Here is a 57,671-nt window from a genome sequence, read left to right as displayed (position 1 = left end):
TTGCACTGTCGATGTGCTCAAAGCCCAGCGACTCATACAGTTTAATCGCCCGCGTCAGGCTGGCGGTGGTTTCCAGATAGCAGCGCCGGAAGCCGTGGTTGCGCGCATGCTCCATCGCCCGCAATGCCAGTTCGCGCGCCAGACCCCGACCGCGCACCTCTGGCAGAAAGTACATCTTTTGCAGTTCGCAGATATCGGGCGCGCTGCAGGCGAGCGGCGCAACACCGCCACCGCCGACCACCTTGCCCTGATACTCAACAATCCAGTAGGCGCTCTGTTCGGCACTGTAGAGCTCAAACAGCTGGTCGAGCTGCGGATCGGAAACGGTGTAGCCCTTGTCAGCCGTCAGGCCGAACTCGGCGGAAACATCACGGATCACCTGGGCGATATGCGGATTATCGGCGGCCGTAATTGGCCGCACCTGGAGGTCAAAATGCGGGATGGTACTGGTCGTCATCATCTCTTCCGGATTTGTACGAGGTCAATAAAAAAGCCGGGCAAGCCCGGCTTTATGAATAAGCTGTCAGCTACGACGCTTACAATGCCGCAATGACCGCCTGCTGTTCAATCAGTTTTGCTTTTGATTGTTGCAGGTCTGCCACGCGTTCACGCTCTTTCGCCACCACCGCTTCCGGGGCACGCGAAACAAAGCCTTCGTTCGCCAGCTTGGTCTCAATCTTCTCGATTTCCACATCCAGCTTAACCAGCTCTTTCGCCAGACGCTCCAGCTCGGCGGTTTTATCCACCAGATCCGCCATCGGGATCAGCAGCTCTGCGCCTTCAACCAGTTTGGTCACCGACACCGGACCTTTCTCGCCCGCAGGCAGAATGGTCAGGCTTTCCAGACGCGCCAGGCGCGACAGGAAGTTGCGGTTAGCTTCAACGCGACGCAGTGCCGCAGGCGAGCAGTCACGCAGCAGCACATCCAGCGGCTTGCTCAGTGCGATGTTCATTTCGGCACGGATATTACGCACCGCCACGATCGCCTGTTTCATCCACTCGATGTCCGCTTTCGCTTCGGCATCTTCTTTCGCCGCATCGTACTGCGGGAAAGGCTGCAGCATGATGGTGTCGTCGCTGATATTTTTCAGCCCCTTCACACGCTGCCAGATGGTTTCAGTGATAAATGGGATAATCGGGTGTGCCAGACGCAGCAGCGCTTCCAGCACGTGAACCAGCGTATGACGGGTGCCACGCAGTTCAGCTTCACTGCCGCTGTTCATGACCGGCTTGGTCAGCTCCAGATACCAGTCGCAGAACTGGTTCCAGGTGAAGTCATACAGCAGGTTAGCCGCGATGTCGAAACGATAGCTATCCAGGGCTTCACGGTACGCTTTCACCGTGTTGTTGAACTCGGTCAGGATCCAGCGATCCGCCAGCGACAGCGTCATTTCGCCGCCATTCTGTCCGCAATCCTGCTCTTCGGTGTTCATCAGCACAAAGCGGCTGGCGTTCCACAGCTTGTTACAGAAGTTGCGATAGCCTTCCAGGCGCTTCATGTCCCAGTTAATGTCGCGTCCGGTTGAGGCCAGCGCCGCCAGGGTAAAGCGCAGTGCATCGGTGCCTGATGGCTCGATGCCGTCAGGGAACTGCTTCTCGGTACGTTTGCGAATCTTCTCAGCCAGCTGTGGCTGCATCATATTGCCGGTGCGTTTTTCCAGCAGCGCTTCCAGCGAAATGCCGTCGACCATATCCAGCGGATCAATCACGTTACCCTTGGATTTCGACATCTTCTGACCTTCTTCATCACGGATCAGACCGGTCATATAGACGGTTTTGAACGGCACCTGCGGTTTGCCGTTTTCATCTTTGATGAAGTGCATGGTCAGCATGATCATGCGGGCAATCCAGAAGAAGATGATGTCGAAGCCGCTGACCAGCACGCTGGTCGGATGGAAAGTACGCAGCGCTTCGGTGTTTTCCGGCCAGCCCAGGGTGGAGAAGGTCCACAGACCTGAGGAGAACCAGGTATCCAGCACGTCATCATCCTGACGCAGCGCGACGTCGGCGGCCAGGTTATTCTCGGCGCGCACTTCGTCTTCGGTGCGGCCGACGTAGACGTTACCGTTGTCGTCATACCACGCCGGGATGCGGTGACCCCACCAGAGCTGACGGGAGATACACCAGTCCTGAATATCGCGCATCCAGGAGAAGTACATGTTTTCGTACTGCTTCGGTACAAACTGGATGTCGCCATTCTCAACGGCTTCAACCGCGACTTTCGCCAGCGGTGCGGTACGCACATACCACTGGTCAGTCAGCATCGGTTCGATAACCACGCCGCCACGGTCGCCGTAAGGCACGGTCAGATCGTGAGGTTTGATCTCTTCAAGCAGCCCGAGTTCATCGACAGCGGCAACAATCGCTTTACGCGCCGCGAAGCGTTCCATGTTCTGGAAAGCCGCCGGGATCTCATCGGAACAGGCATCGCTGGCTTCGCCATTGGTGTCATACACCTGAGCGCGGTCGCGGATATCGCCGTCGAAGGTCAGGATGTTGATCATCGGAAGCTTATGACGACGGCCAACTTCATAGTCGTTGAAGTCATGCGCCGGGGTGATCTTGACGCAGCCGGTGCCTTTTTCCATGTCGGCATGTTCGTCGCCAACGATAGGGATCAGGCGGCCAACCAGCGGCAGCATCACAAATTTGCCGATCAGATCTTTGTAACGTGGATCTTCCGGGTTAACGGCGACGCCGGTATCACCCAGCAGGGTTTCCGGACGGGTGGTGGCGACCACCAGATAATCTTTGCCGTCGGCGGTTTTTGCGCCGTCAGCCAGTGGATAGCGGATATGCCACATGGAGCCTTTGCTCTCGCGGTTTTCCACTTCCAGATCGGAGATCGCAGTGCGCAGCTTAGGATCCCAGTTCACCAGGCGTTTGCCACGGTAGATCAGGTTCTCTTTGTAGAGGCGAACAAACACCTCTTTCACGGCGTTGGAAAGGCCATCGTCCATAGTGAAGCGCTCGCGCTCCCAGTCGACAGAGTTACCCAGGCGGCGCATCTGACGGGTAATAGTGCCGCCGGATTCTGCTTTCCACTGCCAGATTTTCTCGATAAACGCATCGCGGCCATAGTCCTGGCGCGTTTTACCCTCTTCAGCCGCAATTTTGCGCTCAACCACCATCTGCGTGGCGATGCCCGCGTGGTCAGTACCGGCCTGCCACAGGGTATTTTTCCCCTGCATGCGCTGGTAACGGATCATGGTGTCCATGATGGTTTGCTGGAAGGCGTGACCCATGTGCAAGCTACCGGTGACGTTCGGCGGCGGGATCATGATGCAAAAGCTTTCCTGGCTGGTATCGCCATTCGGTTTGAAGTAGCCCTGCTTTTCCCAATGCTCGTAAAGCGGCTGCTCGATATCTTGCGGGTTATATGTCTTTTCCATTTCTGCTATGTCGTTTGCGGCTGTGGTGGCGCTGCCGTATTCAATTGGAATCCAACGCTGCGATACGCTTTGTAGCGGTCGCGCGCCAGTTGTTTGAGAGCGTCCTCGTAAGGAACGAAGTCTATCACTTCATGGAAAGCAGTAGCAAAATCTGCGAAGTGGGGCAGCAGGCTAATCAGCAGGTCGCGCGGTGAACTGCCGCGACGCTGTGGCCAGGCCAGCTCGACCGGCGCACCGTAGCGCGGGCCTTCACCCGCCAGGTTGTGCGGCACGAAGGCGTTTGCCGGTCGTTGCCACAGCGCTTCGTCAAGACGAATGGCCTGCTGTTCATCTTCGCAGGCGATCAACACCCGCTTTCCGGCCCGCCAGCGTGTTTCCGCCAGATTGCACACCAGCGCTTCAACGGCGCTCAGGCCATCGCTCGGGGCATCGGTTTCCAGCACGTAGAAGGTTGCGTTTTTCATCGGTTAGCTCATCAGAAGATCAAGGGCGGAATCAGATCCGCCCCTGCTGTCAGAAAAGAGGGCGCTTAGTCGTCGCCGTTCAATCCTGCCCGATTCAACAGAAACTGCGACAGCATCGGCACCGGACGTCCGGTGGCGCCTTTAGCCTTGCCGGAGCGCCAGGCCGTGCCGGCGATATCCAGGTGCGCCCAGTTATATTTGCGGGCAAAGCGTGCCAGGAAGCAGGCAGCGGTAATCGCGCCGCCAGGACGGCCACCGATGTTGCCCATATCGGCAAAGTTGGACTCCAGCTGCTCCTGGAACTCATCCGCCATCGGCAGACGCCAGGCGCGGTCGCCTGACTGCTCCGAGGCGCTGATCAGCTCATGCGCCAGCGGGTTGTGATTCGACAGCAAACCGCTGATGTGATGTCCCAGCGCAATCACGCAGGCTCCGGTCAGCGTTGCCACGTCAATGACGACTTCCGGGTCGAAACGTTCCACGTAGGTCAGCGCATCGCACAGCACCAGACGGCCTTCGGCGTCGGTGTTCAGTACTTCAACCGTCTGGCCAGACATGGTGGTCAGCACGTCGCCCGGACGCATCGAGCGGCCATCCGGCATGTTTTCACAGCCCGCCAGCACACCCACCACGTTCAGCGGCAGATTCAGCTCGGCCACCATCCGCATCACGCCATAGACGGCGGCCGCGCCGCACATGTCATATTTCATTTCGTCCATGCTGTCGGCAGGCTTGATAGAGATGCCGCCGGAGTCAAAGGTCAGCCCTTTACCCACCAGCACAATCGGGCGCGCTTCAGCATCCGGATTGCCTTTGTATTCAATCACCGACATCAGCGATTCGTTCTGCGAACCGGCCCCGACAGCGAGATAGGCGTTCATGCCCAGCTCTTTCATCTGCTGTTCGCCGATCACGCGGGTGGTGACATTTTTGCTGAAGGCGTCGGCCAGCTGGCGCGCCTGCGACGCCAGATAGGCAGCGTTACAGATGTTTGGCGGCATATTGCCGAGATCTTTAGCGGCTTTCATGCCTGCAGCAACCGCTAATCCATGCTGAATAGCGCGTTCGCCGCTGGTCAGTTCACGGCGGGTCGGCACGTTAAACACCAGTTTGCGCAGCGGACGACGCGGCTCTGCTTTGTTGCTTTTCAGCTGATCAAAGTTGTAGAGCGCCTCTTTTGAGGTCTCCACGGCCTGACGCACTTTCCAGTAGGTATTGCGGCCTTTGACATGCAGTTCGGTCAGGAAGCAGACCGCTTCCATGGAGCCGGTGTCGTTCAGCGTGTTGATGGTTTTCTGAATGACCTGCTTGTACTGGCGTTCATCCAGCTCACGCTCTTTACCGCAGCCAATCAGCAGAATACGCTCGGACAGGATATTTGGCACATGATGCAGCAGCAGTGTCTGGCCCACTTTTCCTTCCAGCTCGCCACGGCGCAGCAGGGCGCTGATGTAGCCGTCGCTGATTTTATCCAGCTGCTCGGCAATCGGTGACAGACGACGCGGTTCGAAAACGCCAACGACAATGCAGGCACTGCGCTGTTTTTCCGGGCTTCCGCTTTTTACACTGAACTCCATGCACTCTCCTGAATCTTAAAGACAACGGCCGCTGCTGCCGCTAGAATGTAGCGCGCTCATGACCCATTTATTCATCGTCGCAGCATGACATTCTGCCGCTGGAGGTCATAATGAATCAGGGTGACAAGATGTTGTTTTTTCACCACCCGGACGCGTTTTTCATACAAATTTAGCTACGGCGACGGCCATTGATGAAGAAAAATGGCTGATAAGCGTTGAAACTAGCGATTTTCCTGCAAAAAGACAAGTTTTCACAGGCGTACTAAGCGTGATCATCATTAGATATCTGGTTCGGGAAACGCTCAAAAGCCAGCTGGCTATCCTGTTTATCCTGCTACTCATCTTCTTTTGCCAGAAGTTAGTCAGGATCCTGGGAGCCGCGGTGGATGGCGAAGTGCCGACAAACCTCGTTCTGACCTTGTTAGGACTCGGTGTGCCTCAAATGGCACAACTTATACTGCCCTTAAGTCTGTTTCTGGCGATCCTGATGACACTGGGGCGTCTCTACACGGAAAGTGAAATTACCGTGATGCATGCCTGCGGCCTGAGTAAGGCCGTGCTGGTAAAAGCGGCGATGGTACTGATGCTATTTACCTCGGTGGTGGCAGCGGTGAACGTCATCTGGCTGGGGCCGTGGTCATCCCGCTATCAGGATGAGGTGACGCAGAACGCCAAAGCAAACCCAGGTGCTGCGGCGATGGCTGCCGGACAGTTCCAGACCTCCAGCGACGGCAGCGCCGTGCTGTTTGTCGAGGATGTGAAGGGCAACAACTTTGGCAACGTGTTCCTGGCGCAGTTGCGGCCAAAAGGCAACGCACGTCCTTCGGTGGTGCTGGCTGACAGCGGTCACATGGAGCAGCACAAAGATGGCTCGCAGGTGGTAACGCTGGATAAAGGTACCCGCTTTGAGGGCACGGCACTGCTGCGTGATTTCCGTATCACCGACTTCACCAACTATCAGGCCATCGTGGGATATAAAGCGGCAACGCTCGATCCTAACGATGCCGAGCAGGCCAGCATGACCGACCTGTTCGCGAATAAGACACCGGATTTTCAGGCCGAGCTGCACTGGCGTCTGACGCTGGTGTTTGCGGTGCTGGTGATGGCGCTGATGGTAGTGCCGCTCAGCGTGGTGAACCCGCGTCAGGGTCGTGTGCTATCGATGCTGCCCGCCATGCTGCTCTATCTGATCTTCTTCCTGTTGCAGAGCTCACTGAAGTCGAGTGGAGCGAAAGGGCGGCTCGATCCGGCGCTCTGGATGTGGGTGGTGAATATCAGCTATCTGGTGCTGGCGGTGTTGCTTAACCTGTGGGATACGGTGCCGATGCGTCGGATTCGCGCCCGCTTTACCCGCGGAGGGTCGGTCTGATGTTTCGCGTTCTTGACCGCTATATCGGTAAAACCATTTTTAATACCATCATGCTGACGCTGTTCATGCTGGTGTCGCTTTCCGGCATCATCAAGTTCGTCGATCAGCTGCGTAAAACCGGGCAGGGCAGCTATAGCGCGCTGAGTGCCGGTTATTACACCCTGCTCAGCGTGCCGAAAGATATTGAGATTTTCTTCCCGATGGCGGCCCTGCTGGGCGCGCTGCTGGGACTGGGCGCGCTGGCGCAGCGCAGTGAGCTGGTGGTGATGCAGGCGGCGGGCTTTACCCGTATGCAGGTGGCGCTGTCCGTGATGAAAACGGCGATTCCGCTGGTGCTGCTGACCATGGCGATTGGTGAGTTTGTTGCGCCATCGGGCGAGCAGATGGCGCGTAACTATCGGGCACAGCAGCTTTATGGCGGCGCACTGGTCTCGACGCAGAATGGTCTGTGGGCGAAGGATGGCAATAACTTCATCTATATTGAGCGTATTAAAGGCGACAACGAAATTGATGGTGTGAGCATCTACAACTTCAACGATCAGCGTCGCCTGCAGAGCGTGCGTTACGCGGCGACGGCGACCTGGGATGCGGCTAAGAAGCGCTGGATGCTGTCACAGGTCGATGAGTCAAACCTGACCGATCCGAAGCAGATTACCGGTTCACAGAGTCTGAGTGGTGAATGGAAAACCAATCTGACGCCGGACAAGCTGGGTGTGGTGGCGCTGGATCCTGACGCGTTGTCGATTCGCGGTCTGCATAGCTACAGCAAGTATCTGAAGCAGAGCGGTCAGGAAGCGGGACGTTATCAGCTGAATATGTGGAGCAAGATTTTCCAGCCGCTGTCGGTGGCGGTGATGATGCTGATGGCGCTGTCGTTTATCTTCGGTCCGCTGCGTAGCGTGTCGATGGGTGTGCGTGTGGTGACCGGTATCAGCTTTGGCTTCCTGTTCTACGTGCTGGACCAGATTTTCGGTCCGCTGAGTCTGGTTTACGGCTTACCGCCGATTCTGGGGGCGATTCTGCCGAGCTTTGCGTTCTTCGCGATCAGTCTGTTTATGCTGATTAAGCGGCGCTAAGCGCAATGAATGCAGCAAAAGAAAAGGCCGCGCAAGCGGCCTTTTTTATTGGCTAACAGTGCAGGCTCAGGGATTCTACGCTTTCCACAAAGACGCTATCCATGACCCGCAATGCTTTACGACAGGCGTATACGCCCATCGCTTTATGTCTGCCAGCCGGAGGAGTGACTGCAGTGGCCTGAAACGGCGTTACGCCACGCTATTTATCCAGCCTGACAGTGCGGGCAGGGCAGCGGGCAGCTGCGACAGCAGATAGAGAATCAGCCCGATGGTGCCGCCTACCAGCGTACCGTTGATGCGGATAAACTGCAGGTCCTTGCCGATATTGAGTTCAATCTGCTGCGACATGTCGCGCGCATCCCAGCTTTTCACAGTGTCGCTGATGTGACGCGTCAGGAAGCCAGCAAACTCTGGTGCAACGCTGCGTGCAGCCTGTTCCAGATGCTGGTTCATGGAGTCACGCAGCGCCGGGTCGGCGGCCAGCGTTTCGCCAAGCCACAGGGCCGCACCGCGCACTTTCTCCTGCACCCGCGAATCCTCACTGCTGAGATCCGCTTTGAGCCAGTTGCGCATATCATTCCACAGCTCGCCGATGTAGCGGTTAAACGAGGCATCCTCTTTCAGCCAGCCCTTGATCTCTTCGGCGCGCTCGGCCATTTCCGGATCGTTTTGCAGCTTAACGATCAGTTTATCAACCGCCCGGTTGAAGCCGAGGCGCAGCTCATGGCCCTGATCCAGCGCCACATCATCCAGCAGGGAATCGACCGCGTTTGCCACCAGCTCGGCGCTGTGTTCGCCCAGCCATTCAGTCGGCAACATTTTGGCTTTGATCGGATGCTCGCGTTTAAGCCAGCGCACCAGCTGCATGGCGATAAACTCGCGGGTACTGGGCTTATGCAATAACTTCAGCAACTGGTCGATGGCCGCGTCCAGCAATGCCTGATGGCGGTTATTTTTGGTCAGGCTTTCCAGCACCATGGCGCTGGTCTGGCTGAGATCGACCTTGTCGATGGCACGATGCACCGCGCGGCGCATAAAGGTCTGAATCCGCGCGTCATCGGTGAGATCCAGGAAGCCGCGCATCACCTGCAGCAGATGGCGGCCAACGCGGTCGGCATTGCCCGGTGCATTCAGCCACTGTGCCAGCAGGTTTGAAGGATCGTGACGGCGAATCAGGTTCAGCAGGGAGTCGGTATCAAGAAACTTTTCCTGCACAAAGCGCCCGAGGTTTTCACCAATACGATCTTTGTTGCGCGGAATGATGGCGGTATGGCGCGAGATAAAAGGCACCGGCACGCGCCGGAACAGCGCCACCACGGCAAACCAGTCCGCCAGTGCGCCGACCATCGCGGCCTCCGCAATCGCTTTGACGCCGCTGACCCAGAAGCCAGACGGCAGGAAAAGGGTGACAACAAAGGTGGCGACGGCGAGCAGCAGCAGCAGCAGCGCCAGGCGTTTCATCCGTTTCAGTTCGTAGTGTTTATCCATAACCTGATCTTAGCAGAGAGCGGGGTTCATCGGCGACGGCCACCCAGCAGGCTGCCCAGCACCCCACGGATGATCTGATTGGTGATCTGGCGGGTAGCGCTTTTCGCCATGGTCTGTACCACGCCGTCGTGTTTGCCGCCGCGCGGGCCGGTGTGACCAAACAGGATCTCTTTCAGACCACCGAGAATCCCATTGTCGACAGCCACAGCGTCGCCTTTGGCCGGGGGGGCACTCGCCTCATCGCTGGCGGCCTGGAAGCCTTTTTGCAGCTTTTCAAACGCCGATTCGCGATCGATTTCGGTGTCATATTTGCCATAGAGCGGCGAATGGTTGATCAGGCCGTTACGCTCATCACCGGTGACCGGACCCATGCGCGAGCCTGGCGCAATGACCATCGCGCGTTCTACTACCGACGGACTGCCTTTGGCATCCAGAAAGGAGATCAGCGCTTCGCCAGTGCCCAGCGCCTGAATCGCTTCCACGCTGTCAAACGCCGGGTTGGCGCGCAGCGTATCGGCGGCCGTTTTCACCGCTTTCTGATCTTTGGGCGTGAAAGCGCGCAGGGCGTGCTGAACGCGGTTGCCGAGCTGGCCCAGCACCCGATCGGGAATATCTGCCGGATTCTGGGTGACGAACCAGACGCCGACCCCTTTGGAGCGGATCAGCCGCATGACCTGTTCTATTTTCTCCAGCAGCACCGGCGGCGCGTCGGTAAACAGCAGGTGCGCCTCATCAAAGAAGAACACCAGCTTTGGCTGATCGAGATCGCCCGCTTCCGGCAGATGTTCATAAAGCTCCGACAGCAGCCACAGCAGGCTGGTGGCGTAGAGTTTCGGCATCTGGTAGAGCTTCTCAGCAGAGAGGATGTTGATGACGCCTTTGCCGTTGCTGTCGACGCGCATCCAGTCAGCGATATCCAGCATCGGCTCACCAAAGAAGTGTTCCGCCCCCTGTTGCTCCAGCGTCAGCAATCCGCGCTGAATCGCGCCGACCGAGGCGCTGTTGATATTGCCGTAGTGGGTCTGGAAGTTTTTGGCGTTGTCACCAATGTACTGGGTCATGGCGCGCAGATCTTTGAAGTCCAGCAGCAGCAGGCCCTGGTCATCGGCGATGCGGAAAATAATCTGCAGCACACCGCTCTGGACTTCATTCAGATTCAGCAGCCGCGCCAGCAGTAATGGACCGAGATCGGAAACGGTGGCGCGTACCGGATGGCCTTTCTCGCCAAAAATATCCCACAGCACCACCGGATTGCTCTGCGGCTGCCAGTCGGTGACGCCGATTTTCGCCAGCCTCTCCTGCAGCTTTTCGCTGGACTGGTCCGCCATCGCCACGCCGGTTAAATCGCCTTTGACGTCAGCCATAAAGACCGGTACGCCGCTGACGGAGAACGATTCGGCCAGCTTCTGCAACGTAACGGTTTTCCCGGTGCCGGTCGCACCGGTAATGAGGCCGTGGCGGTTGGCCATTTGCGGCAACAGATGAAGTTCGACGTCTGGCGTACGGGCAATCAGTAGCGGGGAAGTCATGGTTTTCCACTCTCAGTCAAAGGATTATGCCTGAAGGATAGCAAGCGGAGCATAGACAGGAGGAGAACAATTCGTCAAAAACGCGGCCGCTGCCCGCAGAGCAGCGGCCTGAAACGCGGGATTACTTCTGCACCTCTTCGAAATTGAGCAGGCTGACGCCGATGCCCTGCTGCAGGTGACTGAGGTTGCTGCGCACCGCCACCTGGGTCGCGCCCTGTAAGAGTACGATAAACGGCGAATCCTGCTGGATGCGGGTTTGCAGCCCGGTATAGAGGCTACGGCGTTTAGCCGCATCGCTCTCTCCGGCGGCGGCGCGGGTCTGTGCACTCAGCGCCGGAATGGTCCAGCCGACACGCCATGCCAGGGTTTTGCCGCCACCTGGCACGTTAGAAGCAAAGGTGCTGGCATTGGTGTTAGGGTCGATGTAGTCCGCGCCCCAGTAAGTGAAGATGGCCTGGAAGTCGCGGCTGCGCATTTTGCTCCACAGCTCCGATTCCGCCACCGGCTGGATATCAAGCTGCACATCCGCTTTGGCAAAGCTCGCCTGCAGCGCCTGCGCCACGTCTATATAAGGCGGCTGGTTCACCACCGTCAGCGCGATGTGGGTGCCCGGGTTGATGCCGCCTTTCTGCAGGATTTCCTGCGCCTTTTTCAGATCGTAATGGAACGGCGTGGTGTTCAGTGCACCATCGAAGCCATCCGGCAGGAAGCTCTGATGGATGCGATACTGACCTTTCAGCAGCTGGTTCGCCAGGCTGTCATAGTCAACCAGCCAGCGTGCCGCCTGCCACAGGGCCGGATTGCCCAGCGCCGGTTGCTGCGCGCTCTGAGTATTAAAGCCAACGTAATAAACCAGGCTGGACGGGAAGGCGTCAACCCGCACATTTGCCTGTGTTTTCAGCGCGGCAATCTGGTCCGGACCAAGCTGATAGGCGACATCCACGTCACCCTGCTGGAGCAGCAGTCGGCGGCTGCCGGCATCGGCTACGCCCTTGAGCAATACCCGCTTCAGATGCGGCTTCTGCGTGCTGTAAGAGTTAGCTTCCAGCACCAGCGCCTGCAGCGGGACAAACTGTTTGATGGCATAGGCGGCGCTGCCAGCCGAGTGCGTTTTCAGCCAGGCATTGCCGTAATCGTTATTGCTGACGTGTTCCCGGGCCAGTTTACTGTCAACGATGGAGGCGACCGGCGCGGTCAGCAGGCGCAGCGCCAGATCGCTGCCGATCTCAGCGGGCCAGCGCAGTTCAAGCTGGTGGTCGTTGATCACCGTGAACTGTTGATCGATATTTTCCGGCGTCCAGCCAAACTCACCCAGGATAAAAGAGGGGGCTTTGTTGAGTTTTACCGCGCGGGTTAATGAGAAGACCACATCCTGTGCGGTCAGCGGATGACCGCTGGCGAAACGGGCCTGCGGGTTGAGGTCAAATACCAGGCTGTGCGGCATTTTTCCGGCCTGCCAGCGAGTGGCGGCGAGTGGCGAGAGCTGCTGTGGGTTCTGATGATTCGGTTCCAGTAGCGTCTGGTAGATATTGCGCAGGCTGCTGTTACTGACGGTTTCAAAACTTTCCGCCGGATCGAAACTGATGATGCCATCGAGTGGCACGGCGACTACCAGCGTGTCCGCTGGCGTCGCGGCGTATGCCGGGTGAACCAGTGTCAGTGCAGTCAATAAAGAGAGTGAGAGTAGCGTTTTGCGCATTGAGGGTTATCCTGAGTCGTTGATCGCTCTACTCTATCGGGCGCCGGATAATCTCAAAATGCCGGTTTGTTATGAGCTTTGCACAATTACATGCTTAGTTATTCAGGCAAGAGGACAAATTAAGGTCATGTCCGTCAGTAATTATTTCAGCGTCATTTAACAACAGGCGGAATAAAGCAGGATTTACTCAGGCGATCACACTTTGCGCACTGTCTGATTGTATGACCATCAAAGTCAATATAGTGTTAACGATGAGAATGATTCTCTTGTATGGAAGTATGATATTTTTTTATCGGTTATTCTGCGTGATGATGACAGGGCGAAAATAATATCCGTCGCTCCTGCGTTAAAACGGCTAAATACCCGATGTTTATGCGGTTTTAGACGCAATTTCCTCGCTGTAAATCTTTTACCTATCCGCAACCCTTCCGCAACACCATGATAAAGTTTCACTACGACACATTTTAAATTCAATTTTTACATTCAGACATATCTATATCCCTAATATTGCCAGGTTATTAACCGATATGTTCCGTTAGTCACCGAACCATAATTCTACCTGCCTTCTCTGTTCTGCCGTTGTCTGTGCTGTGTGCGTTTATCTCTGCGGGGAGTTTCCTGCCTGCACCCGGCCTTTCAGCGTCATAACACAGTAAGCGGGTATTTAGCAGATGAGAGTCGTGCGGATATGCTTTTAGAAAAACCCACCACCAGGCGTAAATTTTTGCTCGGTTCACTGCTGGCGTTGCCATTAAGTGAACTGGTCCTGAAAGGCATGACTGCGGCACAGGCTGCAGAGATGGCCGCACCGGAGTTAGCCGATTACAAACCGATCTTTTTTAGTGCCGATGAGTGGCAGTTTATTCTGGCCGCCACCGACCGCCTGATTCCGGCGGGCGGCAAAGGCAAAGCACCGGGCGCGCTGGAAACTAACGTGCCGATCTTTATCGATCAGCAACTGCACAGCGAAGCGTTTGGCAGCGAAATCTATATGCAGGGGCCGTTCAACACGAAAGCACCCGCCACGATGGGTTATCAGATCCCGTTCCGTCCCCAGCAGATGTATCAGACCGGTATCCGGCTGATCAATCAGTGGTCGCAGAACACGCACCAGAAAGCGTTTCATGCGCTGACGCTGGAAGAGAAAGATGCGGTGCTGACCCAGGTCAACAAAAACGAGATCGACTTTGCCGCGCTGGGGGAAGCCGATCTTAAGCCTTCCCATTTCTTCAGCCAGCTGCTTTCCGATACCAAGCATGGCTACCTGGCCGACCCGATGTACGGCGGTAATAAAGGCATGAAAGCCTGGATCGCTATCGGCTTCCCCGGCGCGCGTGCCAGCTTCACCGAATGGGTGAAACAGCACAACGTTCCTTATCCGCTCGGCCCGGTCAGCATCAAAGGTGAACGCGCATAAGCGCTTCCACATCAGGTAAACAGGATTATCATGGCACAGGTTACTAAAAAAGAAGTCGACGTCGTGGTCTGCGGCCTCGGCTGGGCAGGCTCGCTGATGAGCATCGAGCTGGCACTGGCAGGTCTGGACGTGCGCGCTCTGGAGCGCGGCGGCGATCGCGATTACGACGAGTTCGCCTACCCGAAACCGGCGGATGAATACGCCTATGCGGTGCGCAACAAAGTGTTTGCGACACCCGCCGAAGTGGCGGTCACCGTGCGCTACAACAGCAGCCAGACGGCATTGCCAACCCGTAAATGGGGCGCGTTTGCACCGGGCACCGGCGTAGGCGGTTCCGGTCTGCACTGGACGGCGGTACTGATCCGTCCGACGCCGACCGACATCAAACTTAAAACCTACGTTGACGAGGCTTACAAGCCCGGCATTCTGCAGGATGATATGCGGGTGATGGACTTCCCGTTCAGCTGGGAAGAGATCGAGCCCTATTACTATAAATTCGAACTGATTTGCGGCCAGTCGGGCAACACCGGCAACCTGCGCGGCAAAATCCTGGAAGGCGGCGACCCGTTTGAAGGCCCGCGCTCTGAACCTTACCCACTGCCCGCGCTGGATGACACGCTGAACAACGTGATGTTCAAAGAGGTAGCGACGAAACTCGGTTACCACCCGTTCCCGAATCCGTCAGCCTGTGTGTCACGTGCGTGGAAAAACCCGTACGGCAACCAGATCGCCCCGTGTAACTACTGCGGCTACTGCAGCAAATATCCGTGTCTGAACTACTCCAAAGCGTCGCCGCAGACGGCGGTGATGGATTCGCTGAAGCGTATGCCGAACTTCTCCTATGAAGTGAATGCGGAAGTGATTAAGGTCGTGCTGAACGATGATAAGAAAACCGCCAAAGGCGTGATCTACATCGATGCGCAGGGCAACGAGTGCTTCCAGCCCGCGAAAATCGTGGTGCTGAGCAGCTTCCAGCTCTACAACGTGCGTCTGATGCTGCTTTCCGGCATCGGCAAACCTTACAACCCGATTACCGAAGAGGGCGTGGTAGGCCGTAACTACGCGTTCCTGTCGAACGGCGGCGCAACGCTGTTCTTCAAAGATAAAAACTTCAATCCGTATGCGACGGCGGGCGCGACCGGCCAGATGTTTAACGATATCTCGCCAGGCAACTTCGACGGCCCTTCACTTGGCTTCCTGGGCGGTGCGAAGATCCACAGCTCACAGGCGACCGGCACGCCAATCAGCACCGCGCTGCCAAAAGGCACCCCGACCTGGGGCATGGGCTACAAGGAAGGTCTGGAAGAGTGGTACGGTCATTCGATGAAGATCAGCATCACCACCACCTGCCAGTCTTACCGCGACATCTATCTGGATCTCGATCCGAACTACAACGATCACCGTGGCCTGCCACTGCTGCGCATGACGTTTAACTGGAAAGAGAATGAGCTGAAGCTGCAGCAGCATCTGAAAGGCATCGTCGGCAACATCGCCAAAGAGCTGAACCCGGACAGCATGAGCATGAGCTTCCTGCCGATGGGCGCGGATTTCGATATCACCAAATATGTCTCTACGCACAACGTGGGCGGCGCGGTGATGGGCGATAACCCGAAAACCTCGGCGCTGAACAAGTATCTGCAGAGCTGGGATGTGCATAACGTCTTTGTGCCCGGCGGCAACGCCTTCCCGCAGAACTTCCAGGCGAACCCGACCGATACCATCGGTGCGATTACCCTGATGGCGGCGCAGGCGATCAAAGATCACTACCTGAAAAATCCCGGTCCACTGGTACAGGCATAAGCGCATGAATAAGCTGAAACTGAAGTCTTTTATTTTTGCCAACGCGGTGCTGCTGGCCAGCGGATTTGCGCTGCCGGTTCACGCCGAAGATGAAGCGCAACTGATTAAGCAGGGCGAGTATCTCTCCCGCCTGGGCGACTGTATGGCGTGCCACTCGCTGCCCGGCAAACCGGCCTATTCGGGTGGACTGGCGATTGAGTCGAACCTCGGCACTATTTTCTCCACCAACATCACGCCGGATAAGCAGCATGGCATCGGTAACTACAGCGAGCAGCAGTTCTCTGACGCGGTGCGCAAGGGCGTATTACCGGATGGCTCGCATCTCTATCCGGCCATGCCGTATCCTGACTACGCCAAAATCAGCGATGCCGATATGCACGCGCTCTACGTCTACTTTATGAAAGGCGTGCAGCCGAGTGCGGAACAGCCACCGGAAACCGATCTGAGCTTCCCGTTCAGTCAGCGCTGGGGCATGCGGTTCTGGAACTGGGCGTTCACGTCCGATAAGCCGTTCCAGCCGATTGGCGGCGCGTCAGCCGAGGTTAACCGCGGTGCCTATATCGTGGAGAGTCTGGGTCACTGCGGCAGCTGCCATACGCCGCGCGGTCTGGGCATGAACGAGAAAGCGCTGGATAGCGGTGATGATAAATTCCTGGCGGGCGGCAGCCTGAACAACTGGGATGTGCCGTCACTGCGTGGCCTGCCGCACTGGAGCGAGCAGGAAGTGGTGGATTACCTGCAGACCGGCCGTAACGATAAAGCGGCAGTAGGCGGCGAGATGACCTCGGTGGTCGAGCACAGCAGCTCACACATGACCGATGCCGATCTCAAAGCCATTGCGGCCTACCTGAAGTTCCTAGGCGGCAATCCGCCATTGCAGGCGTTCAGCGTGCAGGCGCAGCAGGCAACGGAAGCGAAACTCACCGCCGCGAAGAACCTCAGCGAAGGCGAGCGTCTCTATCTGGATAACTGCGGGGCCTGTCACTTCGTGACCGGCAAAGGCACACCCGGGATCTTCCCGGAGCTGGATGGCGCAACCATCGTGAATGCTAAGGATCCAACCGGCTTGATCCACACCATTCTGGCCGGTGCGCAGCAGCCTTCGACCGCCAAAGCGCCGTCTAAACTGGCGATGCCAGGCTTTGCCCAGCGGCTGAATGATGATGAAGTCGCGCAGCTAGCGACCTTTGTTCGTCAGGGCTGGAGCAACACCGCGCCTGCGGTGAGCAAAGATCAGGTTGCTGAAGTGCGTAAAACGCTGAAGTAATCGCGCTTTCCCCTCTGCCTGTCCGGGGAGGGGAAAACCCGCATTAATGGAAGGTGCGTACCACTTCCAGCACGCCGTTAATGATGAACTGCACGCCCATACAGACCAGTAAAAATCCCATCAGGCGCGATATCGCCTCAATACCGCTTTTACCCACCAGCTTCATGATGGCACCCGAACTGCGCAGCGAGATCCACAGAATCAGGCTCACCAGCAGGAAGGTCAGCACCGGTGCCACGCTGATTACCCAGGCGGGAAAATCGACGCCACTTCTTACCGTTGAGGCAGAAGAGATGATCATCGCAATGGTACCCGGCCCGGCCGTACTTGGCATCGCCAGCGGCACAAAGGCGATATTCACCGGCTCTTTAGCCCCATCCAGCTCATCCAGTTTCTGCTTAGCTTCAACTGAATGCCCGGCAGGTTTAGCCGGGAACAGCATCCGGAAGCCGATAAAGGCGACAATCAGGCCGCCCGCCATGCGCAGACCCGGTATAGAGATACCGAAGGTATTCAGCACCGCACTGCCCGCGTACCATGCCACCATCATGATGGCGAAGACATAGATGGAAGCCTGGCGCGCCTGGCGGTTGCGCTCCTCGAAATTCATGTCACCCGCCAGCCCTAAAAACAGCGCCACGGTGGTGAGCGGATTGGCGAGCGGCAGGATCACCACCAGCCCCAGGCTGACCGCTTTAATCAGTTCCAGCATAGCCGATCTCCCTGATTAGTGTTTCGGGCGCTCCAGCGCCTCTAACAGCTCAGGGAAGAAGTCCTGCAGGATTTCCGGCGTCATCAGTTCGGGGTACTGCATCAGATGCTCGCGGATACGTTCGTTGACGTCCGGCAGCAGACGCTGGGCCGCGGCGCTGGCGGTGATGTTGTGCTTCTTCATGGCGCGCAGCAGATCGCCTGGCAGCGCGTCTTCGTCATCGCCGTCATCGACCATCTCCAGCGCATCCAGCTCGTCGAACATCTCCATCAGCGCTTCGGTCTGCGGTGTGCGCGACTCATATTCACGCGGATGTTCATCTTCCAGAAAACGCAGCATGGCGCGCATCGGCGTGCCGTCTGGCGTGGAAGGCGGCTCAGCGGCGAACCAGCTCAGCAGCTGGTGCATGGTGACCTGATGGACGCGATAACCGCTGTCGACCAGCTCATCGGCCAGCAGCTCGGCGGTTTCGTTTTCAATCAGGCAGATGTGGGTGCGATTAGGTTCGTACTGCTCCAGCCACTGGTAGATCTCTTCAATCACGCCATCGTCATACTCGAATTTTTTGCTGAGATAGCTGCCGTCCTGTTCATGAACGCAGGCCTGAATCTGATCGGGGTCGAAGTAAAGTGCGATGTTGATGCCTTTCATGCGTGCTGTCCTGTAGAAACCAAAACAACACTATAGCGCTCAACCCCAGGTTAAGGGAATGTCAGGCATCACAGCAAAGCGGGGTTTAACGCTCCCCTCAGAGCAGAGAGGGGAGAGAGAAGGGAAGGAGATCAGGAGATAAAGTTTTTGCCCTGCTTCAGCACCACGTCACAGGCTTTGGTTTTCAGCTTCTCGCCCATCGGCGAGTTGCTCAGGCTTTGCAGATTGAGCTGCTGGCCGTTCCCGGTGTTCAGCAGTCCTGCCACGCCCTGGGTGTAGTCGGTTTTCTGTTCCTGCGCGGTAGTGGTATTCAGACCGAGCTTGCTCAGCACCTGATCTTTCACCGACTGCACATTGTTTTTCACCACGTTGTGTTCGACGCAATACTGCATCACACCGGCCGCATTGGTCATGCTATTGGCGCTGACCGCTTTGTCGCCGCCGCCCAGCATGCTGGTAATAGAAGAGAGCGACATGCCGCCATTTTGCTGGGTGGTGCCGGTGGTGCTGCCGTTGTTCTGCTGGCTGAGCTGCGATGCTGCACTGCTCAGCTGATCCTGCCAGCTTGCCGCTGATGCACTGCCTGCCACCAGAAGTGCCGCCAGTCCCCATCCCCACGCACTGCGTTGTGCCTGTTTCATCTTAACCTCAGTATCTGCGTATTCAGTTTTGCTAAGAGAGTCTGACGACCAGAAAGTTCCTGAGCTTCCTTCATAAATAACGCTTTGGGAATCTTCTGTAATAGAGGCAATAAAATATCCGGATGAGCACGGGTGTTATTATTTCGTGAGATGACTTGCCCTGGTGCGTTAATTAGCGCTTCTGCTGAAACATTCTTTAATATTCTCACGGTGTTTATCAGGAATCGTCCTGGTTTAAATTAAAGTTACCGCTTTGCTTATAGCGTGTTTTCTAAGCGCTTTCGTCTGGTCTGGTAATATTTACCTGAGAAATTAATTTTATATAACTTGATGTATTTTAAGTTGTTTTTATTTTTGGCGTAGCGGATATTTAAGCCGGCTTGCTGTTTTTTGATGCAGATTTCTGTGCCGTAATTAAATTGAGTTAGCGGAGTTTTTTATTATTCTGGCTTGCGAAATCAGCGAGAGTGTTCATGCTTAATCACTGTGTCAGGCAGTTGTGGTCGATATTTAATTTAACGGGAGTGATATTATGGCTGGACAGCCAGAGCACAATAATAATGCAGAGGTCACGCTTAAACTCGCTGAAGAGCAAATAGCCCTGACGAAGCAAAAGATTGTGGATGGACATGTCCGCGTTACCCGTTCCACAACTGAACATGACGAGGTCATCAGTACACTGCTTACCCAGGAGAAGGTTGAGGTTGAGCATGTAGCGAAAGCGCAGCCCGTTGAAACGATGCCCGAAATCAGGGAAGAGAACGGTGTACTGATTGTCCCGGTAGTAGAGGAAGAAATCCAAATCGTCAGAAAGCTGGTGCTTAACGAGGAAATCCACATCCGAAAAGTGCAGGAGAATGTTCCTTTTCAGGAGGTGGTGACCCGACGTGAGCAGCAGGTGAACGTTGAGAGAGATGACGATCAAATCAGCTAACAGAGAGGAACCTATCATGGCACAGGAAAAAATCGTAACACTGTTCGATTCTGCAATTCAGGCAGAGGCCGCGAAAAGAAATCTCGTGAAAGCAGGCTTTTCTGATCGGGACATCAGTCTTATCAGTGGAGAACGTTTGCAGCAGGAAGGGCAGTCTGTCCGCCATCCGAGCCTGTGGCAGCGTCTGTTTGGGCACGACGTCGATAAAGATGAGGCGGATGTCTACACCCGGGCAATGGACAAAGGCGGCGTCGTGCTGACCATCCGCACCGAGGAAGAGAAGCTGGCCCGCGCCATGACGATTCTCCATTCTCATGACTCGGTAGATGTGCCGTCACGTATGCAAAGCTCAGTCGGGAACGGCACCACCGCACCGGGCATTAACCCGACCGCAGGCAAGCAGTTTGCCGGTGAGACCAACGACCGCCCGGCTGAGCCGCGACGCACCTCGCTGACCGGTGATGAGAGCGAGGCTGATATTCTGCGTCTGGCCGAAGAGCAGGTGGAAGTGGGTAAACGTCTGGTGAGCGAAGGCTCCACCCGCGTACGACGCTATACCGTGACCGATACCGTCTCTGAAGATATCTCGCTGCATGAGCAGCATGCTGATATCTTCCGCCGCTCGGTGAATGAACCCGCGCTGGCCGGTGAAGTGGACTGGTCCGAGAAAACCGTCGAAGTCGCTGAGACGCATGAGCAGCCGGTAATCAACAAAACGACCCACGTGAAAGAAGAAGTGGTGGTGCGTACCGACGGCAGCGATCGTACCGAGACCATTAACGACACGGTGCGTCGTCAGGAAGTGGAGATCGACCATGCACGCGGTGGTCTGGAGAGCGAGCTTCCGGGTACGACAGCAGGGGCAAAACCTGCTGCAGCGGGTGCAGCGACACAGTCACCCGGCGCGCACAACCATGACCACAAAGAGAGCCTGACTGAGAAAGTGAAGGATAAAGCTGGCGAAGTGAAGGATAAGGTCGAAAACAAGCTGCATCATGACCATACGCATTGAGGCGCTTATCCTGACAACAACAGGCGCTGATGGGCACCGCTGATGCCCGATGCTGAAGATGCAAGGAAGAGCCAACCGCGAGGTTGGCTCTTTTGCGTTGTGGGGGAGGGAGAAAAAACGGATAACGGCATCAAATCCTCTTCGATATAATCAGGCGCTATCTGTGCAGGCCGGGCAGAAATAAAACCTGAGGGATTAAAGTGAACTGTAAACCGATGCTTTTCGTGCTGGCGGCGCTCTCCCTGTCGGCTCAGGCCGCTCAGAGTGGAAAAACGCTTGAGCACAAAGACTGGGAAGTTGTCTGTGATAACACCCTGACCTGCCGTATTGCGGGTTATGCCAAAGAAGAGGATCCCTCCGGCTCCATCCTGCTCACCCGTGCCGCGAGACCGGGAACGGAGACAGTAGGAGAGGTGACGCTGGGTGACACCGAAGATGACAGCGAACCGGCGGAAAAGCTGACGCTGTGGATCGATGGAAAATCAGCTGGCGATCTGGTGGCGGCTGATGACAACTGGCGAATGTCGGCCAGTCAGACCGCTGCGGTAATCAGCGCCGTGAAAGGCAGCGGTAAAGTTGAATTTAAAGGCGGCACAAAGCCATTCCAGCTTTCCGGCGAAGGCGCTTATGCCGTGCTGCTGAAAGCGGACGACGTGCAGGGGCGTATCGGCACGCCAGGTGCGCTCACCAAAAAGGGCAATAAGCCGGAAAGCAGCGTGGCTAAGGCTGTGCCCGCACCGGTTATCCAGGCGGCTAAAACCCTCGGCGGCGAACCCCGTCTGCTGACCGCTGCGGAAAGCGACGCGCTGAAAACCCGACTGCTTGCAACGGTCAATCACAATGACGATGACACGTGCGACAGCCTCTATTCACCGGCAGAAAACAGCGATCCGGAAACCGACGGACTCACGCTTACGCCACTGGATGACAGCCACGCTTTGCTTTCAGCACTCTGCTGGCGTGCCGCTTATAACGAAGGCTATGGCTATTGGGTCATTGATGACCAACTCAAAGGCAAGCCTGAGCTGGTGACCATTTCCGGATCGGATTATGACAAGGGCGAGATTACCAGCGTGCAGAAAGGCCGGGGCATCGGCGACTGCATGAGCCAGCAAAGCTGGGTATGGGACGGCAAGACTTTCCGCAAAAGCTATGACGGTGGGACCGGCATGTGTCGTTACATCCATGCGGGTGGCACGTGGGATCTGCCGACGCTGGTGACGGATGTGAAGCCGGTATCGGGTTAAGCCGATGAACCGGAGAACTTAAAAGACGGTTTTTTCAGCAGTTGCACCTCTGCCAGCGGATAAGGGTTGCGGAAACAGGGGGTAACGGTATAATCCTCAACGTTTTCCGCATACCCTTCAGTGCCGAAGTGGCGAAATCGGTAGACGCAGTTGATTCAAAATCAACCGCCGCGAGGCGTGCCGGTTCGATTCCGGCCTTCGGCACCAAGTATATGTTTGAGAACATCCGTAACAATCTATAAGTTACTGAAAAAAAGCCGAAAGGCTTTTTTTTTGGTCTAAATTCGGCTGCGTAGGAGCATTAAGATGCTGATGAAGGCTTGGTATTTACACTTAAATAGAAAATGTGTCCCAACCTGAAGCTTGACGATAGGCATGTTGAAACTACAAAATTTAGAGTGAAGACCTACAACATTGCTAATGGTGGTGGGAAGTATCTCGGAATGACTCCAAAAGATTCCTTATACTGGCGCAAGAAATATCACCGTCTAGGTAACAAAAAAATCTTCTAGCGTTTAACAGCTATTGACGCTTAATGAAACGTATCTCAGCGTGACTAAGCTAATAAGTTTGCAAGGTAGAGGCCTAAAATCAGAAATTCTAGATTTATAGGATTGATTTTAAAGATAGATGAGTTATATCTCTTAGTATGAAATCACTCCAGCATGATTTTCACTTACTGGAATTCAACTTCGACTGAAAATACACTATCACAGTAAATTAATAATTTTTTACTTATTAGATAAGTGTTATTTTAATCGTCAAAGCTCAACTCATAATTTTTCATACTATGAAAGTAATGGTAGTAAGAAGCGAGAAGTGATGATGTTTTTATAACTGGAATTAAAAAAATCCGAGAAGATCATCCATAAAAAGGATGAAATCAAGTCCGCAAAAATTAAATTAATGCTTCGGACTTGATTTGTTAACTTGGAAATGATTAAAAATCAATAATTGGAATTTCGCTCATATCTCTTTGCATGTCAAGTAATCCAACGGCTTTAGATGCTATATAATTTAGTAAGGTATCAACACCAGTAGCGTCAGTTGCACTTTCAATTAGCCAGCCAGAAATTTCAGACATCCCAGTGTTAACATAATCTTGGAAAATCTTCCAGCACATTTTATCATCTTTAAGTATGTAAGGATCCTTAGTATCTAATAGAGCTATTAAATAAACCAATCCATCTTTCTGATTATTAAAAAAAACACTTTCTGGAATTTCAGGACCAGGATTTTCTAAAGGAGTCTTGCCTTTATTAACGGCAACCATTGCCGCGAAAATGGCCAGATCCATGTAAGTTTTAAATATTTTTTCTCCAGTGTTTATGACTTTATCATCGACCAATTTAGTACATATGCTACTGTATTTTCTATCTATAAATATTCCGGCCATTATTTTATCTCTAAAATGGATGTACCATCAAAGGCACAGTTATAATGGGATTGATTAATAGCATTGCCATCGATGATGATTTCATCAAGCGGTTTCATACCTTGTGTGGATTTTTTATGAGAGATTAATACATATTCTTTACCTACTTTATTTTTAATCTCGTCCCCTACGGTTCCTCTCCAATGTGAAGAAGAAAGTAAGAGTACAAGCTGTTCCGAATTCTCAGGTAAAAAATGAGAAGTTGCTTTTCTGTAGGCTTCATCAAGTTCACCAAATGGTGCATCAATGATAAATGGTGCAACCGTACCGGGTTGTAAAAACTTACTCTGTGCGTTACTACGCTGTGCTGCGAGCCTAATTAAAGCAGAGACAAAGGCGAGATTTAGAAGGAGCTTCTCTCCTTTACTTTTAGCTACGATGCCACCGTCTTCTCGTACCATTTCAAAATTAAAGTCATTGCTCATTTTTACCTTGAAAGCTTTTCTACTGAACTTTTCGAGGATTTCATTTACAAAATTAGCAATGCGATATTTAGAGTCGTTTTCAGTTGTTTTGATCTTATTATTAGAAAAGTCAATTAATTTTTGAATATAATAAATTCGCTCTTGAATTTTGAAAGTCTCGCCGCTATTAGGCATATACTTCTCGGCTTCTCGTTTTTTTTGTTGAACTGAAATATTACAATTTTCAATTTCTCGCATTAGATTATTCAAAGTTGACTCAAGCCTTGATATGTTAAAAGAAATATCTTTTTCTCTAATGCGTAATGATTTTAAATGAGTATCATCAATTCTATCAAGTTGAGCATTAAGATTTGTTATTTTTCCTTCAAGATCGGAAATTTCATGCTGTAGATCATTAATCTTTTTATTGGCGACGCTAAATTCCTCAATGAATGAACGTGCTTCTTTACCAATCACTTGCGCAAAGGAACGTGCTTTCATTAAGTTAGCTTTTATTTCGTAAGTATTAGCTCGATCTAAAAGATTAACAATAACGCTATACTCTAAAGAACCGTTTTTGACACTGCGACCACAAATACATTTGGAGGAGGAAAGAATATCATTAACTAACGTTTCATCGTAAGGAGCCGGTATCCTTCCTGTTAATGTTTTTGTGTCAATAAAGTCAAGGCTATCCTCACTGAGTTCAAATCCAAAAACTCTCCAGCCGTAAATTTGAATCAGTCTTTGCTTTTGTTTTTCCTGATGGAGTAAATCATCATTGCGCCTATCTTTGCTTTTTTCAGATTGAAATATTTCTTTTTTAATTTCATTAGCATCAAGAACTTTACAATTTAATATTTTCTCATCAATATCTTTTTTGTCGTAACTTAAAAAATTTAAATCTTCATTTATTTTTTTTTGCCTAACTTGGTTTTCTTTTAGTTTTGATTCTGCAGAAGTTAGTTCAGTTAGAGCTTTATTATACTTACTCTCTTCCGCGTTATTCTTTAAAATTTTACTTTGCCAGTTGTTCTTAATTACCTCCATGTCTTCAATGGCTTGATTTGCAAGATTAAAGCCTAAAACATCTCTAATTGCATTCCTAAAACTTATTTCCTTCGATTGAAGCTGAGAAATCCCTTCACCATGGAAAAGAAAATATTCTGCCATTTCCTCTGGAATCACACTATTAAGTAGTTGTTTATCACTACGTATAGGCTGATAGTTTCCGTTATCGATGAAAAATACCTCTAAAAAAGAACTTCTTGTAGCTTCCTGATACCTCCTTGTTGCACTATACGTTTTCCCTTCATGTAAGAACTCAACCTCAACCTCACATTCATTAATACCTTGAATTAAAGAATCGATGTTGACAAGATTATTTTTATTTTCAAAATCAGGTGTGAATTTTTCATAGAAACACCAAAGAATGCTATTGAGTATTGTTGTTTTTCCTACTCCATTTTCTGCGTGTATAAGCGTAACATTACGGTCGTTATCGGTTGAGAATTCTATGATATTGTTCTTATTATGGAACTGTCTAAAATCAGATAATTTAATTCGTTTTATTTTCATTTTTTGAATCCTCAAAACCCTGAAGAACAATTCGCTCAATTTCTGATTGACGAGATGCTGTGGTGGTTTTTTCCAAACCGTAAGAATATTTTTTTTCAGCAAGTATTATCTTGTTAATCGTAGAATCGATGCTACTTAAAGATTCATTTAACAATTCAGGGTGAACTTTAAGTGTTTCAAGATACTGTTTAACTTCATCAATATTCATAATCAGATTCCAGTTGTGGTTTATTTAAGCTTAACCGTGAAAACTCTTCAACCCGATGCGCCTCTTGTTTCATCATAATACTAAAGCAGCTTTTGTTTTTAAGGCTAAAAGGAGGCGCGACAATAAAGTCGAAAATTATAGCTTTCTCTTTATTAGGTGCACGACGTAATACACGCCCGCGCCTTTGAATATATTGTCTTTCATTGCGAGTACTTGCCATTAGAAATGCCTGGCTGCATGCTGGTACATCAATACCTTCATCTAAAACGCGCTTAGAAACAAGTGCATCAATATTTGCATTTTTAAAACTTTCCATTATGTCTCTTCTCAGTGCTAACGATTGCTCACTTGTAAACTTCGAAGTACGCCAGCCTCTTTTATGTAAAATTGCGGTTACTTCATCAATGCTTTTTTCATTATCATCAAATTCCCCTTCACTGCCACCTTCTCCACAGTAAAATAAAGTATGTGTTTGAACTCCATTTTTTTTAATAATGCAATCTAAAGCATTTAGTTTTGACTTTAAATTACCTAGCAATCGTGTCCTTTTTAAATAAAGATGCATTAATGCATCTGTATTCACTGGGCCTCCATTTTCTTTTATGGCTTCCATTTTGGCTATAGAGGTCGATAAATTTTCATAATTCTCGGCCTCTTCATTGTTCATTTGACATATGACAGGGAAATAATCATAAGGGCACAATACCTCATCAGCAATTGCTTCCCTGAGACCATATTCGGCAACAACTTTTCCGTAATAACTGGTCAAAAGTTCTTGCTTCTCTGATTCATTTTCTGTCCATGGAGTAGCTGATAATCCAAGTCTTAACCTAGCGTTTGGTAAAATACTGAGTAAATTTTGATTGGCATGGTTATGGCATTCATCACTAATTAATAAAATTCTATTTGAATGAATTTTATTAATCTCATTGAGAAAAATAGATTTTTTAAGTGTATTATTAACCACAATGATAGACATGAACGTTTCGGAAGTGGCCAAGTTGAATCTAGAAACTTGATTTTTTAGTTGTTGTATCCAGATGTCTTGTGTTTTGTAACATAATAATGCATTAATATTAAATAACTTCATTTCTTCATACCATTGCTCAGCTAAGCCTTGGTAAGGTACTGCAACTACAACACATAGGCCTCGGATAAAATGTTCAGTTTTCGATAGCTTTGTGCAAGCATGTAAGGCCGTGACAGTTTTACCAGATCCGGTTGCCAGTTTAAGTATTCCTCGATAATTATTTTTACTCCATAATTCTAAAGCTTTTTTTTGATGATCTCGTAACTTATATTTATTTTTACCAATAAAGTCAGGTAGTTTTGGTAAATGATAGTATTGCCTTTCCAATTCACCCTGATTTTGTTGTTCCAATTGCTCTAGGGCATTAATGATATATTTAATGTCTTTTCCTGCATGATAATCAGCTAGCTTATTAATAAATTCATGACTTGCAGGGATTGTCTTGGTAACAGGTTGTTCATCTCTCCAGAGTTTTTCAAATCGTTCTTCAATATCTATGCCATAGTATTTATAGATAGCTTCATTCCAGCTGAAATAGGCATTAATAGACTCCGAGTTTAGACTATCACTCAAGGCATTCTCTGTTTCGTTAGCTGAGCCGATAAAAGCAACCCGGAAATTATCTGTATCACGTATTATGCCAATTTTTTCGTGATACATGCCTCGAGGTCTAAATGCAAAACGGATTTGTAAACGATGAGATGCGACTAGAAAAGACAGTGCATCAAATCGACGGCATTCAAGATTATCTTGCATGTTATCAAAAAAAACTTTAACACTGTGATCTATCAAGGTTAAATGCTTACTGATTCCTATGCCATGTTTAATCGCATCAAAATCTTCTGAACTGACGGGATAGCCTATGATTAGTCTCATTATTCCGCCAGATTCCAGCAGTGGCGCTAGCCCCCGCGCAGCAATACTTAATGAAGATGAAGAGAAAAACCCAACAGCACGATCGTAGGTGGTACCATTCTTTAGTGCCGGTACATAAAAATCGTTTACGATAGAGCTATTCTCTGAAGAATAAGAAAATTTCAGGCCAGCTTCTTTTAACATAATCTTATCACCACTCATAGGCTAGGTAGGTAAAAACCATAAAATTCATTAAGTTAATTATGATTTGACATTTTTCCTTTAAGACATAAAGATAATTAATATTATACATGAGAATATTCTCATTAGTCTATTTTGTCTCCATTTCCTTAATGCTTCATGACCCGGCAGCGTCTCTATAACTTTTCGACTGTTATTCTTATCTTAATGATTCTATTGGCATAAATTAAACTGGAACATGATATCGCAAGACAGTGAAGGTAAGTGCCCCCCCCCTCTTTAATAAATGAATAATTGATAAGATTTGAACTAATGTTCATTTTTAGTACTCATTAAGTTTTTTTTGAAAAATTGTTTTTACATGAACGCAGCATAAGGACATCACCCGGCAGAATTTTGTGTATAACTCAGTTTAAAAGACCTTTCTAACCCGAGGTTAACATTACCGACTCTATCGATGATGGCTACTCTGGTAGCGAACAGATAGGATGCCTTTGTCCTAACGTCCATTAAACAACTCCTAATTCCTAAATCCACCACAGGTTTATATTATCATCTGGTCATCCAGCGTTAGCCGTCAGACGATGAAATTCTTTCTAAAGATCGTCACAGGTATGCATAGTTTCACTTCTCAGCAAATCTGCACTTGGTGCAGCCTATGCGTAACTATATTTTCGACCTACTGAACATTTTTTAGACTAGCAGTAAGGTGCCCGCCATTATTAATAATTATTTTTTTCACTTTAAAGATACCCCCCGAAAGGCGCAGATAATGAAGCTGATGAATACGGCGAATTATTAGCAGATTTGGTAGGTGTGGGGGGACGCCGCCTGACTCGCGATTGTTAACTTACGCAGCTGTGAATTCTTGCGCCCTGCGCCTTTGTAAACAGGATGCCGGCTACAATGAATCATGCGACGCTGCCATGCTGGCAGTCAGACTCGGGTGTGACCTGCGCCAGTCAGAGGTGGTTGGTCTGGACTATGCCAATATCCTACATGAGGAGATAGCTTTAGTAGGATGCCGAAGGATGATCTTGAGCGCCTAGACTTTTGCAAAAAATACCTGAAAACGCCTTCATATCAGGCCGTACCAATTCTAGGCGACCAGGAAGGCCGGCTCTTTACTAACATACGCACTGATGAATATATCCTTCTCAGCACATGATGCCGAAGGAGGTTTATAACATCCTTAACTAGCATGGCGTTGACAGTATTTCGAAGCGTACGCGCGCTATAGAGTTTACGGCGCAACGTTGCCTCAATGTTGCAGGAAAACGAGTGAGCGGGGTGCGTTAGACTCACTCTATTTTCGAATTTTTATATTGCCGGAAATATGCTGAATAAAAAGAGATTTCTGATACCTTACATACCTGTACAGTGCTTAGTAGAAAAGAAAGATTTAGCTTTCTTTTTTCAATGAGCCATCTTCTTGGGCGACCTATACTATTCATTAATCGCTCATGGCGCAGGTACGCTTTATGCACCTGCTGGAAATGCTTTACATCTGTTGCCTGTCACATTCATAAGCTATGCCAGTAAAGTTAGTTGAAATAAGGATTCTTTGTTTTTAGAAAAATAGTTTCATTTGCGCACATAATGTATAGTAGTACGTAACCCTAGCACTAGCTTGGCCCTAGTCTTGACTTCACTATTAGCCGCTATAAGGAAATCGTTGAGATGAACATCATCCCAGAGAGCAAGAGCCTCGAAAAAATTCTCACAGGTTTAGAAACGAAATATACTGTTCCCGATTATCAAAGGGATTACTCTTGGTCTGTTAATGAAGTAGAAACTCTTTGGACTGATATCGTTATATCACATAAGCAGCAATCAGAATATTTTATGGGTACTATCGTACTTAAAAAACATGAAAAGGATAGTGATATTTTTGATATTGTCGATGGCCAACAACGACTGGCCACTTTTTCTATGTTGTTTCAAGTTTTTGCCAGTCTAGGTGATTCTTTTTCATCAAATCTTAAAGTACTTGAGCAGGTTGAACGAAATCCCGTATCTCTCGAACTGGCAAAGAAATTATCTAAAGTTGCCCGTGCTCGTTTAAGGGAGCCCAGCGAGCCAGATAACTATTATTTACGATTAAATAAAAAGGATAATGAGCACTTTGAATACATAGTACGCGATGAGAGCGTGACTTCATTTAGTACTGAAGATGCTCTTAATAAAATAAACAAAAGTGATAAAAGGCTTCTGAAAACTAAGAAAACATTTACTCAGAAAGTCATTGATGAATACTCTGGTAAAGATGCGCTACAGGAAATATATAGCACGCTCGTCCACATTGTAAAAAGGTTGAAGTTTATAACGATTGAAGTTGAAACTGACTATGACGCTTTTCTGCTTTTTGAATCTTTGAATTCAAAAGGAATGGATTTAAGTGTGGCAGATCTACTAAAAAATAAAATACTAATGAAGGCTAATGGTGATGAACACATTAGCGAAATATTGCTAAGTAACTGGGAGGCAATGATTTCCTCTATAGAACTCAGTAGATTATCACCTGTTGATTTTTTACGTGTTTATTGGGAGGCAATACAAGGCGCTAATATTACAAAGAAAGAGTTATATAAGCATATTGGAATTTATATAGATAAGTCTAACGATATTTTAGCTTTCTCTAAAAAATTAAAAGACATAGCCTATGATTTTTCAATTTATGCTTCGTCTGATCTTGTTTTTCCAACTAGTATTCATCAAACAGGCAAGGATAAATACCTTGCGTTTTGCGGTGAGATAAATAGTCTTAAGTATACAACGTGCCTACCATTATTAATGTATACTCATCAGCATAAACCTGAAATGCTTGTATCTTTAGCCAAAATGAGTTTATCATTCTTATTCCGCTGGATCACAGTTGGTGATTATTCTGTCGGTGGAGCAAAAAAAATTTTTGATGAAGTTATAAAGAGATTACAAGCTAACCAAGATAATGCATCAATCTTAGAGCCTTTTTTAGCTCAAGGTGATAAAATTGGTGATGAAGCTTTTATTAATTCAATGCGTCAATTTAAAGCTCAAGATAATCAAATCGCAAAGTATATTTTATCCAAGCACTACCTTTTTATGAATAAAGAGCAAAGCATTCCAAATTATGGCGAGGTGCATTTGGAGCATGTAATCCCTCAGGTTTGCTCTTTATGGGAAAAAGACGAAAAATTCACTCTCCCTAAAGGGGCTTACATAAAAGATTATATTTATAATATTGGTAATCTTACATTACTTCATAAGCAAATCAACCAGAGCATAAAAAATAAAACATTTGATAAGAAAGCAAAGGAATATGCAGATTCAATTTTCCCTGAAACAAAAGATATATTTGCACAGTTTGAAAATGATATGTATTGGAATGCGGAAATTATAGATAGGCGTGGGCAGGAAATAGCTATCAAAGCCCCCGAAATTTGGCCTTTATCAATTTAGAATTTAGGGCTCATTGCTAATATAATTAGCTCTCGTGTGAGGGCTAATTTACAAAATTAGGAGAAAATTCGTCACTTTCTGATAATTCGGATCGCGATGTTCCATTTTCACTATGAGCCTCCTGCTCTTTTAGCTTCTCTTTCGCTGAGGTTGCGAATATAAAATTCCAGAGTTAACTTTGGGTTTGAGTTTTACGAATAAAATCAGTTATTCAGTCAAGGGAAAAATTACTATCTAATTCAATGATGAGCTTTAGTAGGATATATAAATTACTTCAGCTGATATGATTTAATCAAATAAATCCTCCTTTTTTTATAGTTTGTAATATGACTCATGGCGCACTTAGAGAGCGCCATAAGTTTTCATAGATTTTTTGTAAAATCTTTCAAATTACGATAATTGCGCATTGCAGCAATTCCATCTTCTACATGAGCAGCCCATGCTTTAAATAATGTCTTTTGCTCTAGGTCGGGGTAAAGCATTGTTAATACAAGTTCTGTGGTATTTAGTGTTTCTCCAAGCCAAGTTATTTTATCTAATATCAAAGTGCCATCTAATTTTTTATTATCCTGCTGTGGTAGATACCGAAAATCACCTTCCACTGAGCGGAAAAATGCTAGCCGCGCGGCAATGTTTGGAGTAATACCAGTATGACCTTTTAATCTTTTGAGCTGTTCTTCAGTTTGGCGACTAAGCTGCATTCTATTAGGGAGCATCAGATTGCCTCCTTTGTTAGTTCCCAGAAATACCCTGGTTTTAAAGTAGATGACTTGGTATTCGCATTAAAAACAATTTCATAAGCATGAGAGATGTCATCTCGTAATTGATCAACAAAATAACGCTCATCAACTTCAGTATCTGTTGATAGCAGCACTACCTGATGGCTAGCAAATGGGAAATAATGATGAATTAATTTATCTCTATGCTGAGAATCTAAACGACCTAATGGCGTATCAATAATCACTGGCAAATCACGGCCTGAGGTCTTCGCCAGAGCTTCAAGTATTGCAATCGCATAGATTTGTTTTTCTCCAGCGGAAAGAAGCTTACGATTTATTACTGTGCCTTTTTCATCGATCAATTCCACATCAAATGTTTCAGGATTGATATGTGCATTGAGCTGCAAATCCTCTTTACGAGCTAATTTACGATAAGCATCGCCAAAATTAACTGACAGCGTTTTCACCCTAGCTTTAGTTAAAAGTTCACTATATCGATCAAGCAGGTTGATCGTTTCCTGCGCATTATTAAATGCGCTATCAGAGTTATGCTGATTACGAGCCAGATCATGTGTTTTTTGTATCTGGCGAGCACATTCAAGCTGCTGTTGTTTAGTTTGCTTTGCTTCTTCCAGAAGCGAGCGATACTCCTGCCGTTTACTCTCGCGTTGCCGGTCAAGCTCTCGTAGTTTTTCAAATATATCAATGAGCTGATCATCTTCCGGCGCACGAGCGATGTTGGCTGCCGCTTGCTCTAGCTGCTCTTCAACTTCTGCTAATTGGGTACGATAAAGATCAAAACGTTCCCAAGATTTTTTACTGTCTTGCTCGACGGATTGTTCAATCATCCCAGCTTCTCGTTCCGAAATGTCAAACAACAATTCTCCTTTAGGTTTACCAGCCAGGAAATCCTTTAGATTATCTTCAATTGCTTCGGCAGCAATAAGCCCTGTAGTACCTGAACGGAATGAGATATCATTTTTTAGCTGTACAAGGAACTGATTCAATTCTTTTTCAAAACTGCTCGCTTGCTTGATTTGCATCTCTTTATTAATTTGTTCCAGCAAACGGCCTAACATTTTGGGTGCTAAAGCATAGGGCAATGAGCCATCGCACTCATGGCGCAAGGCTTTTTCAAGGCGCTCTTTTTCTTTTAAAAGCGTATCAACTTTCTGTTTTTCTTGTGTTTTAGTCTGGGCAAAAGCACCACCTTCTGCATTGAGAAGGGATTCATATCGCATGATTTCTTTCGTCAGCAAATCGATGCGCATTTTTGTAAAATCAGCTTTTTCTAAAATCTGCTCCGCTAGGAAAGAAAAATTTTTAGCCTGTTCTTCAAGATCAGAAAGCTTGTGCTGTTTTGAAACCTCTAACTGGCTTGATTGTTGACGCTTGACAAATATCATCAAATCATTTCGAAGTTTCGAAATGAGATCTAAACCTAACAAACGTCTTACCGCTGTGCGTAGAATATTTCCTGAATCGTCTTCAGCAAGTTCTGCAATTTTTTCGCCGTCGAAGAAGAACAAATCTGCAATTCCATGTGGAATTAATTCATTCAGGAATCCCTGGCACTGATCATAATCCAGCTCATTCAGAGGTTGGCCATCTTGCTGAAGCGAGAGCTGATCTTTTTTACCTTTTTTCCAAAAACGTGTAACGGTGAATTCAGCTTCATAACCACCTTTGTTATAAGTAAAGCTGAGCTCGATAGATGCTTCACTCGGATCTTCTCCAGAAGTGGAGCCGTTATGAATTAATGAACTAAGCTCTTCAACATATTCTCGCTGTTGGGTTGAGGAACCAAACGCAAGTCTGCCGTATAAGGCAATTCGGATAGCCGATAGAATGGATGTTTTCCCAGCCCCGTTTAGTCCACCAAATAAAACTATCGGACGCGGATTAGAATTGTTTTGGCGTTTCCTTGGCGCCAATTCAATAACGTGCTCTCCTCTGAAGACTCTAAAGTTTTGCAAAACCAGCTGTTTAATTAACATGTTCTTTTTCCTCACTGGTAAGCAGAGACGAGTCACTTACTTCGGCAATTCTGCGCTGCAATATCTGGAGTTCGGCTTCTAACTGAGCGACTTCGCCCTGATGTATATCCCGATCGTTTCGTTTCTGTAATGCTTCTTGTTGCAGCTTAATTTCTTCAAGACTGCCCCAGTCTTGTCTCAGGATGGTGCCTAACTTGTCAAAGATCCCCTGACGTCGGCTCAGGCCTTCCATCGATACTTCCAGTTCGATTAACTTCATGACCATCTCAGGTTCAACATCAAACCCTTGAGATATCTGCATTAGCAAGTCAGCATCACTGGCATCAAATCTTGACTGGTCGTCTACAACCCAATCCAAATCTTTTTGGTAGACCTCCCGATAGATACCCGGCAGGGCATCATACCAATCGGGCTCATTCGGATCTTTTAACCATTCCTGGCGAATAGCATGTAGTTCAGGTTCAGTGATAAGCGTGATGGTGTGGCCCTGAGCATTCATATCTCGCTCAATTTCCAGTAAATCTTTCAACCATTGCTGACGATACTTCATCCAGTAAGGTCCTGGAACATGTTTACGCTCGGCACTAATTTCTTCGCCATCTTTGGCATACTGATAACTGACCTTGCCAGTACGACGTTTATAGTTGCGAAACGTGTCTTTATTTACTGGATCGGTGGTAAATGCCAGCAGATCACGGTATTTCAGCAGCGGAGACATCCATTCTTCGCCATTCTTGATCAGGCTCTCCATCGCTTTATCTTTGGTGACCACGGTACATGTCCAGCATCCAAAGCGTGAACTACCGCAAGATGGCGTACTGTCATCGATAACGAGTGGACATTCGCCTTGCGCTGACGAGTCCATGTACAGTGTCCACAATGGACGGTTGTTACCACCCCATGGGTTTTCCCACTCATCAATATCATCTGGAGAATATCGAAATGCACCTCTGAGTAATTTCCAGACGTCTTCAGTGTCCCAGGTATCGATAGGGGTATAGATAAATGCATTTGCAAGAGTGGTATGCCTCGCCAGACGGGTACCATCAATTTTGTGTTTGGCTATGACCTGCGCGCGGGATGCGCTTTCGCTGCTACGTGATCCAAGTACAACGATGACTTCATCAAACTGGCTGACTTTATCTTTAATAAAATCGCTTACCGGGTTGATTTTCATGCGCTCAGTACACCAGCGGAAACTACGGGTAGGGGCCGGATAACCTTTACCTAGCAGATTGACCCAGAAGGTTTCGTGGGTCTTTGGCATGACAGCATGCTGAGTGATTGGAAGCCCAGCGCGTTTAGCACCGGCTTCGATTCGTTGCATGGTCTTCTTGATCAAATCCACTACGACTGGTGTCTCTACCAATGTGTCGGACGAAACAAGAAACACGTCTTTCTGCCGCATCGCGGGCGGTAGTCCCAGTAGTGCAAGATATACCAAAGTAATGACAGCGCTGGAATCTTTACCCCCGCTGTAACCAATCACCCATGGACGCTTATCGGCACAATAGATACGTTGTACTTCAGATACGTATTCTGCCAGGGGCCGCCCGGCAAAATTTTCCTGGTTGATAAAATCTTCGTAATCGGCCAGATCGTGGGCCTGAATTAGTTTACTCATGAGATAACCATTTGAGCTTCAAGCTCTTGTTCTTCATTTGAAAGGGGGAGCGATAAGGCGATTTTAAGAGCATTGCAGGTAAGCTGGATAGATGCCGTCGTCTTACTGAGTTTACCATGTTGCATTGCACGTTTGGTAAGCTCTGGACTGCTTTTACGCCAGTCGAACTCTCTAAGCTCACAAATTATTTTTTGCCATGAGTCAGGGTGCTCTGAGAGCAGGCAGTGACCCAGTAAACCCAGAGCCTGCAGACCTATGCCGTGTGCATGAACATACTCCTGGCGAAGTTGAGCAGGAGATACCTCTTTTTTTGCAGCTAATTGCCAGTCTGGCATGACCTGAAATATCGCTTGCCAGTAGAGGGCTGCAAGGTCAGAACACTGCTCAACATCATTGGCTTTCGGTTCCTTTCCCAGCAGAGAACGCGTAGCTTGCTTGATGCTGCTTAAGGTGAAGAGTTTGTTTGAAAACTTACTGATGCTGGATTTTTCCATTTCAGTTAGTCCGATAAAAGGCTCGATATTCATAGCCAGATACCGTGAAAGATTCGAACTGATATCCCTATGGTCATAGAGCGTCGCGAGCGAAGGGCTTGGTCTGATGGCATATTTGTTTAAATCAGCAAACATTTGCTGACTGCGTTTGAGCCCTTCATCTACAAAGAATAATACGGGAATATTATCTTGTCCCAACTCAGGCCTTGCATCCAGTGCGTCTTCTATAGCTTTCCTGCGATGCTGCCCGTCATTGATTAAAATTTGTGCCTCCATGGGCACCCGCAAAGTCCCTAAGTTATTGGAACCCGAATACTCATCAAACTGTACATCTACTGCAATGGAAGCAGTTAGTGCTGAAAAGACATAATCACTTGGATTTTCAAGTAAGTAGCGGACCATTTCAGGTATGCGAGCTTTATTTAACGTTCTTTGTGCGCGCAACTCAGGCGGTACTTCATTTTCATCAAAACTAAAAATTTTGGGAATTATGCGCATTGGGCAGGTAGCTATATAGAACGGTCTGCCTGCCTGGATCCCTCTGACGGCGGGGAAAGAGTAGCAATAGTCAGTGTCAAAATTCGCCATATAACAGTTACCTGGAAGTAATATTCGTTTTACGTAAAAATAAACGTTTTATGGGCTCATGTCATCTTTTTTTACGTATAGGTTTCGCTTTTTTTGGCGTTTTTTCCGGAATCAGGTTAGAGACTTAACGCTATTTAATTCAAAAGGTTATATGAATGCTTAAATCGCAAGCTTAATGTTTTAGGTGCGTTTTACTCGCTCATTTAACCACCTAACTCTAACCAGCTTTTCTCATGTCCTGACTGGCTTTGTAAGCTCAAACTAAGCTCTCCTCACACCAAAAAAACACTCCCCTTAATGACTTTTCCCAGCCTTTCAGCCACCTGAACACCAGTGTGTCAACGGTGCAGAAATAGGAAAATGGTGTAAAATGTCCAAGTGGATTATCTCTGAAGCTGCTTTGCGTGTTGCAGAAGCATGGGTTGAGGGTGTTGGTTTGAGTTGATTGAACTGGCTTATTTCCGCGCTGATTATTTCAGGAAAATAAGCCCAATATCGACCTAACAGGCTGACAGTAGCGCCGCCGCGTTGCTGGAAAAATTAAATCCAAACGTGCAGTCAGGACAGTTAAAAAAGTCACGATAAAAAATATTAATCCTTATTTTTCTGCGAAACTTTCTGGTGCGATTATTGTTTACTGCGAGATAAACTTTAATATCTATATATAAATGATTTTATAAATAGCTTATTAAAGGCTGCTTTAAGCTGGACTTTTCTTGTCTTTACTGATGATATATACAGGTATTTAGCGCGGTGCGGATGTGCGCCAACACACCCGCGCCGCTAATCACAATCACTATTTAGAAGGAATAGTAATCATGACTGATGCCCATTCTATTGCACAACCGACTGAACCAGAAGTCTCTCCGGCAAATGACCGTCAATTAACAGTTGGCTACGCGAGTCGCTATCCGGATTACAGCCGGATTGCCGCCATCACTATGAAAGGGCAATGGCTGGAAGCAGCCGGTTTTGCCACTGGCACAGCAGTAGATGTAAAGGTAATGCAAGGCTGTATTGTGCTCACCGCCCGGCAGGAGAGCGAATTGATGCAGTCTCTGCGCCAGGTATGCAAGCTGTCGGCGCGGAAACAAAAGCAGGTGCAGGAGTTTATTCAGGTTATTGTCGGTAAACAGAAAGTCGTCTGAATGAAAAGCCGCTCCCGATATCGCTTCGGGAGCGGTTAACTATCAGGAAGCCACTACCTCCATCAGTACATTAGTCCTTCGTATCATTTAATAGCTTTACTTCGCTTTTACCTCTTAGATAGAAGAAACTGATTTTTAAATTTCCTGTTATAAAATAAAAGCTGTTTGACCGGTATTGTTGAAAATAATATGTAAATTTTAAATCAGGAAATTGCAAAAGCAACTTATATCGTCTGGTCTTCCTGATGAATTCATCAACAAAGGCGATACACTCAAATGCTGCAACCTGTGGCGCGCACATCCACGACATACTACGGCTTTGATTTTTAAATCACGTTTTAGGATCAATCTTTGTTAAAGTGACTGATGGTTATAGCTACAATAATGGGCGTGACTGTTGACACCTCAAAGAGGCTTTGAGCAAGCATGCTATAAGGTCCGTATAACACTTAAATTCGAGTATTAGAACTGTAAGATCTTTATCATCCTTGCTGCTTATCCGATGGTATAGTTATGAAAAACCTTAACATAGCCGGACTGGATAGCCTAATCGCCATTTACTTTGGACAGGACTATGATTTGTTCGGTAGTGGTGAAAGTGTAGATGCTCAAATCAACGCATGGATTGCAGATTCCACAGCTGCTTCCCGACATGGTTTGATTGGTGATATTGAGCAGTTTATGAGGGAGAGTGACAACCTGGAGGAGGACTTTAAAAGCCGCTATGGCGCGGAGTTTTCTACAGACTTATGGGAAACTACGCCTGCAGAATTTCTCAAACTTTTGAAGAAAAAGGTTAGTGCATCTCTTTCTCAAGGCTGAATGCTGATTTGCCATTTGGCTAAAAGCTCCCCCAATATGAACCCCTGCTGATGAGGTTATATCTGCATTGAGTCGCCTGACCGGACGCAATCCACTGAACGGAAAATTATTGTGGCGATGCCGATCTCTGCCGCTGGTCATTGCGCTGCTGCTGACAGGATGCGCACGCTCTGACGCGCTGTGGACGGTCACGCATGACCTCTGCATGAATAACTATCACTACCGTCGCGATCCGGCACCCTGCCAGCAAGTCTATCTGCCGCAGGACAAAACCCAGGGCTACAGCATCATCCAGAATCCTCGCCACAGGTTGCACTTCATTCTGGTGCCCACGATGGCGATGTCCGGCATTGAGAGCATTGCGCTGTCGCGCCCCGGACGTCCCGATTATTTCGGCTACGCTTGGTTAATGCGCTATCGTCTGATGGCGGCCTATGGTGCTGAAGTACCTGAGGATCGGCTCGGCATGGCGTTGAATTCCGCTTATGGCCGCAGCCAGAATCAACTGCATATTCATCTGACCTGCCTGCGGGAAGATGTCTATCGCCAGCTTCAGGCCGAGCGGCCCTTTATTCATAATGACTGGCGGCCCTTGCCCGACCTTTTGCTGAAACACACCTACTATGCCCGTCGCGTTATGCAACCGACGGCGATGGGGATCTATCCTGTCTCCTCCGTGGCGCGCCATTTCCATCTGTCGCCGCCGCAACTGGCGGAGTCTGGTGTGGCGCTTATCCCGACAACGTTCTCGGGAGAAAAGGGGTTTATCCTGCTAACCACCCGGCGCGGCTGGGATAAGGGCAATCGGGCGTCCGTTGAGTCGCTACTGGATAAACGCTGCGCTATTCTTTCAGCGCCACCAGCTGACGTTTCAGCTGGGGAGTAACTAAACCTCACCCCAGCCATCCACTCACAACAACCCTTTACCGATACAGCCCCGCTTTTCCCACAGAACTAAACAGCGCCATCTTCGCCGCGACGACTTCACTCGCCGCCTGCATCGGTTTAACAAACAGAGCATTAGGCTCGTGTCCGCCCTGTTTCAGCTCCTGCTCCAGTGCCACGAAGAACGCCTTCTTCATATCGCTAGAGATATTGATTTTCCCGACGCCATAACGGATCGACTCCGCGACCTCGCTGTCTTTATTACCCGAACCGCCATGCAGCACCAGCGGTATATCAACCACCTTACGGATCTGCTGCAGGCGCTCGATATCCAGCTTCGGCTGCTTCCCTTTGGGGTAGAGACCATGCGAGGTGCCGATAGCGACGGCCAGCGTGTCGGTGCCGGTCTCGCGCACAAAGGTCTCTGCCTGCTGCGGATCGGTATAGAGAATCTCATTACTGCCGCCTTCGCCGCTGCCTTCCGCCACACCGATGGTGCCGAGCTCTGCTTCTACAGAGACATTAATCGTGTGCGCTATCTCGACAATTTTCTTCGTCAGCGCAATGTTCTGCTCAAAAGGGTGAGACGAGGCGTCAATCATCACCGAGGTAAAACCGGCGTAGATCGCTTTCATCACCTCTTCAAGCGTGCGGCCATGGTCCAGATGGATCACCACCGGCACACGTGCCTGAATCGCCAGCGTCCGCAGATAGCCGATGAATTCCGGGCCGGTAAACGCCATCTCTTCGGGATGGATCTCCAGAATCAGCGGTGAATCCAGTCGCTCGGCAGTCTCAACCGCCACGCGTCCAAACTCTGCGCTGGCGATGTTGAACGCGCCCACACCAAACTGATGACGCTGGGCAACGCTGAGCAGATCTTTCATGTTGTAAAGCATAGGTTTTATCCTTGTTTTGCAGGAACGGAGATATCTTTTTTCAGGAACAACAGGATCAGCGCGGTCAGCAGACTGCCTGCGGCAATCGCAAACAGATAACCCATGACGTTGCTGATCACGTTAGGAATGAAGATGACGAAAATGCCGCCGTGCGGGGCGCGGGAAGCGCAGCCCAGCATCATCGACAGGGCGCCCGCTAATCCGGAACCCGCCACAATGGCCGGAATGACGCGCAGCGGATCGGCGACCGCGTAAGGGATCGCGCCTTCGGTAATAAATGACAGGCCGAGTATGTAGGTGACCTTGCCGGTCTCACGCTCCTGCTCGGTAAACTTGCGGCGGAAGAGGGTGGTCGCCAGCGCGATGCCCAGCGGCGGCACCATGCCCGCCGCCATACAGGCCGCAATCGGTCCATAAATGCCGCTCGACATCAGGCCAATCGCAAACATGCAGACGGTTTTATTCAGCGGGCCGCCCATATCAAAGGCCACCATCATGCCGAACAGCAGGCCGAGGATGGCCGCGTTGGTGTTACCCAGCGAACTCAGGAATGCGGTCAGCCAGCCGAGCAGCATTTTGATTGGTTCACCAATCAGCAGCACCATCAGTGCGCCTGTCAGCAGCACGCTCAGCAGCGGCACGATTAAAATAGGTTTTAACCCGGCGACGGCTTTGGGCAGGTGAATATGGTTGGTGATCAGCAGCGTGATGTACCCGGCCAGGAAGCCGGCAATCAGCGCGCCAAGGAAGCCGGAGCCGGTGTGAATTGCCATCATCCCACCTACAGCGCCCGCCACAATGCCCGCTTTGCCGCTGATGGACTGGCTGATCCCCAGCGCAAGAATCGGCAGCATCAGGGCAAAGGCCGAACCGCCCCCGATGTCCGAAAGCATCTTCGCTATCGGGCTGAAATTAGCGTCCCCTGGTGTGGCCGCAGTAATCCCGAATGAAAAGCTCAGGGCGATCAGAATGCCGCCAGCCACCACAAACGGGATCATCAGGTTCACACCGGTGATCAGGTGCACATAAATCTCTGAGATCCAGGAACGGGAACCTGACGCCTCGCGAGCGCTGTTAGCCGGTTCAGACGTATTGTTCTGTGGGGCGGAATCGATCAGCCTGGGCGCCAGCTCGCCGTTCACAATGGCGCTGAGTAATCCTTCAGCGTCTTTCGCGGCACGGGTGACGGGGACCTCGATCACGTTTTTGTGCTGGAAGCGCGCCATCTCAACTTTCTTATCCGCGGCGATTAACACCACATCAGCCTGATGAATATCGTCGTCGCTGAAAATATATTCGCTTTCAATCGCGCCCTGGGTTTCAACTAATACATTCAGGCCCAGTTTTTTAGCCGCTTTTTTTAAATTACTTTCGGCAAGGTAGGTGTGAGCGACACCTGTAGGACAGGCGGTAATGGCAATGATGTTCATAAACGTTCTCCAGTGAAAATTTTATATTTATGTTTTTCGGTCTGAAGGGATGGCTACAACCTGGAATACCTCCTTTGGTTTTTTATTTCATGATGCTCTCCGATTTATTCAGGCTCCCGAGCGGGATAACAGTAAATGAAACATCTCTTCGCGGTGTTCCACATTCAGTAATTGCTCAACGACATCTTCATCACCTAGCGCGATAGATATTCTGGCGAGCATTTTGATATGGCCGACATCTTTATCGGACTCTTTCACCGCGAAGAGAATAACCAGCCGGACTTTGGTTCCATCGATGGTCTCCCACGGAATATCCCGGCGTAAACGCCCGACGGCAATGCGGGTCTTGGCCACGGCAGCGGATTTGCCGTGCGGAATAGCAATGTGATTTTCAAATCCGGTGGAGCCTAATTCCTCGCGCAGATAAACATCGTTCAGAAACGCAGCTTTATCGGTGACTGCGCCGGTCTGGCAGAGCAGGTCGGTCAGCTGAGAAATAATCTGTTCTTTCGTCTGGCAATCAACATCGAGAATAATACATTCTTCTTTCAGGACTTCATTAATAGCCACGGCTGTCGTCATGTTGTTTCTCCATTATTAATTAATCGAATTCGATACCAGACACTCCGTTACTCTTGCGATATCTTTCGCCGAAAACAGGGCCGAGACATAGACCACCGGTTTTTCCAGCGGCTCCAGCCGGATGGTCGAGATCACCACGTCACACTCATGTCGCTTCAGGGAATCCGCGATGTTTTTCCCTGGCACGATGTCGATAATCTTCCAGTCAGGAAAGGCGCGGATAATCCGTCCGTAAAGCAATTGTGAGGTGCCCAGACCGCTGGAGCAGACCAGCAATACCCGTTTTACCTTGATGCTGTTTTCGATGGCGGCCTGAATATGCACGGTCAGGTACGCCACCTCATCGTCACTGATCTCATCAAGGCTGTACTCCTGCGTCAGCTGGCTGATGACCGCTTTGACGGCGGCGAACACCGTTCCCAGCTCGGTCCGGATATCATGCAGCAGCGGATTTTTAATCCGGATGTGATATCGGAGGCGATTCAGCATCGGCTTGATATGCGAGGACAGCGAAGCCTGCAGGTTCTGGTCCGTGGTGATTTCGATATTGATGCGCTGGGCTACGCGGGCAATCAGCGCTTCGGCAAAGCGGGTTTCACGTTCGGATATCAGCGACTCATCGTGCTGGGGTGTCTCGCCGCCCGCCTTACCGGAAGAGACCAGATACTGATAGATGGAGTGCGACTCTTCGGCCACCAGTACCGTGTTGTACGCGGTCTCGATGCGTTCTATCACCGCCAGCGAAACCTGCCAGGCGTGATGGTCGCTGACCCGACTCATCGTCACCGCGCGGGCGTCCGTCCTTTGCATCGGTGAGTAACTCCGGTGGATCAGCACCAGAATATGAGTAAATAAATTGATGTAGTAAGGATCGCTAATCGTATATTGCAGTTGCTGTTCAATAAAATTAATTAATTGCAGGGTAAAGTGGACAGCCTGCTGACCAAATTTCTCTGAAAGCTCCTGCAACGTGCTTTCATCCAGACGGCTTTCCATCATGTCCTGCCGGTTATAAATGGATTTTAATACCAGCGCTTTCATCGCCATGCGAATATTCTGGTCACTGCCTTTTATGCTGGTGCCGACCCGACTTTTTAATAAGGTTAAATCAAACTGATGCAACCAGGCTTCTAATGTTTTTAAATCATTCACTATCGAAGCCCGGCTGATAAAATATTTATCCGCCAGTTCGCTGATTGAAGAACTTTTGGGTGACAGCATTAATAAATCCGACGCTATTTTCAGCATCCGGAAGTTACTGCTGAAATCATCCACTTCCGTTGAAAAAATCCGGCGTGCGGCTATTTCTGCCTGCGCATCAGCAAATTTAATTGTGATGCCTCTCCCACTTTTACCGCTGAGGTTGATTCCCTGGTCAGAGAGTTTTTCATTAATATCAGCGATGTCGCGGCGTAAGGTTCGGGTGGTGATGGCTGTTTTTTCTGAAATAGTGTGCAGGCTCACATAACTGTTATGAGAAATAAGCTGTCGCATAATCGTCAGTTGCCGCTCAGTCAGCGCCTTCATCATCATCAGGGTCCGCTTAATCAGTTATTCACCTTGTCAGTTATCATCTAAGCAAAGGGACTATGCCATGTAAATATTAAAACATGGCCACAACCCGACGGTCAGGCTGACCACCTGAAAGTGAATTTTCGAAATATTTTGAGAGGAGATTAAAGAATATCAGAACAGGGAAGGGGAAGATGAGTGGGTGCCTGATGGGCGGGGCAGTGCATGAAATCCGGTGTTAGCTGCCCCACCAGCAGGGGCAGCAAATCTTATGTTTACCTCTCCCGCAGCGCTTCCTTCGCCCGGTTCAGCGGTTTCATCAGATACTCCATGATGGTTTTACTGCCGGTATGGATCTCACCCATTGCGATCATCCCCGGATAAACCGGAAACTTTTTCCCTTTTTTATTGACCAGATAATCCTTATCGGTGCGGATGTAGACGCGGTAATAGTACTGGTCGCGATGAACTTCATCCTGAATGGTGTCGGGAGAAATAGAGGCCACTTTGCCCTCCAGACCGCCATAGATGTTGTAGTCGTAGGCCGTGAGTTTCACCACCGCACGCTGGCCGGGTGTGATAAAGGCAACATCGCGCGGGGCAATCTGCGCCTCAATCATCAGCTGCTCATCCAGCGGCACAATTTCCATCAGATTGCCGCGCTGCGGAATCACGCCGCCAACGGTGTTCACCTCGATATCTTTAACGATCCCTCTGACCGGCGTGATAACGACAGTGCGCTTCAGTGAGTCCGCTCGCCCGATGATAATGGAGCGTTGAGATGCCGCTTCGGCGTTGGCTTTCGCCAGCTCTTCACGGGCCTGCACGATATAGTTATTTTCCGCGTCGTTGAGCTTACTTTGCAGGTCGTTAGCCTGACGTTTCAGGCGCAGCACTTCCACATTGCTTGCCGCGCCTTTTGCCACCAGGGAAGAGGTCAGCTGCAGTTCGCGGTTAATCAGACTCAGCGCTTCAGTCAGGCCGCTGATGGTTTTGCTGTAGTTCTCACGACGCGAGTGATAAAGCGCCGTCTCAGCGGCCACCAGGGACGGATCCGCTAAAACTTCCGGCGGAAAGGTCAGCGGCGTGCCTGCCGTCTCAGCCTGTAAGCGGGCCGCCGTCGCGAGCGCTGCGCGTAAACGCGACGTGCTTTCCTGCACACCGGAGTCAATCTGGGTGGGATCCAGCAGGGCCAGCACCTGGCCCGCCTCAACCACATCGCCTTCGTGAACCTTCAGCTCTTTGAGGATCCCGCCTTCCAGCGACTGGATGATCTGCTCGTGTGAGCTGGGTACCACTTTGCCGACACCAACGGTGACTTCATCCAGTTCAAAGTTAGAAGCCCAGACAAAGAACAGCAGCAGCATGACCAGCATCGACATGATGATCAGGCCGCCGGAAGAGACGCGCTGACGGGAACGCTGATGCTTCTTTTTACGGAATAAGGAGAAACTCATACGTGTGCTCCCTGCGGTTTAACATTGACTTTGCCCTGATGCGGCGCGGCACTGGCTTCGGGCCGGGTGACCAGCATCTCTGCTTTTGAGCCATCCCGCGCAATCCTGCCTTTATCCATCAGCATGATGCGATCAACCAGCTGCAATACCGCCGGGCGATGCGTGGCGATAATCAGCGTACGGTTGCCCATCCACGTCATCAGCCGCTCAATCAGATGTTTTTCAGCGGCATCATCCAGCCAGGCGGTCGGTTCATCCAGCAACAGCACGCTGGGCTGGCGGAGCAGGGTGCGTGCCAGCAACAGCTGCTGACGCTGTCCGCCAGACAAGCCTTTGCCGCCTTCCTGTAACAGATAATCCATGCCTTCCGGCAGGCGCTGAATAAAGTCGAGTGCGCCGCTGATCTCCAGTGCCTGAAGCATCTCCTCTTCTGTCGCCAGCGGCATGCCCAGGCGTAAGTTCTCGCGAATTGTGCCGTAGAACAGGGATGCGTTCTGGGTCAGCAGCCCGACGTCACGCCTTACATCCAGCGGGTCAATGGAGGAAAGCCGCACGCCATCCAGCAGCAGGGCACCTTCACCCGGCTGCAACAGACCTGCCATCAGCTGCAACAGCGTTGATTTACCGGACCCGTTACGCCCCAGCAGCGCCACTTTCTCACCGGCTTTAATGGTCAGCTTTTTCACCGTCAGCACCGGATCAGCGGAGTTCGGGTCGTAGCGATAGATGACATCAGAGAGCGCATATTCGCCGTTAATGCGCGGGCGATGAATACGGATGCTGCTCTCTGGCTGATCGACCTCGCTGTTGAGCAGGTTCTCCAGTCCTTCGCGCGCCACTTTGGCCTGCTGCCAGCGGCCAAATATCATCGCCAGCTGGCCCAGCGGTGCCATCATGCGTGACGCCAGCATCGAGCAGCCAATTAACACGCCGGTAGAGAGGTCACCGCTCATGGCAAAAAAAGCACCCACCAGCACCACGCTGACATAGGCAACGGTCTGGACTTCACTGGTCCAGCTCATCAGCAGGCCGCTGACAAAACGCTGCTTCTGTGAAGATTTACTGATCACCTCATTCAGGTGATTCCACTGGTTCTGAAAGTAGGGCTCTGCGCGCAGCAGCTTGATGTCATCCATGCCCTGTACGGTCTCAACCAGCATAGCGCTGCGCACTGCGGACTCGCGCATGGTCGCTTTGGAGAGCTTCGCCAGCGAACCCTGCGCCAGCAGGCCCGGAATAACAATCAGCGGAATCGCCGCCAGCGGAACCAGTACCAGCCATCCACCCAGTAACCAGAGGATAAACAGGAAGATGATTAAAAAAGGCAGATCGGCAATTGCTGAAATGGTGGTCGAGGTAATCAGTTCACGGATCTGTTCCAGCTCGCGGATCTGGGCAATAAACGATCCGGTCGATTTGGGCCGCTGATCGTTACGGATCCGCAGCGCGTGACCAAAGACGCGATCGGAGATGCGCAGATCCGCGCTTTTACCGGCTGCATCAGAGATATGCGTGCGGATGATACGCATCACAAACACGCAGGTCAGGGCGATCATGACGCCGCCAAACAGCACCCAGAGAGAGGGCACCGACTGGGAAGGGATCACCCGGTCATACACCTGCATGGTGAAGAGCATCGCGGAGAGACCCAGCACGTTGGAGATCAGCGACGCAAACATCACGTTTACATAGGCTGGCCACTCACGAAGAATGGTCTGCCACAGCCAGTCAGCACGATGTGGCTTAATATAGTCATCCACCCGCGCATCCGGCACGGAAGACTCCGGCTTCGCCAGCAGTACGCGCTGTGCATGCTGCGACAGATCTTCAATACTCAGCGTGGTCTGCAGCTGTTTTTCACCGCTCAGCATCACGCTGACCTGGCCATCCTCGCCCACCGTGGTGATGACGCCGACGCCGCGAGGACCGAAATCGACGATCAACGGCATGCGCCACGGATCGAGCTGATCCGGGTCAAACGCGTCAAAAATGACCAGCAGGCCGAGCTGGCGCGCCATATTTTCAATCAGGGCATCCTGTGAAAGGTGCTGCATGTGCCATTCCGCTTCCCCTTTCACCCGCTCAGGTGAACCATCAAGGCGGTAATGTTTCGCCACCAGCAGCAGCGCGTCGAGCCAGGGGGTATAAGCCTTTTTCGCGTGAGGCTGTGCTGATGCATTTTCGCTGTCAGATATTGTGTTCATTATCATCTTCTCTTAATTGCTGACAGAATTACGGCGCAATGCGCAGTCCCTGAATGACCTTATTATTTAAATCAAATGCTTCACGTGCCATACCGGTTACGACCAGATAATTAACCGAGGAGGCCCACAGATCGCAGCGGGCATTAATTAAATCCTGCTGAGCACGGCTTATTTCCTGCTCGGCGTTAAGTAAGTCGAGTACGTTTCGGTTACCCAGCGATAAATATTGCTCACGATAAAGGGAGCGCGTCTCCATAATCGTTTTCATCCGGCGCGTCAGCAGGCTGATATTTTTTTGTAATCCCTTTACGCTCTGGAAATAATTGCGTTGCTGATCGCTGATCTCCAGTTTTTTACTGGCTATGGTGGTTCTGGCCGCTTCCAGTGCGCGGGCACTGGCACTTTCCTGCGCCACTAATGCGCCGCCCTGATAAAGCGTACTGTTAACAGACAGATAAACGTTCTGGTACTGGCTATGGCGCTGATAATCCGCAATGTCGCCGATATATTTATTTGTGCTGGCTTCAAGCGATAAAGTGGGATAGCGCTGCGCTTTGTAATTACGTAACTCAGCCAGTGCCACGGCGGCATCGGCCTGGGCGACTAAAATAGTCGGGTTACGGTTTAAATCGATCCGGGCATTCTGACGCTCAATCAGCGGCAGCAGCGAGATCGGTGCGGATATTTTCTTTTCGGCAACCGGCTGGCCCAGCAAGGATTGCAGATGGTATTTCTGCTGCTGGAGTTTGATTTCCAGATCCAGTTGCTCTGCCTGGGCGGCTTCAACACGCGCCTGCGCCTGAACCGGATCCACCCGTGTGCTGGCTCCGGCATCGGCACGCATTTGCGTCAGCGCCAGGATATCCCGCAGGGCTTTCACCTCTTTCTTCGAATTATCAAGCAGCTGCGTCGAGCGATAAACGTCATTCAGTGCCAGTGCGGTTTGTTCAATAATGGTGTCGATCTGCATCAGAACAGTGGCCTGCTGGCGCAGATATTTCGCGCTGGCCTGATCGACCGCGCTGCCAGTTTTACCAAAGTCGTAAAGCATCTGAGAGAGGCCGACGGTGGCGATATGGCCGCTGCCTTCATCCTGCTGTCGACCGGTTGTGATGCCCGCTTTTATAGAGGGCAGATAGCCCGCTTTTGCGGCATCAATGGTGAACCCTGATGACTCCAGCGTCGCAATGCTGCTGCTGATGGAGGGATGATGATTCACCGCCAGCTGGATAGCCGCCTGCCAGTCAGCCGGAAAGCTTTCAGCTGCGTTCGACGCTGCAGGCTGCATTTCAATTTCTGCCGGATTAATTTGTAATTTGTCTGCCAGCGCCGATCCGCCCGCAGGCAAGGTGCCGGGATTTGGTGTTTTAGAAAATACGCCCCAGAAACCTGCCGGTGCTTCATTAATGGCGGGTTCGCTGCCTGAGAAAAGTTTTTGATCGGCAGCAAAAGAATATTGGGTAATAAGAATACAGTGCAAAATGATAATAATTTTTTTCATGATGTTTAGATAATTAAATATATCTCCGTCATAAAAGGTGGATTAAATCGCGGGGAAGTGGCAGGCTGGTGTAAATAACCCAGCCTGCTTTTAATGCGGATATTAATTATCCGATGGTGATGTCGTCTTCAATATATAACTGTACCACGGAGCCATCGGCTGCAGAACTGGTGTAATGGTTATAGTTAACCCCATTTGCCACTATTCCGTCTGCCTGCTCCCAGTTACCATTCAGCGTCACCGTGTCGCCATTTTCCCCTCTGACATATAACGTATTATCGTTATCAGTGACCTTCAGCAGACTTTCTGCGCTTATTACCAGATTGTCTTTTCCGGCATCCGTCATCAGGTCGATGGTTTCAATATTGCTGACCCTGGCGGAGATATCGCTAAGGTTCAGCGTTCCCGTGCCATGCCAGGCCAGCGTATCGTTACCATCGGCACCGTTGATAGAGATGAAATCGGTGTCATAGACTTCGAAAACATCTGCACCGCGGGTGCCGGTGAAGGTAATTGCGCCGCCTTCGCTGCCATCAACATCAACGCCCAGGTTAAAGCTCAGAGAGGCATTGCTGCCGTCTGACAGGGCATAAGTGAAGGTGTCAGTGTTTCCGCTGTGCGCATACGCATCATCCACCACGTAGCTGTAGTGACCCGCTTCATCGATAACCAGCGTGCCGTAGGCACCCTTGAAGCTCACCGCATCGTCAGTGATCGCGGTGGTTTCACCGTTCTGGCTCACCGATACCACGGTCAGATCGGCGGAGACATCCTCGATGGAGCCGGCAAGATGCTCTGCCACTTCGTTGAATTGCAGACCCTGCTGAACATAGAGTTTGATTGCCGTGCCATCCAGCGCCGTGCTGGTGTAGAGGGTGTAGGTGATGTTATTCAGCGTTTCCACGCCGTTAACAGCCCACACGCCCTGCAGTGAAAGGGAGTCATTGCTGCCACCCCTGACATACAGCACATTGTTGGTATCCGTGATTTTCTCAATATCATCGGCACTAATCAGCAGCGCCGTTGCCTGGGCGTTATCCTGCAGATCGATGATTTCGATATTGCTCACTTTGTCCGCAATCTCACTGAGGTCCAGCTCGTCACCGCCATTCCAGACCAGCGTATCCTGACCCGTTTTACCGTCCACCGAGGTGAACTCGGTGTCCTGAACGGTGAAGCTATCATCGCCAACGGTACCGGCAAAGATCAGTGCGCCACCTGCCGATCCATCTACGGAGACACCCAGCGTCATCACCAGATTTTTAGTGGTGCCATCCGCCAGAACATAGGTGAATGAATCCTCACTGCCGGTCAGTTGGATCACCGAGTCGCTATTCAGCGTGTAGGTATAGCTGCCATCGTCCTTGATCGTCAGCGTGCCGTAAGTTCCCGCGATAGTTGTTCCTTCAGCGCTAACCAGCGTATAGCTTGCGGCACCAGTCACAATTCCCGCCGTGACCGACGTTACCAACAGCGAGCTGTCACTGGTGCTGTCGCTGGTAAAGACGGAACCCGTGACGCTGGAGCTGGTACTGACTTTATAGTCGGTGGTGCTGACGATGTTCACTGCCACTTTCACAGTGAGCGCATCGTAGGTGGTTGACCACAGGAAGCCAGAATGTCCGGACTGCGTGCTATCGACCACGATGCGGTAGGTTCCCGCATTCTGACCCTCCAGCGAGACATTCAGCGGACTGCCACTGGTGATCGCCTGCGTGCCGCTGGTCACGTTGTCCCAGCGCAGCGTCTGCTCGTTGTAAACCTGCAACGACCAGTTCACCGAAACAGTATTGCTGGCATTGATCGACGTCCCGGTCACGCTGACGTTAATCTCCTGCAGATCGCTGATGCTGTTAACCGTGAAGCTCTCGCTGGTAAAGCTGCTGGTTGCAGTGTTCATCGTGGTGGTCTGCGCCACGCTGTCACTGAGCAGAGCAACGTCGCCGGTCACGTCGGCCGCATTGTTTTCAGAGGCGGTTTCGGTGCTGCTCAGTTTCATGTCGCGATCAACGTAGAGATTCACCGTCTGACCATCAGCGGTCGTGCCGACGTAATGGACGTAATCCACGTTGTTGACCACTTCACTGCCTGCCAGCGTCCAGATGCCAGAGAGGGTCAGTGTGTCGGTGATGGCACCTTTAACAAACAGCGTATTATCGGCATCGGTGATGTCCGCCACGTTTTGTGCGGTGACCACCAGATTATTCACTGCGCTGTCATTAACCAGCTCGATCTCTTCGATGTTGCTGATTTTCGACTGCAGCTCGCTGAGCGTCAGGGTGCCGGTACCGCTCCACACCAGCGTATCCAGACCTTCACCCCCATCAATGTGGGTAAAGCTGGTGTCGCTCACGTTGAAGATATCGTCGCTCGCCGTACCTGTGACATCCTGCGCATCGGTAACGGTATATTCCGTCCCACCTTCGCTATCCGTATAGGTTGTTGAGGAGAGAGTAACCTCCTGCTGCACGTAGATATCGACAACGGTACCGGCAGCTGTGGTGCTGGTGTAGTGCGTGTAAGTGATGCTGTCGACAATCACCGTACCACTGTTGACCCAGGTGCCTTCCAGCGTCACGCTGTCGCCAGCGATGCCCTTAACATAGAGCGCATTACTTTCGCTGGTCACATCTTCTACGCTCTGGGCATCCAGCACCAGGTTGTCACTGCTGGTGGTTGAGGTCAGCATGATCGATTCGATGTTGCTGACTTTCGCCGCGACATCGCTCAAGACCAGCTTGCCATTGCCATGCCATGCCAGCGTATCGTCGCCAGTCGAGCCATCTACCGAAGCGAAGCTCGTGTCATAAACATCAAACACATCGTTGACTTCAGTGCCCTGGAACACCAGCGCACCGCCGTTGCTGCCGTCAACTTCAACGCCCAGATGGATCGTGACGGTGGCGTTTACCACTTCACCATTAGCACCTTGCAGCGAATAGGTGAATACGTCTTCAGAGCCGGCTGGCAGTGTGTCGGTAGCTGGCGTGTAGGTATAAGCGCCGTTGCTATAGATCACCAGGGTGCCATACTGACCCACAATGGAAACGCCACTTTCGGTCACCCAGGTATAGCTGTCGTCGACCGTCACATCGCTGGTGCTGTCACCCGCTTTGACATACATCCGTGTATAGATGGAACTCAGCTTATCAACTGCACCGTCTGTGCCTTCATCGGTCAGAACGTTGCCGGTTGCGACCTCACTCGCGGTGATGACGTAATCGGTGGTGCTGACTGTCTGAACAGACATATCTAGTTTCACCGTATTTGTTGCGCCGGTGGTTGATATCGCCACGCGGTAGGTTCCCTCACCCAGGCCGGACAGCAACGTTGACATATCTATGTCCTGAATAACTTCTTCGTTGTGTTGTCCTGCGGCCACTACAGCGGTCTGCGTTTTCACCGTGGTCCATGTGCCATCACTGTTCTGCATTTGCACGTCATAAGTGATGTTCAATGCTGTGGAGAAGTTATTGCCAAACAATCCCCACTCGGTGGTTAACGTCAGCGAACCAGTGATCAGATCGTCTGAAGCTGACAGGGTAAAGGTCGAGGTATAGTTCTCGGTTCCGCCTGCGACCAGTGCAACGCTGGTATCTGTCGCGCTCGATGACTCAAAGGTCACCGTAACGCTGGCATCAGCCTCGTTGCTGGAAGCGATATCCGTAACGGCGGTTGCAGAAGGGTCGTTAGCATCCCAGCTCAGGTCTAGCGCCTCATTTGTTGTACCAATCTGCACGTAAATCTGAGCCGATGAGCTCTGACCCGTAGCGGAGTCGGTAATGGTGTAGGTAAAGGTATCCACCTTACCGATACTTTCCATAGTGGAAACAAGCGTGTAGACATAGCTGCCATCAGCGTTGATGATTAGCGTGCCATACTGACCGACCAGCGTGGCGGTCTGGGTGGTGTCACCCAGCGTGACAGATGTCACGGTGCCATCGCTATTGGTCACGCTCACCGCGGTCACAGAGGTGTAGGCACTGTGTGGAATACCATCTGCACCATAGACGCTATCGACATCTGTTATCACATTGCCGGTTGCTGTGGTGTAGTCAGTCGGGGTGCCCTGTTCCGCCAGCGTATAGACGGTTTTAGAAGCCTCCAGATTAAAGCTCACACCGACGTTAATACCATTGGTGGTATACACCAGCTGATACTGTCCGGCGGTCAGGCCGGTTAGCGTGATGGTGGAAGTTGATGCGCCCAGTCCGAACAGGCCAAACAGGTTTCCGCTGTTCTCTTCAGATACGGTAACCCAGGTGCTGGTTGAAGAATCATACTTCTGCAATACCAGTGTCGAGTTACTGGCGATATTCAGGAAAGCAGAGGAGGTTGCAGTGACATCAAGATCGATAACTGTGCCATCCGCGACTACAATCGGATCACTGACAATCTTATTGTTGAAGGCGATTAATCCGCCGTCCTCCAGTATGGTTCCCAGATCCTCACTGACATCAACCGGATAAGTAAAGCCTACCGCAGCTCCTGATACAACATTGTCAGATGCCGTCAGCGTGATGGCCTGCACATTCAAATCCAGCGTGTCAGATGGATCACTGCTGTTGCCTGCCGCGTCTGTGACAGTAAAGGTCACTTCATGACTGCCATCATACAATCCGTCAGTGGCAGTAATAGTCCAGCTGCCATCGTCGGCGACGGTGGTTTCGCCGACGATCTCACCTTTGTCATACATCGTGACGGTGGTACCAGGCTCAAGATCGCTGCCGCTGAAGGTGAGTTGGTTGTCGCTTTGGGTTTCGGTTGTGTCGATAATCGTACCTGTTTCATCCGTGATCACCACCGTAGTAATGTCTACGCCTTCAGGTGCAACAGAATCTATGACGTAACTGACCGCGTCAGATTCACCGCTGCTGTTACCGGCAGCATCGACAGTCTCAAACGTAAAGCTGTGATCACCCTCAGTCAGGGCTTCAGATGGCGTGAACGACCAGCTGCCGTCATCTGCAACCTGTGCTTCACCCAGTACTGTGCCATTATCGCGAACAATAATAGTGGTGCCCGCTTCCTGCCCCGATGTACTAAAGGTCGGCGTGGTATCACTAATCGCACTGCCAGCGGCGAACGTATTGCCAGCATCGTCAGAGACGACCACAGTGGCCACATCAAGCAGATCTGGTGCAACGGTATCGACCACGACGTTAATGGTATCGCTGCGGGTGTTTCCTTCCGCATCCGTTACGGTGACGATCAATGCATGATCACCGTCAGCCAGTGCTGCGTCAGGCGTAAAGCTCCAGCTTCCATCCTCAGCAACCACGACACTGCCCAGCACGGTTTCGCCATCGGCGATGGTGACTGTTACACCCGGCGTCTGATCCTGACCGCTAAAGGTCGGTGTGCTGTCGTTAATGGCTTCACCATTCACAATCACATTGCCGGCATCATCTGTCACCACAACACCCGTGTTGATGCCTTTGGTTGCCGAGATTGACAGGTCCAGCGCTTCAGATGCACCGCTGCTGTTGCCGACTTCATCGGTGACTTCGAAAGTGAACTGATGTTCACCATCATCAAGCGAGGTTGAAGGCGTAAAGGACCAGCTGCCATCTTCGCTGACCGTGGTTTCACCCAATACGGTTTCACCATCGCGAATAATCACGGTCGCTCCCGGCTCCAGCGCTGTGCCACTGAAGGTTGGCGTATTATCTGCTGTGATACCGGCTGCGGTGATAGTGGCACCGTCGTTATCGACCATTGTGACCGTAGAGATATCAACCCCTTCAGGCGGTGTGGTATCGACAGTGACGTTGAAGACTCCGCTGGCACTGACGCCTTGTGGATCAGTAACGGTGACCTCGATGGCATGCGCACCGTCAGCCAATCCAGCGGTTGGTGTGAAGGTCCAGCTGCCGTCCGCACCTACAGTCACAGTGGTCAGCGTGGTATCGCCGTCAGCGATGACAATAGTGGTTCCAGGTTCGAAGTTTTTACCGTTGAACGTTGGCGTACTGTCACTGATAGTGTCGCCATCCAGAATAGCGGTACCGTTATCATCAACGATTTCCATGGACGGCGCGGTTTGCACCACGACATTGATGGTGTCATTGACATGGTTACCGCTGGCGTCTGTACCGTCGACAACCAGGGCGTGCTCGCCATCAGCCAGTGCGGTATCCGGCGTGAAGGTCCAGCTGCCGTCGTCGTCCACGGTGGCGGTGCCTATTTCGGTGTCGCCATCCGAGACAGTTACGGTGGAACCGGGCTTCATACCACCGCCGTTAAGGGTCGGTGTGCTGTCACTGGTAGTCGCGCCGTCGGCGACCGGGTTACCGGCATCGTCGGTCATGCCGGGCACGGTTTCGCTGGTGTCGACGTTCACGTTCACGGTGTCGCTCATGACGTTACCGTTCGCATCGGTGCCGTCAATAACCAGCGCGTGATCGCCGTCGGCGAGTGCTGCATCCGGCGTGAAGGTCCAGTTGCCGTCCGCGTCCACGGTGGCGGTGCCGATTTCAGCATCGCCATCAGAGACGTTCACGGTAGAGCCCGGCTGCATGCCGCCGCCGCTGAGGGTCGGGGTGCTGTCGCTGGTGGTCGCGCCGTCGGCGACCGGGTTACCGGCGTCGTCGGTCAGGCCCGGCACGGTGGCGCTGGTGTCAACGGTGATGTTCACGGTGTCGCTGACCGTGTTGCCGTTCGCGTCGGTGCCGTCGATCACAAGGGCGTGTTCACCGTCGGCGAGTGCGCTATCCGGCGTGAAGGTCCAGCTGCCGTCCGCGTCCACGGTGGCGGTGCCGAGTTCGGTGTCGCCGTCAGAGACGATCATGGTAGAACCCGGCTCCATGCCGCCGCCGCTGAGGGTGGGGGTGCTGTCGCTGGTAGTCGCACCGTCGGCGACCGGGTTACCGGCGTCGTCGGTCAGGCCAGGCGCGGTGGCGCTGGTGTCGACCGTCACGTTCACGGTGTCGCTGACCGCGTTACCGCTGGCATTGGTACCGTCGATGACCAGCGCATGCTCGCCGTCTGCCAGCGGTGCATCCGGCGTAAAGGTCCAGTTGCCGTCCGCGTCCACGGTGGCGGTGCCGATTTCAGCATCGCCGTCGGAGACAGTTACGGTAGAACCCGGCTCCATGCCGCCGCCGCTGAGGGTCGGGGTGCTGTCGCTGGTGGTGCTGCCGTCGGCGACCGGGTTACCGGCGTCGTCGGTCATGACCGGCGCGGTGGCGCTGGTGTCGATGATGACGTCTACAGCATTGCTGACGTTGTTGCCGCTGGCATCAATACCACCTGTGATAAGCGTGTGTTCGCCATCGTCCAGCGCAGTATCTGGCGTAAACGTCCAGTTGCCATCCGCGTCTACGGTAGCTTCACCGATCGGAGTGTTGCCATCTGTGATGACCACGGTGGAGCCGGGCTGCATGCCGCCGCCGCTGAGGGTCGGGGTGCTGTCGCTGGTGGTGCTGCCGTCGGCGACCGGGTTACCGGCGTCGTCGGTCAGGCCCGGTACGGTTTCGCTGGTGTCGACGTTCACGTTCACGGTGTCGCTGACCGCATTACCGTTTGCGTCGGTGCCGTCAATCACAAGGGCGTGCTCGCCGTCGTCCAGCGGCGCGTCAGGGATAAAGGTCCAGCTGCCGTCGGCGTCGACGGTGGCGGTGCCGAGCTCGGTGTCGCCGTCGGAGATCACCACGGTGGAGCCGGGCTCCATGCCGCCGCCGTTAATGGTCGGGGTGCTGTCGCTGGTAGTCGCACCGTCGGCGACCGGGTTACCGGCGTCGTCGGTCAGGCCCGGTACGGTTTCGCTGGTGTCGACGTTCACGTTCACGGTGTCGTTCACCGCGTTGCCATTCGCGTCGGTGCCGTCGATGACGAGTGCATGCTCGCCGTCGTCCAGCGGGGCGTCCGGGGTAAAGGTCCAGCTGCCGTCCGCGTCCACGGTGGCGGTGCCGAGCTCGGTGTCGCCGTCGGAGATCACCACGGTGGAGCCGGGCTCCATGCCGCCCCCGTTAATGGTCGGGGTGCTGTCGCTGGTGCTTGCGCCGTCGGCGACCGGGTTGCCGGCGTCGTCGGTCAGGCCCGGTACGGTGGCGCTGGTGTCAACAGTAACATTCACGGTGTCGTGCACCGCGTTGCCGTTTGCGTCGGTGCCGTCAACGACCAGCGCGTGCTCGCCGTCGTCCAGCGGCGCGTCCGGCGTGAAGGTCCAGCTGCCGTCCTCACCCACGGTGGCGGTGCCGAGCTCGGTGTCGCCGTCGGAGATCACCACGGTGGAGCCGGGCTCCATGCCGCCGCCGCTGAGGGTCGGGGTGCTGTCGCTGGTGCTTGCGCCGTCGGCGACCGGGTTACCGGCGTCGTCGGTCATGCCGGGCACGGTTTCGCTGGTGTCGATGATGACGTCGACGGTGCTGCTGCTGGCGT

Annotated in this window: 38 protein-coding genes, 1 tRNA gene and 1 pseudogene (1 of these 40 running past the window's edge); 14 read left to right on the top strand and 26 right to left on the bottom strand. The window is 51.1% G+C overall.

What is annotated here, in order from left to right:
- From ACTJKZ_RS14930 to pepA, 4 genes are all read right to left on the bottom strand, one after another.
- Positions 1 to 457 carry the 5' portion of a GNAT family N-acetyltransferase gene (locus tag ACTJKZ_RS14930; protein ID WP_374206938.1) on the bottom strand. Its footprint begins 53 nt before the window's first position, so the window shows 457 of its 510 coding nt (coding positions 1–457); the start codon lies at positions 455 to 457; its stop codon lies off the left edge, out of view.
- A 79-nt stretch (positions 458 to 536) separates the two neighbouring features.
- The gene (locus ACTJKZ_RS14925; protein ID WP_161731898.1) at positions 537 to 3,392 is read right to left on the bottom strand and encodes a valine--tRNA ligase; all 2,856 of its coding nucleotides are present in this window, start codon (positions 3,390 to 3,392) and stop codon (positions 537 to 539) included.
- A 5-nt stretch (positions 3,393 to 3,397) separates the two neighbouring features.
- Entirely contained in the window at positions 3,398 to 3,856 is a 459-nt protein-coding gene (locus ACTJKZ_RS14920) for a DNA polymerase III subunit chi (protein WP_161731900.1), read from the bottom strand.
- Positions 3,857 to 3,921: 65 nt separating this feature from the next.
- Positions 3,922 to 5,433 (bottom strand): leucyl aminopeptidase, encoded by a 1,512-nt coding sequence (pepA, locus tag ACTJKZ_RS14915; protein WP_009092357.1) that lies wholly within the window; start codon positions 5,431 to 5,433, stop codon positions 3,922 to 3,924.
- A gap of 268 nt (positions 5,434 to 5,701) precedes the next feature.
- Between pepA and lptF the strand changes: the two genes are divergently transcribed.
- On the top strand, positions 5,702 to 6,802 hold the full coding sequence (gene lptF, locus ACTJKZ_RS14910) for an LPS export ABC transporter permease LptF (RefSeq protein ID WP_033731353.1): 1,101 nt from the start codon (positions 5,702 to 5,704) through the stop codon (positions 6,800 to 6,802).
- Positions 6,802 to 7,878: an LPS export ABC transporter permease LptG gene (gene lptG, locus ACTJKZ_RS14905; protein ID WP_033731354.1), complete on the top strand. Its 1,077-nt coding sequence runs from the start codon at positions 6,802 to 6,804 to the stop codon at positions 7,876 to 7,878. The genes lptF and lptG overlap by 1 nt, the downstream gene beginning before the upstream one ends.
- Positions 7,879 to 8,067: 189 nt before the next feature.
- Here the strand turns inward: lptG and ACTJKZ_RS14900 are convergent, their stop codons facing one another.
- The 3 genes from ACTJKZ_RS14900 to ACTJKZ_RS14890 all read right to left on the bottom strand — a co-directional run bounded on the left by ACTJKZ_RS14900 (position 8,068) and on the right by ACTJKZ_RS14890 (position 12,594).
- Positions 8,068 to 9,366, bottom strand: coding sequence for a DUF445 domain-containing protein (locus ACTJKZ_RS14900; RefSeq protein WP_440829788.1), 1,299 nt, complete (start codon positions 9,364 to 9,366; stop codon positions 8,068 to 8,070).
- A gap of 26 nt (positions 9,367 to 9,392) precedes the next feature.
- Entirely contained in the window at positions 9,393 to 10,895 is a 1,503-nt protein-coding gene (locus tag ACTJKZ_RS14895; protein ID WP_440829787.1) for a helicase HerA-like C-terminal domain-containing protein, read from the bottom strand.
- Between the two features lie 121 nt (positions 10,896 to 11,016).
- The gene (locus tag ACTJKZ_RS14890) at positions 11,017 to 12,594 is read right to left on the bottom strand and encodes an ABC transporter substrate-binding protein (protein ID WP_440829786.1); all 1,578 of its coding nucleotides are present in this window, start codon (positions 12,592 to 12,594) and stop codon (positions 11,017 to 11,019) included.
- A 688-nt stretch (positions 12,595 to 13,282) separates the two neighbouring features.
- Here ACTJKZ_RS14890 and ACTJKZ_RS14885 point away from each other — a divergent pair.
- Genes ACTJKZ_RS14885 through ACTJKZ_RS14875 form a run of 3 tightly spaced genes read left to right on the top strand, consistent with a single transcriptional unit; the run spans position 13,283 to position 17,078 of the window.
- The gene (locus ACTJKZ_RS14885) at positions 13,283 to 14,011 is read left to right on the top strand and encodes a gluconate 2-dehydrogenase subunit 3 family protein (protein WP_095706284.1); all 729 of its coding nucleotides are present in this window, start codon (positions 13,283 to 13,285) and stop codon (positions 14,009 to 14,011) included.
- Positions 14,012 to 14,041: 30 nt separating this feature from the next.
- Positions 14,042 to 15,811: a GMC family oxidoreductase gene (locus ACTJKZ_RS14880; RefSeq protein WP_033731366.1), complete on the top strand. Its 1,770-nt coding sequence runs from the start codon at positions 14,042 to 14,044 to the stop codon at positions 15,809 to 15,811.
- A gap of 4 nt (positions 15,812 to 15,815) precedes the next feature.
- Positions 15,816 to 17,078 carry a c-type cytochrome gene (locus ACTJKZ_RS14875; protein WP_440829785.1) on the top strand — a complete coding sequence of 421 codons (1,263 nt, stop codon included), beginning with the start codon at positions 15,816 to 15,818 and terminating at the stop codon, positions 17,076 to 17,078.
- A gap of 43 nt (positions 17,079 to 17,121) precedes the next feature.
- Here ACTJKZ_RS14875 and ACTJKZ_RS14870 read toward each other — a convergent pair whose 3' ends face one another.
- The 3 genes from ACTJKZ_RS14870 to ACTJKZ_RS14860 form a co-directional block, all read right to left on the bottom strand.
- Positions 17,122 to 17,790, bottom strand: coding sequence for a MarC family NAAT transporter (locus tag ACTJKZ_RS14870; protein ID WP_161731916.1), 669 nt, complete (start codon positions 17,788 to 17,790; stop codon positions 17,122 to 17,124).
- A 15-nt stretch (positions 17,791 to 17,805) separates the two neighbouring features.
- Positions 17,806 to 18,441 carry a hypothetical protein gene (locus tag ACTJKZ_RS14865; protein WP_440829784.1) on the bottom strand — a complete coding sequence of 212 codons (636 nt, stop codon included), beginning with the start codon at positions 18,439 to 18,441 and terminating at the stop codon, positions 17,806 to 17,808.
- A gap of 131 nt (positions 18,442 to 18,572) precedes the next feature.
- Positions 18,573 to 19,082 carry a DUF2501 domain-containing protein gene (locus tag ACTJKZ_RS14860; protein WP_033759689.1) on the bottom strand — a complete coding sequence of 170 codons (510 nt, stop codon included), beginning with the start codon at positions 19,080 to 19,082 and terminating at the stop codon, positions 18,573 to 18,575.
- A 532-nt stretch (positions 19,083 to 19,614) separates the two neighbouring features.
- Between ACTJKZ_RS14860 and ACTJKZ_RS14855 the strand changes: the two genes are divergently transcribed.
- The 4 genes from ACTJKZ_RS14855 (at position 19,615) to ACTJKZ_RS14840 (ending at position 22,482) form a co-directional block, all read left to right on the top strand.
- Entirely contained in the window at positions 19,615 to 20,016 is a 402-nt protein-coding gene (locus ACTJKZ_RS14855; RefSeq protein ID WP_440829783.1) for a DUF2382 domain-containing protein, read from the top strand.
- A gap of 16 nt (positions 20,017 to 20,032) precedes the next feature.
- Complete coding sequence (locus tag ACTJKZ_RS14850) at positions 20,033 to 21,028, top strand: YsnF/AvaK domain-containing protein (protein WP_440829782.1); 996 nt, start codon at positions 20,033 to 20,035, stop codon at positions 21,026 to 21,028.
- A 215-nt stretch (positions 21,029 to 21,243) separates the two neighbouring features.
- A complete protein-coding gene (locus ACTJKZ_RS14845) occupies positions 21,244 to 22,275 on the top strand; it encodes a DUF1176 domain-containing protein (RefSeq protein ID WP_440829839.1) in 1,032 nt (343 codons plus the stop codon).
- Positions 22,276 to 22,397: 122 nt separating this feature from the next.
- A tRNA-Leu gene (locus ACTJKZ_RS14840) sits at positions 22,398 to 22,482 on the top strand.
- A gap of 733 nt (positions 22,483 to 23,215) precedes the next feature.
- Here the strand turns inward: ACTJKZ_RS14840 and ACTJKZ_RS14835 are convergent.
- Genes ACTJKZ_RS14835 through ACTJKZ_RS14820 form a run of 4 tightly spaced genes read right to left on the bottom strand, consistent with a single transcriptional unit; the run spans position 23,216 to position 27,989 of the window.
- Positions 23,216 to 23,671: a hypothetical protein gene (locus ACTJKZ_RS14835; protein ID WP_440829781.1), complete on the bottom strand. Its 456-nt coding sequence runs from the start codon at positions 23,669 to 23,671 to the stop codon at positions 23,216 to 23,218.
- On the bottom strand, positions 23,671 to 25,692 hold the full coding sequence (locus ACTJKZ_RS14830) for an AAA family ATPase (protein WP_440829780.1): 2,022 nt from the start codon (positions 25,690 to 25,692) through the stop codon (positions 23,671 to 23,673). Before ACTJKZ_RS14830 ends, ACTJKZ_RS14835 begins: the two co-directional genes overlap by 1 nt.
- Positions 25,673 to 25,900, bottom strand: a complete 228-nt coding sequence (locus ACTJKZ_RS14825) for a hypothetical protein (protein ID WP_440829779.1) — start codon at positions 25,898 to 25,900, stop codon at positions 25,673 to 25,675. Before ACTJKZ_RS14825 ends, ACTJKZ_RS14830 begins: the two co-directional genes overlap by 20 nt.
- Positions 25,890 to 27,989 (bottom strand): DEAD/DEAH box helicase family protein, encoded by a 2,100-nt coding sequence (locus ACTJKZ_RS14820; protein ID WP_440829778.1) that lies wholly within the window; start codon positions 27,987 to 27,989, stop codon positions 25,890 to 25,892. The genes ACTJKZ_RS14825 and ACTJKZ_RS14820 overlap by 11 nt, the downstream gene beginning before the upstream one ends.
- Positions 27,990 to 29,666: 1,677 nt before the next feature.
- Between ACTJKZ_RS14820 and ACTJKZ_RS14815 the strand changes: the two genes are divergently transcribed.
- Positions 29,667 to 31,427 (top strand): DUF262 domain-containing protein, encoded by a 1,761-nt coding sequence (locus ACTJKZ_RS14815; RefSeq protein WP_440829777.1) that lies wholly within the window; start codon positions 29,667 to 29,669, stop codon positions 31,425 to 31,427.
- 362 nt (positions 31,428 to 31,789) lie between these two features.
- Here ACTJKZ_RS14815 and dndE read toward each other — a convergent pair whose 3' ends face one another.
- The 4 genes from dndE to dndB are packed head-to-tail and all read right to left on the bottom strand — an operon-like array spanning position 31,790 to position 36,849.
- Positions 31,790 to 32,143, bottom strand: coding sequence for a DNA sulfur modification protein DndE (gene dndE, locus ACTJKZ_RS14810; RefSeq protein ID WP_440829776.1), 354 nt, complete (start codon positions 32,141 to 32,143; stop codon positions 31,790 to 31,792).
- Positions 32,143 to 34,143 carry a DNA sulfur modification protein DndD gene (dndD, locus tag ACTJKZ_RS14805; RefSeq protein ID WP_440829775.1) on the bottom strand — a complete coding sequence of 667 codons (2,001 nt, stop codon included), beginning with the start codon at positions 34,141 to 34,143 and terminating at the stop codon, positions 32,143 to 32,145. The genes dndE and dndD overlap by 1 nt, the downstream gene beginning before the upstream one ends.
- Positions 34,133 to 35,767: a DNA phosphorothioation system sulfurtransferase DndC gene (gene dndC / locus ACTJKZ_RS14800; RefSeq protein ID WP_440829774.1), complete on the bottom strand. Its 1,635-nt coding sequence runs from the start codon at positions 35,765 to 35,767 to the stop codon at positions 34,133 to 34,135. The genes dndD and dndC overlap by 11 nt, the downstream gene beginning before the upstream one ends.
- Complete coding sequence (gene dndB / locus ACTJKZ_RS14795) at positions 35,764 to 36,849, bottom strand: DNA sulfur modification protein DndB (protein ID WP_045140816.1); 1,086 nt, start codon at positions 36,847 to 36,849, stop codon at positions 35,764 to 35,766. Before dndB ends, dndC begins: the two co-directional genes overlap by 4 nt.
- A 305-nt stretch (positions 36,850 to 37,154) precedes the next feature.
- Between dndB and ACTJKZ_RS14790 the strand changes: the two are divergent.
- The 4 genes and pseudogenes from ACTJKZ_RS14790 to ACTJKZ_RS14775 all read left to right on the top strand — a co-directional run.
- A pseudogene (locus tag ACTJKZ_RS14790) lies at positions 37,155 to 37,289 on the top strand (helix-turn-helix domain-containing protein); the annotation flags it as partial.
- Positions 37,290 to 37,667: 378 nt separating this feature from the next.
- Positions 37,668 to 37,997, top strand: coding sequence for an endoribonuclease SymE (gene symE / locus ACTJKZ_RS14785; RefSeq protein WP_440829773.1), 330 nt, complete (start codon positions 37,668 to 37,670; stop codon positions 37,995 to 37,997).
- A 513-nt stretch (positions 37,998 to 38,510) separates the two neighbouring features.
- Positions 38,511 to 38,819 carry a contact-dependent growth inhibition system immunity protein gene (locus ACTJKZ_RS14780; RefSeq protein WP_440829772.1) on the top strand — a complete coding sequence of 103 codons (309 nt, stop codon included), beginning with the start codon at positions 38,511 to 38,513 and terminating at the stop codon, positions 38,817 to 38,819.
- 109 nt (positions 38,820 to 38,928) lie between these two features.
- Entirely contained in the window at positions 38,929 to 39,705 is a 777-nt protein-coding gene (locus ACTJKZ_RS14775; protein ID WP_440829771.1) for a CDP-diacylglycerol diphosphatase, read from the top strand.
- A gap of 37 nt (positions 39,706 to 39,742) precedes the next feature.
- Here the strand turns inward: ACTJKZ_RS14775 and ACTJKZ_RS14770 are convergent, their stop codons facing one another.
- From ACTJKZ_RS14770 to ACTJKZ_RS14735, 8 genes are all read right to left on the bottom strand, one after another.
- Entirely contained in the window at positions 39,743 to 40,603 is an 861-nt protein-coding gene (locus ACTJKZ_RS14770; protein WP_161736823.1) for a ketose-bisphosphate aldolase, read from the bottom strand.
- Positions 40,604 to 40,608: 5 nt separating this feature from the next.
- On the bottom strand, positions 40,609 to 42,033 hold the full coding sequence (locus ACTJKZ_RS14765) for a PTS fructose transporter subunit IIC (RefSeq protein WP_440829770.1): 1,425 nt from the start codon (positions 42,031 to 42,033) through the stop codon (positions 40,609 to 40,611).
- A gap of 108 nt (positions 42,034 to 42,141) precedes the next feature.
- On the bottom strand, positions 42,142 to 42,615 hold the full coding sequence (locus ACTJKZ_RS14760; RefSeq protein WP_440829769.1) for a PTS sugar transporter subunit IIA: 474 nt from the start codon (positions 42,613 to 42,615) through the stop codon (positions 42,142 to 42,144).
- A gap of 15 nt (positions 42,616 to 42,630) precedes the next feature.
- On the bottom strand, positions 42,631 to 44,148 hold the full coding sequence (locus tag ACTJKZ_RS14755) for a BglG family transcription antiterminator (RefSeq protein ID WP_440829768.1): 1,518 nt from the start codon (positions 44,146 to 44,148) through the stop codon (positions 42,631 to 42,633).
- A 254-nt stretch (positions 44,149 to 44,402) separates the two neighbouring features.
- Entirely contained in the window at positions 44,403 to 45,584 is a 1,182-nt protein-coding gene (locus tag ACTJKZ_RS14750; protein ID WP_440829767.1) for an HlyD family efflux transporter periplasmic adaptor subunit, read from the bottom strand.
- Positions 45,581 to 47,788 carry a type I secretion system permease/ATPase gene (locus ACTJKZ_RS14745; RefSeq protein ID WP_440829766.1) on the bottom strand — a complete coding sequence of 736 codons (2,208 nt, stop codon included), beginning with the start codon at positions 47,786 to 47,788 and terminating at the stop codon, positions 45,581 to 45,583. The genes ACTJKZ_RS14750 and ACTJKZ_RS14745 overlap by 4 nt, the downstream gene beginning before the upstream one ends.
- A 28-nt stretch (positions 47,789 to 47,816) precedes the next feature.
- The gene (locus tag ACTJKZ_RS14740; RefSeq protein WP_440829765.1) at positions 47,817 to 49,289 is read right to left on the bottom strand and encodes a TolC family outer membrane protein; all 1,473 of its coding nucleotides are present in this window, start codon (positions 49,287 to 49,289) and stop codon (positions 47,817 to 47,819) included.
- Positions 49,290 to 49,395: 106 nt separating this feature from the next.
- Positions 49,396 to 57,642, bottom strand: a complete 8,247-nt coding sequence (locus tag ACTJKZ_RS14735; RefSeq protein WP_440829838.1) for a beta strand repeat-containing protein — start codon at positions 57,640 to 57,642, stop codon at positions 49,396 to 49,398.
- Positions 57,643 to 57,671: the final 29 nt, after the last annotated feature.

The organism is Pantoea sp. 22096, from assembly GCF_052045955.1.
Taxonomy (GTDB): Bacteria; Pseudomonadota; Gammaproteobacteria; order Enterobacterales; family Enterobacteriaceae; genus Pantoea; species Pantoea alfalfae.
Note: the sequence above shows the minus strand (reverse complement) of the source record. Positions and strands in the feature narration are given on the sequence as shown.

Excerpts from the sequence above, each read along its gene's own strand:
- ACTJKZ_RS14830 (WP_440829780.1), bottom strand. The coding sequence starts at position 25,692 with ATGAAAATAAAACGAATTAAATTATCTGATTTTAGACAGTTCCATAAT.
- ACTJKZ_RS14925 (WP_161731898.1), bottom strand. The coding sequence starts at position 3,392 with ATGGAAAAGACATATAACCCGCAAGATATCGAGCAGCCGCTTTACGAG.
- ACTJKZ_RS14920 (WP_161731900.1), bottom strand. The coding sequence starts at position 3,856 with ATGAAAAACGCAACCTTCTACGTGCTGGAAACCGATGCCCCGAGCGAT.
- ACTJKZ_RS14895 (WP_440829787.1), bottom strand. The coding sequence starts at position 10,895 with ATGACTTCCCCGCTACTGATTGCCCGTACGCCAGACGTCGAACTTCAT.
- ACTJKZ_RS14740 (WP_440829765.1), bottom strand. The coding sequence starts at position 49,289 with ATGAAAAAAATTATTATCATTTTGCACTGTATTCTTATTACCCAATAT.
- ACTJKZ_RS14750 (WP_440829767.1), bottom strand. The coding sequence starts at position 45,584 with ATGAGTTTCTCCTTATTCCGTAAAAAGAAGCATCAGCGTTCCCGTCAG.
- ACTJKZ_RS14865 (WP_440829784.1), bottom strand. The coding sequence starts at position 18,441 with ATGAAAGGCATCAACATCGCACTTTACTTCGACCCCGATCAGATTCAG.
- ACTJKZ_RS14855 (WP_440829783.1), top strand. The coding sequence starts at position 19,615 with ATGGCTGGACAGCCAGAGCACAATAATAATGCAGAGGTCACGCTTAAA.
- dndD (WP_440829775.1), bottom strand. The coding sequence starts at position 34,143 with ATGTTAATTAAACAGCTGGTTTTGCAAAACTTTAGAGTCTTCAGAGGA.
- ACTJKZ_RS14770 (WP_161736823.1), bottom strand. The coding sequence starts at position 40,603 with ATGCTTTACAACATGAAAGATCTGCTCAGCGTTGCCCAGCGTCATCAG.
- ACTJKZ_RS14900 (WP_440829788.1), bottom strand. The coding sequence starts at position 9,366 with ATGGATAAACACTACGAACTGAAACGGATGAAACGCCTGGCGCTGCTG.
- ACTJKZ_RS14820 (WP_440829778.1), bottom strand. The coding sequence starts at position 27,989 with ATGTTAAAAGAAGCTGGCCTGAAATTTTCTTATTCTTCAGAGAATAGC.
- ACTJKZ_RS14885 (WP_095706284.1), top strand. The coding sequence starts at position 13,283 with ATGCTTTTAGAAAAACCCACCACCAGGCGTAAATTTTTGCTCGGTTCA.
- dndE (WP_440829776.1), bottom strand. The coding sequence starts at position 32,143 with ATGCTCCCTAATAGAATGCAGCTTAGTCGCCAAACTGAAGAACAGCTC.
- pepA (WP_009092357.1), bottom strand. The coding sequence starts at position 5,433 with ATGGAGTTCAGTGTAAAAAGCGGAAGCCCGGAAAAACAGCGCAGTGCC.
- ACTJKZ_RS14845 (WP_440829839.1), top strand. The coding sequence starts at position 21,244 with ATGCTTTTCGTGCTGGCGGCGCTCTCCCTGTCGGCTCAGGCCGCTCAG.
- ACTJKZ_RS14875 (WP_440829785.1), top strand. The coding sequence starts at position 15,816 with ATGAATAAGCTGAAACTGAAGTCTTTTATTTTTGCCAACGCGGTGCTG.
- ACTJKZ_RS14780 (WP_440829772.1), top strand. The coding sequence starts at position 38,511 with ATGAAAAACCTTAACATAGCCGGACTGGATAGCCTAATCGCCATTTAC.
- ACTJKZ_RS14870 (WP_161731916.1), bottom strand. The coding sequence starts at position 17,790 with ATGCTGGAACTGATTAAAGCGGTCAGCCTGGGGCTGGTGGTGATCCTG.
- ACTJKZ_RS14755 (WP_440829768.1), bottom strand. The coding sequence starts at position 44,148 with ATGATGATGAAGGCGCTGACTGAGCGGCAACTGACGATTATGCGACAG.
- lptG (WP_033731354.1), top strand. The coding sequence starts at position 6,802 with ATGTTTCGCGTTCTTGACCGCTATATCGGTAAAACCATTTTTAATACC.
- dndC (WP_440829774.1), bottom strand. The coding sequence starts at position 35,767 with ATGAGTAAACTAATTCAGGCCCACGATCTGGCCGATTACGAAGATTTT.
- ACTJKZ_RS14765 (WP_440829770.1), bottom strand. The coding sequence starts at position 42,033 with ATGAACATCATTGCCATTACCGCCTGTCCTACAGGTGTCGCTCACACC.
- ACTJKZ_RS14890 (WP_440829786.1), bottom strand. The coding sequence starts at position 12,594 with ATGCGCAAAACGCTACTCTCACTCTCTTTATTGACTGCACTGACACTG.
- dndB (WP_045140816.1), bottom strand. The coding sequence starts at position 36,849 with ATGGCGAATTTTGACACTGACTATTGCTACTCTTTCCCCGCCGTCAGA.
- ACTJKZ_RS14815 (WP_440829777.1), top strand. The coding sequence starts at position 29,667 with ATGAACATCATCCCAGAGAGCAAGAGCCTCGAAAAAATTCTCACAGGT.
- ACTJKZ_RS14835 (WP_440829781.1), bottom strand. The coding sequence starts at position 23,671 with ATGGCCGGAATATTTATAGATAGAAAATACAGTAGCATATGTACTAAA.
- ACTJKZ_RS14860 (WP_033759689.1), bottom strand. The coding sequence starts at position 19,082 with ATGAAACAGGCACAACGCAGTGCGTGGGGATGGGGACTGGCGGCACTT.
- symE (WP_440829773.1), top strand. The coding sequence starts at position 37,668 with ATGACTGATGCCCATTCTATTGCACAACCGACTGAACCAGAAGTCTCT.
- ACTJKZ_RS14760 (WP_440829769.1), bottom strand. The coding sequence starts at position 42,615 with ATGACGACAGCCGTGGCTATTAATGAAGTCCTGAAAGAAGAATGTATT.
- ACTJKZ_RS14825 (WP_440829779.1), bottom strand. The coding sequence starts at position 25,900 with ATGAATATTGATGAAGTTAAACAGTATCTTGAAACACTTAAAGTTCAC.
- ACTJKZ_RS14745 (WP_440829766.1), bottom strand. The coding sequence starts at position 47,788 with ATGAACACAATATCTGACAGCGAAAATGCATCAGCACAGCCTCACGCG.
- ACTJKZ_RS14850 (WP_440829782.1), top strand. The coding sequence starts at position 20,033 with ATGGCACAGGAAAAAATCGTAACACTGTTCGATTCTGCAATTCAGGCA.
- ACTJKZ_RS14880 (WP_033731366.1), top strand. The coding sequence starts at position 14,042 with ATGGCACAGGTTACTAAAAAAGAAGTCGACGTCGTGGTCTGCGGCCTC.